The organism is Methylobacterium ajmalii, from assembly GCF_036448855.1.
Classification (GTDB): domain Bacteria; phylum Pseudomonadota; class Alphaproteobacteria; order Rhizobiales; family Beijerinckiaceae; genus Methylobacterium; species Methylobacterium ajmalii.
On record NZ_JAZFXT010000027.1, the window covers coordinates 1 to 54,623 of the forward strand.

The window sequence follows — 54,623 nt, forward strand, 5'->3', positions numbered from 1 at the left end:
GTCGGTGATAAGGTGGCGCTTGGTCCCCGCCTTGCCCCGGTCCGTCGGGTTCGGGCCGGTGGCAGACCCCCTTTTTTGGCCGGCACGCTCGCGCTGTCGACGCTCGCTCGGCTCCAGTCGATCTCACCCGCCGCCTGTAGGCGCTCGAGCAGGACCTGATGCAAGCGCCGCCACACGCCGGCCGCTTGCCAGTCGCGCAGCCGGCGCCAACAGCTCATGCCGCAGCCGCATTTCATCTCGGCCGGCAGCATCTCCCAGGGGATGCCCGAGCGCAGCACGAACAGGATGCCGGTCAGGGCAGCCCGATCGTCCACCCGGGGGCGCCCGCCCTTCGGGCGAGGCGGGTGGGGTGGCAGAAGCGGGGCGATCGCAGCCCAGAGATCGTCAGGGAGAAGCGGGCGAGCCATACCACCCCAACGCCCAACCGACCCAATCGTGCCGTTCTGTTAGGCGCTCTTAGAGAGCTTCGCGATTGCAGCGCGATCGTGAAGCTCTCTAGCGTGATCGCCGGCCTCGGCGGCTCGGAGCGGCCTTCATTCGTTCGCGTGCGGCGACTTGCTTGCTAGAATGGCGACCATTGATGAGGATGCCATGCCGGCCATCGTCGAAATTCCGCCCGAACAGGTCGAGGCCCTCGACCGGATCGCCGCTCGCGAGCACGTGTCGCGCGAGGCTCTCGTGCAGTCTTTGATCGCCGAGTTCGTATCCAGGCACGGGAGCGCATCCGATCTCGATCGCTTCTTCGGGAGCTGGGGAGATCGTCCGATCGACGGCCTCGAACTCCGGAGCCGGTTGCGCGCGGAGTGGTGAAGCCGCTCTACGACACCACCATCCTGATCGATTTCCTGGTCGGTCGTGAGCAGGCGCGGGCCGAGTTCTCCCGACATTCGGAGCGCGCGATCAGCATGATCACCTGGATGGAGGTCACGATCGGCGCGAGCCCACAGGACGACGTCGCTACGCGGCTGTTCCTCCAAAGCTTTGCCGTCATCGCGATCGACGAGGCGATCCGCGAGCAGGCGGGCCGGGCGCGCAGGATCAAGCTGCCAGACGCAATCATCCTGGCCTCGGTAGAGGTTCATGGCCTGGCGCTGGTGACGCGCAACACGCGGGACTTCTCGGCAGGCGATCCGAACGTGCATGTTCCCTACACGATCTGACCGCCTGGACGCCGCCGCCGGCCGGGCCGCCGGGTGAAAGGTCGATCCGGGACCCCTAATCACACACCGCCGCGCCCCGGGAATCCATCGGCACCCTCACGCCCCCGGATCGTTCTCCAGCAGGATCGGCTGTCCGTGCGGCGTCGCCGCCGCGGCGCGGGCGAAGGCGTCTCGGCGCGCCTCCAGGGCCGACGCGTCGGTGAGGCCGCGCGCGGCGAGGAGCGTCTCGATCGTCTCCAGCCACAGGGCGTAATCCGCCGTGCGGTGGCCCGACCGGCCGAGGGCGTCCGCCCATTCCGTCCAGGTGAACACCCCGGCATCGTGCAGCGACACGACGAGCGCGAAGGTCTGCGCCTCCCAGGGGGCGGAAAAGACCGGGGCGTCCGGCGGGCGGCTCATGCCGCTGTCCTGCGCGCCGGTTCGAGGTAGCTCTCGAAGGCGGCGACCGAGACGGTGAGACCGGGATCCGCGTCCTCGCCCCACAATTCGATGGCGGCGAACCGTACGGTGTAGAGCCATTGCGGCGCCTCGCCCGCGAAGGCGGCGTTCGAATCCGGGAAGACGAAGCCGCCATGGACCCGCTCGACCGTGCCGGTGCGGCCGCGGACGTAGCGGGGCAGGCGGGTGTGCCCCGCCGGGTGGATCATCTTGGCGCGCACCTCGTCGCCGGGGGCGAAGCGGGCGGGGGTCGCCACCGGGCGGTCGCTCGGGAAGCCGCGGGCGAAGAGCGGTCCCACCTCCTCGGCCTTCAGCACCCGGGCCACGGGGGCGGGCGGCGCCAGCGCCGCGCCGGCGGCCAGCTCGCCGGCCTCAACGAGGCCGTGCTGCTGCACCTGCTTCTCGAGCGCCCGGAACCAGATCCGGTAGTAGCTCGAGGTCAGGTACTCGCCCGGCGGCAGCGATTCGCGGGCGGCGCGGCTGGCATCGAGGTTCCAGGTGCCGGTGAGGCCCATCGCCATCGCCATGGCGAAGACCCGCTTCTCCCACGGCGCGTGGAACCAGGGCTCGTCCGCCTCCAAGCCGAGCGGGCCGAAGCCCTGCATCCCGCCGAGATCCTGTCCGCCGTTCATGCGCGCACCACCTGGTCGGGGCTCAAGGGCAGTCCGGTGCCGATCATCGCGTCGCGGGTGACGAGGTCGGCGAGCGCCGCCTCGTCGAGGTGGTCGGTGCCGGGGGGGCGCATCGGCAGCACCATGTAGCGGAGTTCGGCGGTCGAATCCCACACCCGGATCCGGGTCTCGGGCGGCAGCGCCGTGCCGAACTCGGCCAGCACCCCGCGCGGGTCGATCACCGCGCGGGAGCGGTAGGGCGGCGACTTGTACCAGACCGGGGGCAGGCCGAGCACCGGCCAGGGATAGCAGGAGCAGAGCGTGCAGACGACGACGTTGTGCTCGTCGGCCGTGTTCTCGACCACGACCATGTGCTCGCCGCCGCGCCCGCCGACGTCGAGCTCGCGCATCGCCGCGCTGCCGTCCTCCAGGAGCCGCGCCTTGAAGGCGGGATCGACCCAGGCCCGCGCCACCACCCGGGCGCCGTTATGCGGCCCGACCTTGGTCTCGTAGGTCTCGATCAGGGTGTCGAGGGCGGCCGGGTCGACGTAGCCCTTCTCGACCAGGATCGATTCGAGGGCCCGCACCCGCAGCTCCATCGGCGACAGCTCGCTGCCATGCGGGTGGTCGTGGTCATGATCGTGGTGGTCGTGACCGTGGTGATCGTGGTCTTGCGCCATGCGGGCCCTCCGGGTGGCGGAAGGATACGCCCCTGGCTCTCACACCGCCACCGCCACGGACGCAAGGCCGTCACGGACGCAAGGCCGTCACGGACGCACGCCCGGGCTCTCGACGGGCAGCGGCGCGGCGCGCTCGGCCAGGTAGAGCGCGAGCGCCACGGCCTCCGCCGAGCCCGGGGTGAACGGCTCGGCCCGCATGCCGGTGAGGCAGTTGCGCAGGCGCCGCTCCAGCGAGCCGAGGTCCTGCCATTCGAGCCGGTAGAGCGGGTAGCCGGTCGGATGTCCCTGCGGGATCGTCGCGGCGCCGAGGCGTCGGCCCCATTGCCGGTCGTGGCAGGCCGCGCAGGAGAAGCGGAGCTGGCCCATCGGCGTCGCGAACAGGCGCCGGCCCTCGGCCCGGGCGGGCGCGAGGCGAGGATCGTCCGGGGGCGAGAGGGGCAGGCCGCGCGAGAGGTTCGCCAGGTAGGCGGTGAGCGCCAGGAGGTCGTGGCCCTCCCGTAGCAGCTCCGTCGCCCCTTGGTGGCGGGTGCGGCACAGGTCGATCCGGCCCTCGAGATCGACCGGCCGCCCCGTCGCCTCGTCGAAGGCCGGGTAGCGGGCGGCGACGCCGCGCATCGCCGATTCCGCATGGCAGCCGGCGCAGGGCGGCGATCCGGGTGAGGGCGCGCGGGCGAAGAGGTCGGCCCCGTCGCGAACCCAGAGCATGCCCGGATTGGCGCTGTCGTCGGCCTGCATCGCCCGGGTCTCGGGTGCCATCTGGTCGAAGCCGGAGCGGCGTGCCTCGGGCGGGATGGCGGGGGGCGGGGTACCCTGCGCCGCCGCCGCGCCGAGGAGCAAGCCCGCGAGGGCGCCGAGGATGCGTGAGACCGATGCGCGCATGCCGACGAGGCTCCTCCCTGCCCGGCGCGCCGCCGGACGGTTCAGATCGGCCGCACCTCGCCGGGGCGCAGCTTGAGGCGCGCGGCGAGGCGGTCGGACAGGGTGCCGCTCAGCTCCACCGAGGCCTCCGGTGCCACCGCCTGCACGGCCGCGACGGCGGCCAGGGGATCGGTCGCCATGGCGACGAACACCCGCAACGCCGGGGCGCTGGCCCCGTCATCGGCGGCCGAGACGGCGACGGTAAAGGCGGTATGCTTCGGCTTCTTCGGGGGCATGGCCCGGTATCGCATGGGGCCGCGCCCCTGTCTCCGCTGAAGCCGGCACAGGAGATACGCGTTTCGCCGCGGCAGGACCCCGATGATCCGCGCCTCGCTGACCTGTGACTTGCGCCGCCGGCCGTTCGCCCCGATGTCCGCTGGCAGATACCGCACCGCGACCCGGCCGCCGGCGCGGCCTGAGGAACTGGATCATGCACATCAAGGTCAAGCGCGCCTGGGAGATGCCCGAGCGCCTCGCCACCCCCGAATCGGTCTTCCTCGACCGGCGGGCGCTGCTCGGCGGCGGCCTCGGCCTCGCCGCGGCCTCGCTGGCCGGCGGGCCGGCGCTCGCGGCCCTGCCGGGTGAGGGGACGGGCGCGGTCAAGACCGCCGGCCTCTACCCGGCCAAGCAGAACCCGGCCTACACCCTCGACCGTCCGCTGACGGCCGAGCGCTACAGTGCCGACTACAACAACTTCTACGAGTACGGCACCAACAAGACCGTGACCCCGGGCTCGAACGCCCTGAAGGTCGAGCCCTGGACGATCAAGATCGACGGGCTGGTCGAGAAGCCGTTCGAGATCGGCTTCGAGGATCTGGTGCGCAAGATGGCGCTGGAGGAGCGGCTCTACCGCCACCGCTGCGTCGAGGCATGGTCGATGGCGGTGCCGTGGACCGGCTTCCCGCTGTCGGCCCTGGTGGCGCTCGCCAAGCCCAAGGGCGACGCGAAGTACATCCAGATGCAGACCTTCATGGACAAGGCGATGGCGCCGGGCCAGCGGGCGTTCTTCTACCCCTGGCCCTACACCGAGGGCCTGACGATGGCCGAGGCCGCCAACGACCTGGCCTTCATGGTCACCGGCGTCTACGGCAAGCCGCTGCTCAACCAGTTCGGCGCGCCGTTGCGGCTGGCCGTGCCGTGGAAGTACGGCTTCAAGTCGGTGAAGTCGATCAACCGCATCACCTTCACGGCCGAGCGGCCCAAGACCTTCTGGGAGGGGCTGCAGGCCTCGGAATACGGCTTCTGGGCCAACGTGAACCCGGCGGTGCCGCATCCGCGCTGGAGCCAGGCGAGCGAGCGGGTGCTGGGCACCGACGAGCGGGTGCCGACGCTGATCTACAACGGCTACGGCGCGCAGGTCGCCGACCTCTACAAGGGGCTCGAGAAGGAGCGCCTGTTCGTCTGACGAAAGCGGCCGGCGCATCCGCGATGCGCCGGCCTCGTCCTCGGCCGATCCGCTCCCGGCCGGGAGCGGCTCACGCCGTCCCGTCGCCCTGCAGGTAGCCGGACTTGCGGCTGTCGGGCATCTGCAGCGAGACCAGGAACGCCACGGCGCACATCGCCGTCACGTACCAGAAGAAGGTGGTCTCGTAGCCGGCCTCCTTGAAGGTCAGCGCCACGAACTCGGCCGAGCCGCCGAAGATCGCGTTGGCGATGGCGTAGGACAGGCCGACGCCGAGCGCCCGCACCTCGGCCGGGAACATCTCGGCTTTCACGAGCCCGCTGATCGAGGTGTAGAACGAGACGCACATCAGGGCCGCGGTGATCAGCGCATAGGCCAGGATCGGGTTCTGCGCGTCGCGGATCGCGTGCAGCAGCGGCACGGTGAGCAGCGTGGTGAGCCCGCCGAACAGCAGCATCGCGGTCTTGCGGCCGAACTTGTCGGCGAACATGCCGAAGAACGGCTGCGCCACCATGTAGGTGAACAACACCGCCGTCATCACCAGATTGGCGGTCTTCTTGTCCATGTGGGTCGTGTTCACCAGGTACTTCTGCATGTACGTGGTGAAGGTATAGAAGATCAGCGAGCCGCCGGCGGTGTAGCCGAGCACGGTGAGGAAGGCGCGGCGATGGTTGCGCCAGATCGACGCCATGCTGCCGGCCTCGCGCGAGGTACGGGTCTCGGCGGTCGAGGTCTCGTGCAGCGAGCGCCGCAGGTAGAGGGCGACCACGGCGGCCGCGGCGCCGATGAAGAACGGGATGCGCCAGCCCCAGGCGGTCATCGCCTTGTCGTCGAGGGTGAGGGTCACCAGCACCACGACCAGCGAGGCCAGGAGCTGGCCGCCGATCAGCGTGACGTACTGGAACGAGCCGTAGAAGCCGCGCTTCCCCTTCAGTGCCACCTCGCTCATGTAGGTCGCCGAGGTGCCGTACTCGCCCCCGACCGACAGCCCCTGCGCCATGCGGGCGAAGAGCAGCAGGATCGGCGCGAAGATCCCGATCTGGGCGTAGGTCGGCAGGATCGCGATGACGAGCGAGCCGGCGCACATCATCACCACGGAGATCAGCATCGAGGTCTTGCGGCCGTAGCGGTCGGCGACGCGGCCGAACAGCCAGCCGCCGATCGGCCGCATCAGGAAGCCGATGGCGAACACCGCCGCGGTGTTGATCAGCTGCACCGTCGGGTCGGAGCCGGGGAAGAACACGTCCTTGAAGTAGATCGCCGTGAAGGCGTAGGCGTAGAAATCGTACCACTCGACGAGGTTGCCCGACGACGAGCCGATGATCGCCTTGATGCGGGCCTTGTTGTCGTAGGCGGCGATGGTCGGGTTCGGCGAGGCGAGGTCGTCGGCGGATTGCCGGCTCTGGACGCTGGATGTCATCGCGGGTTCGGTCTCCTCCCGGAGGTGGGATTCTGGCGGCGCGACGGGGCCGCGGGCCCGCGCGTCGTGCAACGCACTAGGAGAATGCAGGCCCGGGGTACAGCCCCCGCAGCGCACCGATCCGGTGTTTTCGACATCTCCGCTCAAGATGCCCCAAGGATAGGATGGCCTGACGCTGTCGTCTTCGGACGTCGCCGCCGCCGGATCGGGGCGGGAGAAGTTGCCGGAAACCGATCGGAATCACGCGGATAGGTTTTTGCGGCGCAACATGCTTGCAAAATCGCTCACGGGCTTCCTGCGCAGCTTGCGCGGGCGGCCGGTCCCGCCGTCCCGGTCTCGCCGGCGACGCGCTCGGCCTGGGCCGCCACCACGGCGTCGAGATGCGGCGTCAGGAGCGCCTGCGGCGCCGGGATCTCGTCGCCGATCTGCACCCAGCGGGCCCCGGTCCATTCCTGCACCGTGGCCGGACGATGGCCGCTGTGGTCGGCGCAGGTGAGACGCAGCCGCCGGGCGAAGCCGACGAGGCCGAGCTCCTTCCAGCGCACCGGGTCGAGGTCGATCGCCTCCAGGCCGCGGCGCATCTCGGGGCCGTCGATCCGCGCGCGGCCGGCGAGGCGCTGGGCGTTGCGGATGCCCTCGGCCAGGATCACCCCGGCATAGACGCCGCGGTTGTAGAGCGGGCCGGAATTCTCCTCCTTGGGCGTGCGCGACAGGCCGGCATCGACCACCAGGAGGTCGATCTGGTCGAAGGCCGGAAAGCTGTCGCCGGGCGCGTGCCAGTTCACGACGCGCAGGCCCTTGGCGGTGAGGTCGCGGGCGCCGGAGGCCGGCCGCAGCAGGTCGTCCTCGCCGGTCCAGCCGACCGTCACGACCCGGTTGAGGGGAAAGCCCGCCGCCGCCGCGTCGCGGAGTGGCGTGCCGGAGAGGCCCGCGGTGGCGTCGAGGATCACGTAGTCGGGGTCCGCCGCGCGGGCGGCGCGCCAGGGATCGCTGCCCCCCGTGTCGGGTGCGTCGGGCAGCGCGTAGGCGCGGAAGGCGAGACCGGCCTCCGCGGCGAGCGCCCGCATCACCGGCACCGGCTCGCGCCCGGCCGGGCTGTCGCGGTGCAGGTAGGCGAGGCTGCGCCCCTGCGGGCTGCCCTCGCTGCCGTCCTGGGAGAGGTGGGTCAGCGCGGCGCCGAGGCCGTCCCAGACCGTGGCGGGCGGCGCGAAGGCCCAGGGGAACACGTCGCCGCGCGCCATCGCGGCCGGGCCGTACCCTGCGGCGACGAGGGGCATCCGGTCCCCGGCGAGGCGCGGCAGCAGCGCCAGGGCCGCGTCGGCGCTGGCGGGCACCAGGGCGATGCTGCCCCGCGCGGTCGCGGCTTCGTAGCAGGCGAGCGCCCGGGCCGGCTCGCCCCCGGTCTCGCATTCCTCGACCGCGAGCGGGACGCCGCCGACCCCGCCGTCGCGCCGGCCGAGCATCGTGAGATAGTCGGCGAGACCGTTGGCGAGCGGCGTGCCCGCGGCCGCCGCCGGGCCGGTGCGCTCGGTCAGCACGGTCAGCGGCAGGCCCTCGGCGGCGACGGCCTGGCCCGGCAGGGCGGCCAGCACGGCGAGGAGGAGGGCGACGGGGCGGGGCGGCATGGCCGGGTCCTGGAATCGGGTCGGATCCGACCCTACGCCCGGGGCCGGCCCCGCGATAGACCACCTGCGGGCCCCCCGCCCGCGGGCGGTCTCAGGCCTCCAGCACGCGGCCTGCCGGAAACAGCACTTCGACGAGGGTGCCCTCGCCCTTGCGGCTGGTCAGGCGCAGCGTGGCGCGGTTGGCCTCGACCAGGGCCTTGGTGAGCGGCAGGCCGAGGCCGGTGCCGCCGCCGCGGCGGGTCTGCGCGGTGGCGACCTGGCGGAACGGCTGGAGCGCCACCTCGACCTCTTCCGGGCTCATGCCGATGCCGGTGTCGCGCACCCTGAGCGCCACGCCGCCCCGGTCGGTCGTCGCCGTCGAGACGATCACCTGGCCGCCCGCATCGGTGAACTTGATCGCGTTCGAGATCACGTTGAGCACCGCCTGGCGCAAGGAACGCTGGTCGGCCAGCACCGCCGGCAGGCCGGCGGCGAAGCTCGTGCGCATCACCACCCGCTGCCGGGCGGCCTGGGGCTGCATCAGGGCGACCGACGCGGCCACGAGGTCGTTGAGGGGAAGCCCCGCGAAGGCGAGGTCGAGGTGGCCGGCCTCGATCTTGGCGAGGTCGAGGAGGTCGTTGACCAAGCTGACGACGTGCTCGCCCGAGGAGCGGATGTCGCGCAGGTAGTCGCGGTAGCGCTCGTTGCCGACGGGGCCGAACTGCTCCTCCAGCATCACCTCGGCGAAGCCGATGATGGCGTTGAGCGGCGTGCGCACCTCGTGGCTGATGGTGGCGAGGAAATCGGATTTCTGGGCACTGGCGCGCTCGGCCTCGCGCCGGGCCCGAACCAGTTCGGCCTCGGTGCGCCGGAACGCCGAGACGTCGCGCAGCACGGCCGCGACGCGGCGCTGGGTTCCGGTCGCCACCGGGGCCAGGGTGAGGAGGACGGGCAGCGGGCCGTCGGGCCCGCGCGCCAGCACCTCCTCGCCGGTGGTGGCGGTCTGGCCGGCGCTCGCCCGCAGCAGGGCGGCCTGGGCCGCCGGCCGGCTCTCGGGCGCGAACAGGCCGAGCAGCGGCTCGCCCGCGACCTCGCATGGGTCGGCGGCGAGGAGGTCGCGCGCGCCCCGGTTCATCCCGACGACGCGGCCCTCGTCGTCGAGCACCACCACGCCGTCGGTGACCGCGTCGAGGACCGCGGTGGTCTCGCGTAGATGCGCGTCGCGGTGGGCGAGGTGGGCTTCGGCCGCCGCGAGGGACTGGGTCGGATCCGCGTCGGGCAGGCGCCGGACGGTCAAGACGCTGGCGGGCGTCCCGTCCCACTCCACCACCGCGACGCTGACGCCGACCGGCACGCTGCCGCCGGCCCGGGTCGCCAGCACGATGGGCGCACCCTCGCCGGAGCCGGCCGCCGCCGCCGGATCGCGGCCGCGGAAGATCGCCCCGGGGCCGCCGGCCGCCGCCAGGGCCTCGAGCGTGTCGTAATCCGCGAGCCCCAGGAGGTGGCGGTTGGCGAGCAGCACCTCGTCGCCGCGATGGACCAGGATCCCGACCGGCAGCCGCTCGACGAGGCGGGCCAGCGCCATCTCCGTGCCGCGCTCTGGCAGGCGAGCGAGGGCCTGCGCGCCGCGGAACGGCGTCACCGCGCCCCGGCCCGGCGAACCCTGCGGCGGCGCTCCGCCGCCGAGGCCGCCCGGTTCGCCACCGAAGCGGGCACCGAGCGCCCGGGCGATCTCGCGGAATGCCGCGTGCTCGTTGAGAGTGAGGGCGGCGGCGTGCGGCGCCTCCTCGTCCGAGGGGGATTCGTCCTGAGCCGCCCGGCCTGTCGGGGATTCCGGATCCCCGGTCGCCGGGGCCGGCGTCTCGGAGAGATCCGGTGCGGATGTCTGCGCGGTCGAGGCCTCGTCGCCGGACGTCCCGTCGACGGGGGGCTGGACGGCCTCGGCCTCGGAGATGGCCTGCGCGGCGGGAAATTCAGGCTCCGTCGACTCGGGGGGGAGTGCCTCCGGGGCGAGCGCCTGTGTCGAGTCGGCCGCCGCTGGGTCCGCCGCCTCGGCGGCATCCGGCAAGGTGTCCGGCAGAGCGTCCGATTCGGCCGCCTCAGCGGTGGGCGTGTCCTCGCGGGGCGTCGCCTGGTCCGTCGCGCCCGCGCCGGACGCCTCCGGCGCCGTCGGGGCGGCATTCGTCTCGCCGGAGGGCGGCGCCGGAGCGACCGGTTCGCTGGCCGGCACCGGCTTGGCAGCCGGCACCGGGGCGGCACCCGCCGCCCGGACGGACGGCTTGCCGGCGAAGCCCCAGCTCATCCCGAGCTGGGCGAACGGCACCGCCATCAGGCCGGCGAACTCCGCCATGGTCGCCCCGGCGATCGAGGCGAGGTCGGGCGTCTCGGCGGTGGCGCCGGGCGCGGCATCGGCAGGCGGGACCGGGCGGGGCCGGGCGGGGCCGGGGAGCGGCGCGTCCGCGCCGGGCGCGTGGCGGCCGACGGCGATGACCGCGGCGGCGCGCTCGCGCAGGCTCGGACGCTGCGGCTTGGGCGGCGCCGGCTCGGGCCGGTCGGCCGCCGGCACGATCCGCTCGGGATGGATGACCCCGAAGCCGCTGAATCCCGCGAAGCTGCGGCCGGCGCCGAGCCGCGGCGCGCCCGACAGGTCGACCGCCACCGCCTGCCGGGTCCCGGCGAGACGCCAGCGCACCGGCACGGCCCGGAAGGTGCGCTGCCGTGCCAGCGCCTCGGCGAGGGCGGGCTCCGCCTCGACCGGCCCGGCGAGGAGCGCCTCCCAGCTCTGGCCGACCGGGGAGGCGCCGACGGTCTCGGAGAGGCGCCCGGTCGCCTCGATCACGAGGCCGTGGGCGTCGCTGCGCCACAGGAAGCGGAGGCCCGGACCGGCGGCCGGCCGCGGCTCCGCCGGGGCGGGGCCGGCCTCGGGGGCTTGGATGGGGGCTTGAGTGTGAGGTTGGGTTTGAGACGAGGGGGCCCCGACCGGAGCCTCGGCGGCGTCGGGCGCGGGATGCTCCCGCGCTGAGGCGAGAGCGGGCGTAATGGGCTCTCGCGTCTCGGGAACCTGCGCGACAGATTCCTGCGCCGCCCCCCGGCGTCCGCGCCGCGTGGGCAGGGGATCGACGATCGCGACGGCGAGGCCCGTGGTCCCGTCCGGCAGGAGCGCCGGCAGGCAGGCGCAGAGCAGGGGCGGCGCGAGGCGACCGGCGGTGAAGCGCAGGCGCTCCAGCCGCGGCTGCGCCGTGCCGGTGGGCAGGCCTGCGGCGCCGCGCAGCTGCCGCGCGAGGTCGAGGGCCGGGTCGATCCGGCCCTCCGCGTCGCCGATCGCGTCGCGCAGGGACGCCGCCGCCGGGGAGGCGTACAGCACGCGTTCGGCGCCCGGATCGAGCAGCAGGACGGCACGGTCGGCTCCGGCGATTCGCTGACCGAAGGCCGGATGGGCCCTCAGGGCCTCGATCGTCGTCTCGAAGAGCACGTCCCGACCCACTGCCACTCCTCTGGCACCCCTCACCGTGCCGGATCCTGCGAGATCCGGGCCGAACCCTCTTCGCTTTAACCCAACTGACATCGTCCCGCACCGGCACGAAATGCGCAGTCGTTGCGTTATTGTGCCGTCAACCTTAACGAACCCCGGAAAGGTGGCGTTTCACCCAAAGCGTGCTATTGTGCAGCGCACAATACGTGCCGGGTCCCGACCGCGCTGCGGCAAGGTTCCAAGCGTCCCGCGCCGAGGGCCGCGTCAAAAAACGAGGAGACGAACATGACCCAGACCCCGAACTACGAGATCCCGACCGAGATGCGCGATTTCGCGGAGAAGAGCGTCGAGCAGGCCCGGAAGGCGTTCGACTCCTTCATCGGCGCGGCCCGCAAGACCTCCGACACCCTCCAGGGCTCGGCCGAGATGGCGCGCAACAACGCGCAGGACGTTTCCGGCCGCGGCTTCTCCTTCGCCGAGCAGAACGTGAACGCCGCGTTCGACCTCGCGCAGAAGCTCGTCCGCTCGCGCGACATCCAGGAGGCGATGCAGCACCAGGCCGAGTTCGTGCGCAGCCAGTTCGCCGCGATGCAGAACCAGGCCCGCGAGTTCGGCGGTCTCGCCCAGAGCGCGATGCAGCAGAGCGCCGAGAACGCCAAGCAGGCGATGCAGCAGAGCGCCGAGCAGGCTCGCTCGGCCATGCAGCAGGGTGCCGAGCAGGCCCGTCAGGCGATGCAGAAGGGCACCGACGCCGCCCGCAGCGCCACCGACCAGGCGACCAACGCCGCCAAGGACGCCGCGTCCTAGGATCCCGCGCGGGCCCGCTTCCGGCGGGCCGGACCGTGATCGGGCCGCGCTCCTGACGGAGCGCGGCTTTTTTCGTCGGGACGGTCCGGATCAGGCCGGGGCGTAGCCCGGCTTCTTCAGGATCGTGTCGGCCTTGGCGACGATGTCGGGCTCGTAGACGGACGCGGTCCAGGCGCTCGGCTCGACATCCTCGACGCCGACCGAGACCGAGCCCTCGGAGCAGCCGGTGGCGGTCATGATCGCCTTCGTGACCTCGTCGGCGATACGCTGCTTCTGCTCGTCGCTGCGGCCGGCATAGAGCTTGACGATGATGTGCGGCATGGAGCGGGTTCTCCTCTCTTAGCGGGCGCCGTACTCGGCGTCGGTGACCGGCTCGAGCCACGTCACGGCGCTGCCATCGAGCTTTTCCTGGATGGCGATGTGGCTCATCCCGGTCGTGGCGCTCGCCCCGTGCCAGTGGCGCTCGCCGGGCTTGAACCACACCACGTCGCCGGGACGAATCTCCTCGATCGCGCCGCCCTCGGTCTGGGCCCAGCCGAGGCCCGCGGTGACGACGAGGGTCTGGCCGAGGGGATGGGTGTGCCAGGCCGTGCGCGCGCCCGGCTCGAAGGTGACGTGGGCGCCGGCGACCCGGGCCGGCTCGCCCGGGCTCATCAGCGGATCGATCCGCACCCGGCCGGTGAAGTACTCCGCGGACCCCGCCTGCGAGGGGCGGGATCCGCTCCGGTTGATCTCCATGATGCTCTCCTGGCGTGCGAACCGGGATCTAGCCCGGTCCCGGCCCGTCCCGCCAGGGGAAGGCGATCAGCGCGCCGCGTCGCGGCCGACCCGGCTGTGGCGCCGGCCGTAGCCGAAGTAGATCGCGAGCCCGATCGCCAGCCAGACCACCAGCCGCAGCCAGGTCTCGCCGTCGAGGGACAGCATCATCGCGAGGCAGACCAGGATGCCGGCCGCCGGCACGACCGGCACCAGCGGCACCCGGTAGCCGCGCGGCTCGTCCGGGTGGGTGCGGCGCATGATGACGACGCCCGCGCACACGATGATGAAGGCGAGCAGCGTGCCGATGCTGGTCATGTGGCCGAGCGTGCTGATCGGCGTCAGGCCGCCGAGCAGCGCGGCGAACACCATGAAGAACAGGTTCGAGCGGTACGGCGTGCGCCAGGTCGGATGGATCGCCGCGAAGAACTTCGGCAGCAGCCGGTCGTTCGCCATGGCGTAGAACACCCGCGACTGGCCGTAGAGCAGCACCAGCATCACGGTGGTGAAGCCCGCGATCACGCCGAGCGTCACCAGGGTCTGGAGCCAGGGGAACGGCGTCTGCTTGATCGCGGTGGCGACCGGCGCCGCGTCGCCCTTCATCGAGGCGTAGGGGACGAGGCCGGTGAGCACCGCCGCGAAGGCGATGTAGAGCACCGTGCAGACCGCCAGCGAGCCGAGGATGCCGACCATCATGGTGCGCTGCGGGTTCTTCACCTCCTGCGCCGCCGTCGAGACCGCGTCGAAGCCGATATAGGCGAAGAACACCACGCCGGCCGCCCGCATGATGCCGCTCCAGCCGTACTCGCCGAAGGTGCCGGTGTTGTCGGGGATGAACGGCACGTAGTTCTGCGCCTTGACGTAGAACAGGCCGACGCCGACCACGGCGAGCACCACCGCGACCTTGATCACGACGATCACGCTGTTGACCCGGGTCGATTCGCGCACGCCCCGCATCAGCAGCAGCGAGATCAGGCACAGGATCAGCACCGCCGGCAGGTTGACGAGGCCGTGCACGCTCGATCCGTCGGCGAGCGTGATCATCTCGAACGGCGAGTGCAGCAGCCGCGGCGGCAGGGTAATGCCCCAGTCCTGGAGCAGGCTGGCGACGTATTTTGACCAGCTCACCGAAACGGTGGCGGCGCCGACCGCGTATTCGAGGACGAGGTCCCAGCCGATGATCCAGGCGACGAACTCGCCCATCGTGGCGTAGGCGTAGGTGTAGGCGCTGCCCGAGACCGGGATCATGCTGGCGAGCTCGCTGTAGCACATGCCGGCGAGCGCGCAGCCGATCGCCGCGATGGCGAACGAGATCACCACCGCCGGACCGGCATTCTCCGCCGCCGCGATGCCGGTGAGCGAAAAAAGCCCCGCGCCGATGATCGCCCCGATGCCGAGCCCGATCAGGCTGAGCGGCCCGATGGTCCGCTCCAGGGCGTGGCCGCTGCCCTCTGCGTCCTGCCGCAGGCGGTCGATGGGCTTCGTTCGCATCAACCCGTCCGTCATGCTCTCCGCCATCCGTGTCCTCCCGCTCGGGTTTCTTTCTCGACGCAGCGTCAGCGCGGACGGTGCATTTGTCGACATCGTGACGAATGCCGGGTCGTGCGCATGGCAGGATGCACCGCCGATCGCAACCCCGCGACCGCCTCGCCCGCGACGCATCGGCGGCTTGCCGACCCGGCCCCCGCCTCCGTACTCTTGGATCAACGAGACAAACGAGGAGGACGCCCCCATGTGCCGGATCTTCGCCGAGCAGACGCCGGAGCGCTACGCCTACGAGACGCGCTCGCTGCGGATCGGCGGGCACTGCACCTCGCTTCGCCTCGAGACCGCGTTCTGGACCATCCTGGAGGAGATCGCCCGCCAGGAGGGTCTCAGCGTCGCCAAGTTCGCCACCAAGCTGCACGACGAGGTGCTGGAGCGCCACGGCGAGGTACGCAACTTCGCCTCGCTGCTGCGCTGTTCCTGCCTGATCTACCTGTCGCAGGGCCGCCCGGCCGCCGCCCCGGTGCTGATCGCCGCCGAGTAGCGCCTCACCCGGCATCCTCCAGGATCATCGCGGCGCCCTTCTCGGCCAGCATGATCGTCGGCGAGTTGGTGTTGCCCGAGGTGATGCGCGGCATCGCCGAGGCATCGGCGACCCGCAGACCCCGCACCCCGCGCACCCGCAGGCGTGCGTCGAGCACCGCGCCCGCATCGTGGTCGGCCCCCATTCGGGCGGTGCCGACGGGATGGAAGATCGTGGTGCCGAGGTCGCCCGCCGCCTGCAGCAGGTCGGCGTCGCTGGCGATCGAGGGACCGGGCAGGTGCTCCTCCGGCCGGTAGCGGGCGAGCGGCGCCTGGGCGACGATGCGGCGGGTGAGCTTGAGCGAATCCACCGCCACCCGGCGGTCCTCCTCGGTCGAGAGGTAGTTGGGCCGGATCTCCGGCGGCGCTGCGGGGTCGGGGCTGCCCGCATGCACGCTGCCGCGGCTCGACGGGCGAAGGTTGCACACGCTCGCCGTGAACGCCCCGAACGGGTGCAGGCCCTCGCCCCACTTGTCGAGCGAGAGCGGCTGGAAGTGGTATTCGAGGTTCGCCGTGGCGTAGTCGGGCGAGGAGCGGGTGAACACGCCGACTTGGCTCGGCGCCATGGTGAGCGGCCCGGTGCGAAACAGCGCGTACTCGACGCCCATCCAGCCGCGCTTGATCAGGTTGGCGTAGGTCAGGTTGAGGGTCGGCACCCCCGTCACCTTGTAGACCGGCCGGATCTGCAGGTGGTCCTGCAGGTTCTCGCCCACGCCCGGCGCGTGATGCGCGACGTCGATCCCGAGGCCCCGGAGCCGCGCCCCGTCGCCGATGCCCGACAGTTCGAGGAGCTTCGGGGTCGCGACGGCGCCGGCCGAGAGCACCACCTCGCCGGTCGCCCGGGCGAGGTAGCGGCGTCCGCCGCGCTCGAACGTCACGCCGACGGCGCGTCCCCCCTCGATCACCACCCGCTCGACATGCACGCCCGTCTCGAGCCGCAGGTTCGGGCGGTTCAGGGCCGGCTTGAGGAAGCCGCGGGCCGCGCTCCAGCGCCGGCCGCGGCGCTGGTTGACCTGGAAGTAGGACGAGCCCTCGTTGTCGCCGGTGTTGAAGTCCGGGATCTTGGCGATGCCGGCCGCCTCCGCGGCGTCGCGGATCGCGTCGAGGATCGCCCAGCGGATCCGCGGCGGCTCGACCCGCCACTCCCCGCCGGAGCGGTGGAAGCTGTTCGGCGGCGCGATGTGGTCCTCGTGCTTGAGGAAGTAGGGCAGCACGTCGTCCCAGCCCCAGCCGTCGAGGCCGAGCTGGCGCCAGCCGTCGTAGTCGGCGGCCTGGCCGCGCATGTAGATCATCGCGTTGATGGCCGAGGAGCCGCCGATGACCTTGCCTCGAGGATAGGCGAGCCGGCGGCCGTTCAGGCCGGCCTCGTCCTGGGTGGTGAACAGCCAGTCCGCCCGCTTGTTGCCGATGGCGAAGAGGTAGCCGGCCGGGATGTGGAACCAGATCCAGTTGTCGCGCCCGCCGGCTTCCAGCACCAGCACCCGCCGGCGTGGATCCGCCGAGAGGCGGTTGGCGAGCACGCAGCCCGCCGAGCCCGCCCCGACCACGACGTAGTCGTAGCTGCCGAAATCCTCGAAACCACTGCCGGCCGTGGTGCCTGCCATCGCGCGTTCCGCCCTGATGTCTCGTTTTCTGGCGGCCGGTGTAGCGCATTCCCCCGGCGACGGCGCAAGAGGTTGCCGCTAAGCTCGCCGAAAAGCGGGGAGGGGACCGATGGGGCGGAGTTTCGGAATCGCGGCCGGCCTCTTGGCTGGGCTATTGGCCGGCCTCGCCGGCGGCCCGATGGCGGCGCCGGCGCTCGCCGGAGAGTGCGGTGCGCTCGCCAATCTCAGGATCGAGGCGGTGAACCTCCACTCCGCCGCCGAGGTGCCGGCCTCCGGCGACCTGCCGGCCTATTGCCGGGTGCTCGGTACGGTGCGGCCGGCGATCGGCTTCGAGGTGCGGCTGCCGCTGCGAGACTGGAACGGCAAGTATTACGGCACCGGCTGCGGCGGCTTCTGCGGCACGCTCCTGTCGGACGCCCCCGGCTTCACCAACGCGATGAATTACGGCCTGCGCCGGGGCTACGCCGCCTCGACCATGGATGGCGGCCACTGGGGCACCGGCTCGGCCGACGGACGCTGGGCCGCCGGCGACCTCGTCGCCCGGATGGATTGGGGCCAGCGCGCCGTGACCGAGACCGCCCGGGTCAGCAAGGTGCTGGTGCGGGCCTTCTACGACCGGCCGCAACGGAAATCCTACTTCGCCGGCTGCTCCACCGGCGGCCGCATGGCGGCGATGGAGGCGCTGAAATACCCGAAGGACTTCGACGGGATCATCAGCGGGGCGCCGGCCCTCGACTATACCGGCCTCGTCGCCACCGGCTTTGCCTGGGTGGCGAAGGCCAATACCGGCCCGGACGGCAAGCCGATCCTGACGACGGCGCGGGCCAGGCTCGTGACCGAGGCGGTCGCCGCCGCCTGCGGGGCCAAGGAGCAGGGCGGCCTCGTCGCCGACCCGCGGCAATGCCGCTTCGAGCCCGCGTCGCTGCGCTGCACCGGCGGCCCCGCGCAGGCATGCCTGAGCGAGGCGGAGATCGGGGTGCTGGAGAAGTGGTACGCCGGCCCGACCGACGCCTCCGGCCGCGCGCTCTATCCGGGCGGCATCCCGCTCGGCTCGGAGGCGCATTGGCCGCGCTGGCTCACGGGGCTCGGCAACGCACCGGCGATCCTGCCGCTCTTTGCCGGCGACTTCCTGCGCTACATGGCGTTCTGGCCCTCGCCCGGGCCGGGCTACCGGGTGGCGGATTTCGACTTTTCCGCCGACCCCGCCCGGCTGGCGCCGCAGGCGCAGACCTACAATGCCGCCACCTACGACCCGGCGAGCGCGACGGTCCGCCCGGTCGCCGACCTCTCGGCCTTTCGCGAGGCCGGCGGCAAGCTTCTGATCTATCACGGCTGGGCCGATTCCCTGGTGACGCCGTTCATGACGGTCGCCTTCTACGAGGCGCTGGCGAAGGGTGCGGGCGGCCTCGACGCCCTGGGCCAGACCGCGCGCCTGTTCATGGTGCCGGGAATGGACCATTGCGGCATCGGCACCGAGGGGCCGGGCATCGCCGACACCGGCATCGATCCCCTGACCGCGCTCGAGCGCTGGGTCGAGGCCGGCGAGGCGCCGCGCGAACTCGTGGCGACGAAGCGCGATGCCGGCGGGTCGGCGTTGTGGTCGCGCCCGGTTTGCGCCTACCCGCAGGTGCCGCGGGCCGACGGGGCCGGCCTCGCCTGCGCGGCGCCGTGACGCGCTACCGGGTGCGAGGCTTTTTCTCGCACCCGATTGGCTTGGCCAATCGGATTAGGGCGAAACTCCGCCAATGCGGGCGGATTTTCTTCAACCTATGACGTGTTAGAAATTGCCGACGGCCGCTTTCGTGGCATTCAATGCCGCAGGAGTGGCGGACATGACCGACGACGCACGACCTCGGGTCCTTGCGATCACCAGCATCACGGCCGTCAGCACGATCGACGGCGGCGATACCCTGGCGGCCGAGGTGAGCGGGCCGGATGGTGGTACGGTCTTCCTGCTCATCCCCCTCGGGGCCGCCGGCGCCCTGATCACCCAGCTCACCGACGCCGCCGAGCGCGGTGCGCAGGAGCGGCGCCTGCACAGCCGCGGCCGCCTGCCGGCGGTGGAACTGTCGACCTTCGACCCGTCGGCGTAAAGATCGTTCAAATGTGAACGGTCGGCTGCACCGATCGTTTCGAGGGACCGGCGAGAACGGGCTTCCGCCGTGGAGGTCCCTCTCTTGTCGTTCAGAAACCGGTTGCGATTCGAGCACCAGCTCGCCGCCCTCGTCGGGCTGCTCTGCCTCGCCCTCGTGGGGGCGACGGTGGGCGGGGCGATCTGGCTCGAGCGGCGCAGCGCCGTGCGGCTGGCCGAGGAGCGCCTCGAGCGCCTCGCCGGCGGCATGGCCGAGAGCCTCGACGCCACCCTGCGCGAGCGCTTTCGCGAGATCCAGGTCGTGGCCGGCCTCGCGCTCCTGCGCGAGCGCTGGACCGCCGATCCGGCGGCCGCCCGCGGCGTCCTCGCGGCGATGCGCACGACCGCCCCGGACTATGCCTGGCTCGGCTTCGTCGCCGCCGACGGCCGCGTGACGATCGGCACGGAGGGGATGCTGGAAGGCGTGGCGATGAACGGCCGGACCTGGTTCGAGGCCGGCCTGACCCAGCCCAATGTCGGCGACGTCCACGAGGCGGTGCTGCTGAACCGCCTCCTCCACCGCGCCGGCCCCGAGCCCCTGCGCCTCGTCGACCTCGCCGCCCCGGTGCGCGATGCCGCCGGCACGGTCATCGGCGTCCTCGGCGGGCACCTGAGCTGGGACTGGGCCTCGCGCGTCCGCAAGCGCCTGCTCGAGACGGCGGCCCCCGGCACCGAACTGTGGGTGCTCGACCGGCGCGGCCGGGTGCTGCTCGGGCCCCAGGTCGGCGCGGTGCCGTTCGGTCCGGCCCTGACCGGCGGCATGGTCGAGCGCGGCAGCGGCACCTTCGCGGTGGAACTCGGCGCAGAGGCGATACGGGCCGGCTTCGCCTCGGCGGCCAGGGGCGAGCGGGCCGAGATCGCCAGCGGCGATCCCGCCCTCGGCTGGATCGTGGTGGCGACCCGCCCGCAGGCCCGGATCCTCGCCCCGGTACACCGGTCGATCCGTCCGCTCCTCGCCCTCGGCGCCGCCGTGGCCCTGGTCGGCGTCGTGCTGGCCTGGTGCCTCGGCCGCGGCGTGGCCGCCCCGCTGCGCCGGATGACCGTGGCGGCCGACCGGATCGGCCGCGAGCCCGACGCCACCACCCTGCCGCACCTCGATCACGCCCGGGAGTTCCGCGAGCTGTCGGCCTCCCTGCAGGCGCTCCTGCGGCGGATCGGCACCGCCGAGCGCGAGCTGAGCGACGCCACAGACCGCTCGACCCGCGTCGCCGCCTTCTACCGGCGCCAGATCGAGGCCCTGCGCCAGGTCGCCGGCACCGACATGCTGACCGGGCTCCTCAACCGCCGCGGCTTCGTTGTGCCGGCCGAGGAGGCCTTCGCCATCGGCCGCAGCGGCCGCGGCGCCGCGGTGCTCGTGATCGACATCGACCACTTCAAGCGCGTCAACGACGAGCACGGCCACGATGCCGGCGACGCGGTCATCCGCCATGTCGGCGCCCTGCTGGCGGAGGCGGTGCGCGGCTCCGACACCGTGGCCCGCTTCGGCGGCGAGGAGTTCGTGGTCCTGCTCGTCGGCCTCGGCTCCGCCGAGGCGGTGCTGATCGCCGGGCGCCTGTGCGCGGCGGTGCGAGAGACGACGGTCACCCATCCGGGCGGCACGATCGCGGTCACGGTCAGCATCGGCGTCGCGATGGTCGCGGGGCAGGACGCCGACATCCACGCGGCGATCGCCCGCGCCGACGCGGCGCTCTACGACGCCAAGGCGCGCGGCCGCGACCGCGTCGGCATCGCCCCGGGCACCGGCGGGACCGAGCGGGCGGCGTGACTGCCGCTCAGCCCCGCTCCAGGCGGATCGACCGACGCACGACGCCGAACGCGGAAGCTAATCCGGCGCTGGCGGCCTCGGCTGCGGCTTGCACCGCATCGCCTGCCACTTGCAGCGCATGGCCGGACGGAGCCTCGGGGGCGGGGAGGGCCGCGACTCTGAGGGCTGCACGCGCGAAACCGACTCGCAGCACGTCGCGATCATGGATCACCAGGGCAGCCAGCCGCGTATCCGCGAGGGCGACGACGAAGCCGCCATCCGCGAAGGCGATCTCGACGAGGGCCTTGGGCTGGCTCTCGTCCGCCTCGACCGCCGCCAAAGCCGAGGCCGCCAAGCCCGCAGCGCCGGTCAGGTCGAGCGTCGATGCCAAGCCTAGGCTGCCCTTGAGTCCGGTCAGTACTTGCTCACCCCAGCCACGCTCACCCGCGACGCCGCCATGCGACTCGATTGTGACGACCGTATCAACGCCACGCTCGATCCCGTCCGGCGTCGTAAAGACGCCGGCCTCATACTGGCCGCGTCCCTTCCCGCAACTGCCCGCGACAATCTTGATCTCGGCCATGTTGCGTTCCCAGCGATGATGGTGCCCTGCTCGCGAAGGGCTTTGGATCGACGAGACGATCCTCATCCCGCGACCCCATCGTATGCCGGAGCTTAATTCTGCTGGCGTGGCCCTGTCGAGAGGATCGATTCTATCGCGCCGAGCGTGGCAGAACCTGGCCCAGAAGCCGGAACCGGGGCAGCTGCCACCTCATTATTACTCCATATGAGTATCGTGGAGCGATGGAGGCGACGATGATGAAAGGCGGATTGCTCTGGCTGATCGGCATACCGATACCGATCATCCTGATCCTGTTCTTCCTCGGCTACCTGCACTGACGAGGCCGGTTCCCTGGGCGGGCCAAGCCGTCTCCCGCGCCCGGCCGGCTCGCGGAAATCAGCGACAGGCAAGGTGCGGGTTACCCTCCGTCCCCCGTCGGCGGGGAGGAGCCCAGCCCGTGCTCCGTCTCATCTCGATGCCGTCGCCGGTCGCCCCGCGGCTCGCCGGGAGAGACCCCCGCGCGTCACCCTCGGCGCCTCTTCTTCGAATCCTCTCGCGTGCCTCGACCGTCGCGGCCGCCGTCCCGTCTTCGATATCCCGGCCTGCACCCTTGCGCCGGGCGCCGGAGGCTTGGCAGACAGGTCCCCGGGCGGGAGCGCGAATGCGACGCCGCCCGCGGCGGGAGCCGTCGGCCTCCCGCGCCAGGTCGGGAGGAGACGGACATGACGGATGAACGCGCGGGCCAGCCGCTCGCAGGACCTCTCGCGGGCAAGATCGCCTGGGTGACGGGTGCGGGCAGCGGCATCGGCGAGGCGGCGGCGCTGGCCCTTGCGGGCGCAGGGGCCCGGGTGGTCCTCACCGGACGCCGCCGGGAACCGCTGCAAGAACTCGCCGCGCGCATCGCCGCGGCCGGCGGCGCGGCGGAAGTCGAGGCCGGCGACGTGACCGACGCGGCCCGCGTCGGTGCCATCGTCGCGCGGATCGGCGAGCGCTTCGGCCGTCTCGACGTGCTGGTGAACAATGCCGGCAGCAACGTGCGCGAGCGGCGCTGGGACGCCTTGTCGCCGCAGGGCGCGCAAGAGGTCATCGCCGCCAACCTGTCGAGCGCGTTCTACGCCTCGCTCGCCGTGCTGCCGCTGATGCGCGCCCAGGGCGACGGCGTGCTCATCCACACCGCCTCCTGGGCCGGACGCTTCGTCAGCCCGGTGAGCGGGCCGGCCTACACGGCGGCCAAACACGCCGTGGTGGCGATGAGCCACAGCATCAACATGGAGGAATGCGTCAACGGGATCCGCTCGACGGTGCTGTGCCCGGCCGAGGTCGCGACCCCGATCCTCGACAAGCGCCCGGTGCCGGTGACGCCCGAGGACCGCGCCCGCATGCTCCAGCCCGACGACATGGCGGCGCTGATCCTGTTCGTGGCGACGCGCCCCGGGCACGTCTGCCTCAACGAGGTGGTGATCAGCCCGACCTGGAATCGCGGCTACGTGCCGGATGCCCGCCTGGGCTCGCGCCTCGGCGCCTGACGGACGGAGGTCGGGCGGGTTCGCCCGCGCGGACCCCGGGTGACCGTCGTGCGGTCGCCCGGGGCCCTGCGGGAGGTCACCCAGGGCCCTGCGGGAGCCTGGGTCTCAGGCGCCCCGGCCTGCGGCGTCGGCCTGCTCGGCTTGCGCCTTCAGCTCCAGCTCGCTCCGATGGAGCCGGCTGAGCAGCATGAGCATGCGGCCCGGCAGGGCCGTATCCTCGGCGGTGAGCGGCGCCGCGCGGCGCCAGGGGGCCGCATCCCGGGAGGGAGCCGGGCGGGCGGGGAGGTGAGCGGTCTCTGCGGAAACTTCCGGCTCGACCTGCTCGCGGAGTCGGGTACGCATCGCACGATCCTTCGACGGCCGGTTTCTGGCGACCGGCGCCGCTATGAACGCCGACCCGGTGCTGCGGTTCCGTCGCGACACGCGGCTCTTCCGCAGGGGCAGGGCGAGTGTGGCGTGAGTGCCACAGCGGGCCGGGGCGACCGGTGGGCCGGCCGCGGCGCCCTCTTGCCGGAGGGGCGTGACGGGGCGGTGACGGCGGGCGGCGCGGATGCTATTGGCGCGGGCATGCTCGAAGGCCTGCCGCCCCACCGCCCGACCCACGTGCTCCGTCTCGATACGAGCGAGCGCGCGGCCCGCGCCATGACCGACCTGATCGGCGAGGTGTTCGACCCGACCGAGACCGCGGTCGCGGCCTTCGAGGCCGAGGACGGCAAGACCTGGCACCTCGAGGCCTACTTCTCCGAGGAACCCGACGAGGAGGCGGTGCGCGAGCTGATCCGCCCGATCCTCGGCGACGCCGCCGACGAGGCGGTCTTCGCGGCGATCGACCAGCAGGACTGGGTCCGCGCCTCCCTCGAGGGGCTGAAGCCCGTGCGCGCCGGCCGCATCCTGGTCCACGGCTCGCACGACCGCGGCCGGGTCCAGCCGAACGACCTGCCGATCGAGATCGAGGCGGCGCTCGCCTTCGGCACCGGCCACCACGGCACCACGCTCGGCTGCCTCCTCGCCCTCGTCGACGAGGTCAAGCGCCGCCGGCCCCAGCGCGTCCTCGATGTCGGCACCGGCACCGGCATCCTGGGGCTCGCCGCCGCGCGCCTGCTGCACAGCCGCGTCATCGCCGGCGACCTCGACCCGGAGGCGGTGGCCACCGCCCGCACCAACGCCGCCTTCAACGGCATGGCCAACCTGATGGCGTTCTACGAGGCGCCGGGCCTGCGCCACCCGCTCGCCCGGGTCGCCCGCGGCTACGACCTCGTCTTCGCCAACATCCTGGCCCGGCCGCTGCGCGGCCTCGCCCCCAGCCTCGCCCGCGCGGTGGCGACGGACGGCACGCTGGTCCTGTCGGGCCTGATCCCCCGCGACGTGCCGGGCGTGCTCTCGGCCTATGCCGCGCAGGGCTTCCGCCTGCGCCGGCGCCGGCTGATCGAGGGCTGGGCCACCCTGGAGCTGCGCCGCGGCGGCGCGGCGCCCCGCCCGCGCTAGATCTCCGAGCCGGGCTCCACGGAACGGGCCCAACCCTGATCGGTTGTCCGGGCATCGCCGCTTACCGGTAGGGGGTATATGTACCCCCGAGCCGGGGCGGCCCGTGCGCGGACCGCCAATCCCGGCCTCCGCGGCACGCGCCTCGGAGACCGATCGGCATGAAGGCCCTCGTCTGGCACGGCACCGCGGATATCCGGTGCGACACCGTTCCCGATCCGACGATCGAGGACGGCCGCGACGCGATCATCAAGGTCACCGCCTGCGCCATCTGCGGCTCGGACCTGCACCTCTACGACCATTTCATGCCGGGCATGAAGTCGGGCGACATCATGGGCCACGAGACCATGGGCGAGGTGGTCGAGGTCGGGCGGGACAACAAGGCGCTCAAGGTCGGCGACCGGATCGTCGTGCCGTTCACGATCATCTGCGGCCAGTGCGACCAGTGCAAGCGCGGCAACTTCTCGGTCTGCGAGCGCACCAACCGCAACGCCAAGCTCGCCGAGGCTGCCTTCGGCCACACCACCGCGGGCCTGTTCGGCTACACCCATCTCACCGGCGGCTATGCCGGGGGCCAGGCCGAATACCTGCGGGTGCCTTTCGCCGACGCGACCCACATCAAGGTGCCGCGCGGCCTCTCCGACGAGACGCTGCTCTTCCTCTCCGACATCTTTCCGACCGGCTGGCAGGCGGCGGTCCAGTGCGACATCCAGCCGGAGGACACGGTGGCGATCTGGGGCTGCGGCCCGGTCGGCCAGATGGCGATCCGCTCGGCGATCCTGCTCGGGGCACGCCGCGTCATCGCGATCGACCGGGTGCCCGAGCGCCTCACGATGGCGCGGGCCGGGGGCGCCGAGACGATCGACTTCGACCGGGAATCGAACGTCGTGGCGCGCCTCAACGACATGACCGGCGGCAAGGGGCCGGAGAAGTGCATCGATTCGGTCGGAATGGAGGCCCACGCCACCACCTCGCTCGATGCGATCTACGACCGCGCCAAGCAGGCGGTGATGCTGGAGAGCGACCGGCCGCACGTCCTGCGCCAGATGATCATGGCCTGCCGGCCGGCCGGCGTTCTGTCGATCCCCGGCGTCTATGGCGGCCTGATCGACAAGGTGCCGTTCGGCGCGGCGATGAACAAGGGCCTGACCTTTCGCATGGGCCAGACCCACGTCAACCGCTGGAGCGACGACCTCCTGCGGCGGATCGAGGAGGGCCAGATCGACCCGTCCTTCGTCATCACCCACACGGTCGGCCTCGAGCAGGGACCGGAGATGTATCGCACGTTCCGCGACAAGCAGGACGGCTGCATCAAGGTGGTGATCAAGCCGTGAGCGGGAAAACCATGAACCACGCGCGCACGAACCGCTCCGTCGACCCCCGCTCCCGCTCGGCGCACGACGCGCTCGCCCGCGGCCTCGGCTGGTTCTCGATCGGCCTCGGCCTCGCCGAGATCTTGGCGCCCCGGGCCCTGTGCCGGGCGCTCGGGATGGAGGGCCGCGAGGCCCTGGTCCAGGCCTACGGCGCCCGCGAGGTTGCCACCGGCGCGGCGATCCTGATGAGCCACGATCCGACGCCGTGGATCTGGGGCCGGGTCGCGGGCGACGCCCTCGACCTCGCCACCCTGGCGACCGGCTTCGAGGGCGACAATCCCCGCGCCGGCACCCTGGCGCTGGCGACCGCCGCAGTGGCCGGGGTGACGCTCGCCGACATCGTCTGCGTCCAGGGGCTGACCGCCGACAAACGGCTGCCGCCGCCCGGGACCTACGAGTACCATCACCGCAGCGGCTTCCCCCGCGGCCTCGCCGCCGTCCGTGGCGCCGCCCGCGATTTCGCGGTGCCGCGGGACTTCCGCATTCCCGACGCCTTGCGCCCCTGGCGCAACGGCCGGCCGGCAGGGTGAGGGCGAGACCCTCGCTTCCGGTCTCGCAGGCCGCTGCCAAAAAAGAGAGGGCCGCCTTTCGGCGGCCCTCCTGCTCCGGTCGGTCTCGACGCTTATTCCTTGTCACCGCGATGGATGCCCTTGTCGCGGTTCTCCTTCAACCGGCCGTCATCCGAGTGCTGGACGGTGCCCTGGTTCGGCGCATCGGGATTCTTATGGTTATGGCGACCGTTGTCGTCAGTATTGCTCGACTGAGACTGCTGCTTCTTGTCGGCCATATCCGTATCTCCCGTGATATGCGGCGCGCCGCGGTGAATGTCTCGATAACATATGATCGGGATGCGGGTTCCTGGGCGAATCGCGTGACTGCGCGCGGCGGAGCGCGACATTCCGTCGGGCTCGTTTCTCGTCGCAGGCGGCCGGCCAGATCTTGAAATCGAGCCGGGACCAGCCAGGCGGCATCACGCGGCGGGGGGCTCCGGACGATGCGGCACCCCCAAGCCTGCCCGGCCGGAAGGCGTTGACGAGCGGAATGGTCAGGCCTATCAATTATAGCAATAGCTATAATGATGAGCCGTTGCCATGTGCCATGCCCGTGTCCCGCCTCCCTACCGCATGGCAGGCTTCGTCCTGCCCGGTTCCGTCCTGCCCGGCTTCGTCCTGGCCTGCCTCGCGGCCGGGATGGCGGGCTCGCCCGCCCGCGCCCAGTCCCTGCCTACCGCCGCCGAGAACCTCACCCCCGGCGACCTCGACAGCGAGCACCTGTTCGGCTTCACCGAGGGCAGCGACCTCGGCGTGCCCGGCGAGGCGGAGCTCGAATGGGAGACGAGCGGGCGGCTCGGCCGGCGCCTCGGCCGCTTCCTCGCCGTCGACAGCGGCCTCGCCGCGAAGGTGCCGCTGACGAACGACTTCCGCCTCGCGCCGGGCCTCACCTTCAACGGCCATGACATCAGGCATGCCATCGGGAATGACATCGGGGCGCCGGATGCCCCGGCCCGGACCACCGGCGGCATCAACGGCGGCTTCCTCGAGACCCGCCTGCGCCTGATGGACCGCCGCGCCGCGCCGTTCGGCCTGACGCTCGGCATCGTGCCGGGCTACGGCACCGTCGACAGCGGCTCCGGTGCGCCGGCACGCAGCTTCGGGACCGATGTCGCCCTGCTGGCCGACCGGGAGCTGATCCCCGGAGCCCTGGTCGCCGCGGTCAATCTCGGCTTCACCGTCTCGTCGACCCGGCCGAAGGCCACGGACGAGCAGGTGCTCGGATCGGGTCTCGAGGCGTCCGGGGCGCTGTCCTACCGGGTCTCGCCCGGCCTCTTCGCCGGCGCCGAGGTCCGCTACTCCCGGGCCTACGAGGGCCCGGCCCTCGGCCGGCTCGTCGGCGAAGCGGTCTATTTCGGGCCCACCCTCTACGCCACCCTGTCGCCGCGGGCCTGGGCCTCGTTCACCTGGGGCGTCCAGGTCGCCGGGCGGTCGGTCGACGCGCCCGGGCCCCTCGACCTGTCGAGCTTCGACCGGCACCAGATGCGCCTGCGCGTCGGCTACAGCTTCTGACGGCGGAGGCGTGCCACACCCGGGTTTCCGTTGCCCTGGTAGAAAATCTCCTCTAGCGTCACCGCATGAGCCCGACCCGCCCGACGATGACCGTCCGAGGCCGACGCTGCGTTCGACGCGGTCGGCGTGACGGGGGCGCGTAGCTCCTCGCCAGCTTGAGCGGCCTTCGCGCTGCTCGCTTGCACCCACACCGGATCGCGTCCTCCCGAGCCTCGCGGCCGTGAGCGCGGCGGGGCGTCACCTGCCCCGTGCGGTGGAGCCCGATCCCTCGGGGCCGGGGCGCAAGAAGGCGAACACCCGTGAAGACCATCAACCCGCCGAGCGTCTGGACCGTGCCGGAACCGTTCCGCACGATCTACACCCATGCCGCCGAGGTCCCGGCAGGCCGCAGCCTCTTCGTGTCCGGACAGTTCGGCGTCGCGCCGGACGGGCGGATGCGCGAGGATTTCGTCGGGCAGCTCGGGCAGGCGATGGACAACGTCGAGGCCTTGCTCGCGGCGGCCGGGATGGGACGGCCCGACATCGCCAAGGCGACGTTCTTCCTCACCCGTTCCGGCGATCTTCCGGGGCTCGGCGCGATGCGGCGGGCGCGCTGGGCCTCCGACACGCCCGCCGCCGTCACCGTCCTCGTCGTCGCAGGCCTGGCCCGGCCGGATGCGCTGATCGAGGTCGAGGTGACGGCCGTCGCGACCCCGCCGGAGGCGCTCGCCCTCCGGACCCTGCGCCCCGCGACCAAGGCGGACGTCCCGGCGATCCGGTCCCTGGTGCGGGCGGCCTACGCGAAGTGGGTGCCGGTGATCGGCCGGGAGCCCGTGCCGATGACGGCCGATTACGCGCAGGCCGTTCGCCTGCACCGCTTCGACCTGCTGGAGCGGGAGGGCGCGCTCGTCGCCCTGGTCGAGACGATCCCCCGGCCCGACCATCTCTGGGTCCAGAACCTCGCGGTCTCCCCCGCCCATCACGGCCAGGGCCTCGGCCGGGCGATGCTGCGGCGGGCCGAGGACGTCGCCCGCTCGCTCGGGCACGGCGCGATCAAGCTGGTGACGAACCCGGCCTTCGCCGGCAACGTCGAGTTCTACCGGCGGGCGGGCTTCGTCGTCGAGCGCGAGGAGCCGTTCCGGGGCGGCGTCGCGGTCCATCTCGCCAAGACGCTCTGACGAGGCGCCCCGAGCGCAAGCCGGCCCGGCACCGGGCCGGCCCTGCGACGGCGGGCGCGGGGTTTGCTACCCCACCCCCGTCGGCCCATCGAGCGCCAGCCGCACCCGCCGCGCCAGCTCCATGCGGCGGTAGGGCTTGTTGATGATCTCGAACTCGCTGCCGCCGGCATCGGTGCGCTCGATCGAGGCCTCGGCGTAGCCGGTGGTGAGCAGCACCCGGATGCGGGGCTGGCGCTCGCGGGCGGCGCGGGCGAGGAGCACGCCGTTCATGCCGCCCGGCATGATCAGGTCGGAGAACAGGAGGTCGACCTTCTCGCTCTCGTCGAGGAGGTCGAGCGCCTGCCGGGCGTCGTGGGCGACGAGCACCGTGTAGCCGAAATCCTCCAGGATCACCTTGGCGGTGTCGGCGACGTCCGCCCGGTCGTCGACCACCAGGATGGTCTCGGTGCCGCTGCGGTCGGCGGCCCGCGGCGCCGGGCGGCGCTCGGCGGTGACGACCTGGTCGGTGGCCGGGAAGAGCAGCCGCACGGTGGTGCCGCTGCCGACCTCGGAGGTGATCCGCACGGTGCCGCCGGACTGCTTGGCGAAACCGTACACCATGGCGAGGCCGAGACCCGTGCCGCGGCCCTCCTCCTTGGTGGTGAAGAACGGCTCCATTACCCGGGCCAGGATCTCGGCCGGCATGCCGAGGCCGGTATCCTGCACCTGCACCACCGCGTAGGGGCCCGGCCGCACCATCAGTAGCAGGCCCATCTCGTCGTCGATGGTCAGGTTCTCGGTCTTGATCGTCACGGTGCCGCCGCCCGGCATCGCGTCGCGGGCGTTGAGCAGCACGTTGAGGAGCGCCACCTCGGCCTGGGTCGGGTCGATGCGGCAGTTCCAGAGCTCGGGCGAGAGGTCGGTGCGCATGACGACGTGATCGCCGAGCGTGCGCCCGGTGATCTCGTTCATGCCGCGCACGAGGTTGTTGAGGTTGAGCGCCCGCCCGTCGAGGCGCTGCTTGCGGGCGAAGGCGAGGAGCTGGTGGGTGAGCCGTGCCGCCCGGTCGGTCGCGGCGCGGATCGCCGCCCCGGCGCCGAGCAGCCGGTTCACGTCGATCGTCGGGTGCTCGGCCAGCGCCATAACCACGTCGGTGTAGCCGCTGATGACCTGGAGCAGGTTGTTGAAGTCGTGCGCGATGCCGCCGGTGAGCTGGCCCAGCGCCTCCATCTTCTGGGCCTGGTGCAGCGCCAGCTCGGCGTCGCGCCGGCGCGACACGTCGAGCTGCGAGCCGAAGAAGTAAACCAGGTCGCCCTTCTTGTCGTAGACCGGCGAGACGAACAGCGCGTTCCAGAACGTCGAGCCGTCCTTGCGGTAGTTCAGGATCTCGGTGGCGATCTCCTTGCGCTCGGCGATGGCGCGGCGCACTTCGGTCACCGTCTCGCGATCGGTCTCCGGGCCTTGCAGGAATCGGCAATTGGTACCGACGAGCTCTTCCGGCGTGTAGCCGGTCATGCGCAGGAAGGCCTGGTTGGCGAAGATGATCGGGTTGTCCGGCTGGTGCGGATCGGTCACGATCATCGGCATCCGCGTCGTCTCGACGGCGGCGAAGAAGATGTCGGAATGAGTGTCGTTCACGGCGCGCGGGCCGCGCGAGGTCACGGCCGGCCCCAGCCCGCCGAGGTCCGGCTTCTCCGATATGTCCACCATCCGGGGCCTCCTAGCCGCTGGCTCAGCCTCGCGACACGCGGTCAGGCCTCCATCCTCCTGACCAGATAGGCACGGGCGAGGGATATCAACCAACCCCAAAGGATAGTGCACGACTTCCCGGAGCGCGACTTTGTCGCGGGATCCTTACGGAACGATCGCGTGCACGGTGGGAGTGGCATGGCCCTGTCCGATCTTCGGGCAAGCGAACTGCCGATGCCTGGGCCCGACTTGTCTGCATCCCGGAGGGTGTTCCCAAAAGACCGGTCCGATCTGGCGCGGCGTGCCGGTTTTGCCGTGACGGCGAAGGGTTTCCGGGGCTAATCTCGCGGCGCGCGTTTCAGTCGTGCGCGATCCGTGTCCCGCTCCCCCAGCCCGCGAGGTTCCGATGCCGCCCGCCACCGTCCCGGACGTGACCTTCCACACCCGCGTCAGGAACGACGCCCTCGGCGGTCCTAACCCGTTCGAGTGGAAGGACCTCGCCACCGCCGAGGTGTTCGGCGGGCGCAGCGTGGTGCTGTTCGCGCTCCCCGGCGCCTTCACGCCGGCCTGCTCGGACGACCACCTGCCGGGCTACGAGCAGCATGCCGACGCCTTTTCCGCCCTCGGCATCGACCAGGTGATCTGCCTGTCGGTCAACGACGCCTTCGTGATGTTCCAATGGGCGAAGTCCAAGGGCATCGAGAAGGTGTTCATGCTGCCCGACGGCAATGCCGACTTCACGCGCCAGATGGGCATGCTGGTCAAGCGCGGCCGCCAGGGCATGGGGATGCGCAGCTGGCGCTACGCGATGCATGTCGAGGACGGCCGGATCGTCAAGATGTTCGTCGAGCCGGGCTTTCGCGACGACCCGCCGGGCGTCGGCCTGACGGTCTCGGATGCCGGGACGATGCTCGACTACCTCCGGAGCCGGTAGGCGTCGGGTCAGGTACGCATCGCCTCGACGAAGGCCCGGAACGCGGCGCTCGGCTGGCGGCGGCTCGGGTAGTACAGGTGGTTGGGCGGCAGGACCGGCGCCCACCCGGCCAGCACCTCGACGAGGGCGCCGGCCGCGATCCCGTCCTCGACGCAGGCGAGCGGCAGGCAGGCGACGCCGAGGCCGGCGAGCGCGGCATCCCGCATGATCCCGACGTCGTTGGTGACGAAGGCGCCGGGCACCGCGCGCTCGAGCCGGTGCCCGTCCCGTACGAACTCCCAGACGTGGACCGTGCCGGACGAGGTGTAGCGGTAGCACAGGCAGCGGTGCCGGCCGAGGTCCCCCGGCTCCCGCACGTCGCCGTGAGCCGCCAGGTAGGCCGGGGCGGCGACGAAGACGAGCGGTACGGCCTCGCTGATGCGGACCGCGATCATGTCGCGCTGCAGCTCGACCTCGTGCCGGACCCCGCAATCGAACCGCTCGGCCACGATGTCGGTCAGGCCGTCGTCGACGGCGAGCTCGACCGAGACGTCCGGGCAGGCGGCCGCGAAGGCGGGCAGGCGCGGCAGCACGACGTGCACGGCCGCGGTGCGGTGCGCATTGACCCGGATGCGGCCGGCGGGCCGGGCGCGGGCGGCGTCCAGGCCGCCCAGCGCCTCCTCGACCGCCGCCATGGCGGGGCGCAGGTTCAGCAGCAGGTCCGCGCCGGCCTGCGTCGGCGCCAGCGAGCGTGTGGTCCGGTCGAGGAGCCGCACGCCGAGCTTCGTCTCGAGGGACCGCATGGAATGGCTGAGCGCGGAGGCCGACAGGCCGAGCCGGACGGCCGCCCGGGCGAAGCTGCCCGCCTCGACGATGGCCGCGAAGACGGCGAGCCCGGACCAGAGATCACGATCCACTGCTGAGAATCCTTCAGCAACCCGTGCGGTCCGTCCCGTCTAATCCGCAGGCCGGACCCGGTCCATCTCGGGGGCAGCCCTCCGAGCGGCGATCCCTCGGATGCCCCGCCCCGACGAGACAGGATTCTTTCCGATGGACCTCCACTCGCTCCGCGCCCTCGGCCGTTCCGGGCTGCTCGTCAGCCCGCTCGCGCTCGGCACCATGACCTTCGGCACGCCGCGCTGGGGTCTCGACGAGGCCGGCAGCCGCGCGGTGTTCGACCGCTACGTCGGCCTCGGCGGCAACGTCATCGACACCGCCGACGTCTATGCCGGCGGTCGGTCGGAGGAGATGGTCGGCCGGTTCGTCGCCGAGGCCGGCCTGCGCGACCGCCTGGTGATCGCGACGAAATCCGGGTTCGCGACCGGGCGGGGCCCGCATGCCGGCGGCAACGGCGCGCGCCACGTCCGCGCCGCCCTCGACCGGTCGCTCGCGCGGCTGCGCACCGACTTCATCGACCTCTACTGGGTGCATGTCTGGGACGGGATCACCCCGGCCGAGGAGCTCCTGGAGACGATGACCGCGCTGATCCGGGCCGGGAAGATCCGCTACTGGGGCCTGTCCAACACCCCGGCCTGGTACGCGGCCGAGATCGCCACCATGGCGCGGCTGCGCGGCCGGCCGATGCCGGTCGGGCTGCAGGAATTCTACAGCCTGGTCGAGCGCGGGGCGGAGCGGGAGCACCTGCCCTTCGCCCGGTCGGCCGGCCTCGGCCTCGTGCCGTGGAGCCCGCTCGCCTATGGGCTCCTGACCGGCAAGTACGACCGCGCCGCGGTCGAGGCCGGACCGCGCCGCCGGGACGGCGTGCCGAACGAGGCCGCGGCGGCCGAGGCCGCACGCCCGGCCGACGACAAGCGCCTCGACGGCGACAACCCCTTCGGCGACAGCCTGTTCACCGCGCGCAACTGGAACATCGTCGAGGTCTTGAAGCGCGTCGCCGCCGAGGCGGGCGAGACGCCGGCCCGGGTGGCGCTCGCCTGGGTGATCGGCCGGCCGGGCGTCGCCTCGACCCTGATGGGGGTGAGCCGGGCCGATCAGGTGAGCGACAACGCTACGGCGCTGACCCTCGCGCTCTCGCCCGAGCACCTGGCGGCGCTCGATGCGGCGAGCGACGGCGGGCCGATGCTCTCCGGCTTGTCGCGGCCGCCCTTGCGCGACCGGGTCGTGTTCGGCGGCGCGGCTGTCCGCGGCTGGGGCGAGTAGGGGTCAGGCCGGAGAGCGTCGGCCCGCCGCCGCCAGCACGATCCGGGCGGCGCTGCGGCTCGGATCGTCGCCGTCGGGCAGCCGCATCGTGGCGTCGAGGCGGGCGAGCGCGCCCTCCTGCGCCGCCCGGGCCGGACCGTCGGGGAGGAGGGGCCCGAGCGCCGCCGCCAGCCGCTCGGGCGTGCACTCGGCCTGGATCAGCTCGGGGATCGCGTTCTCGCCCAGGATCAGGTTCGGCAGCACGATCGTCGGCACCTGGATCAGGCGGCGCACGATCACCTCCTCGATCTTGGGCACCTGGTAGGCCACCACCATCGGCACGCCGGCGAGCGCGAGCTCGAGCGTCACCGTGCCCGACGCCGCGAGCGCCGCGCGCGCGCGCCGGAAGGTCGCGAGCTTGTCGGCCTCGCCGTCGATCAGCCGCGGGCGCAGAGGCCAGGCGGCGGAGAGGCGTTCGATCAGGGCGCGGTGGCGGGCGACCGCCGGCAGCTCGACCGTGAAGGCGTGGCCCTGCGCCCGGACCTTGGCCAGGGTGGCGCCGAAGACCGGCATCAGCCGCTCGATCTCGCTGCGGCGCGAGCCCGGCAGCACCGCCAGAACCGGCTCGGGCCCCCGGCGGGCCTCCTGCTCCGCCGGGCCCGGGCGCAGCTCGCCCAGGCGCTCGATCAGCGGATGGCCGACATAGGTGCAGGCTGGACCATTGAGGCGCCGGTGGGCGTCGGGCTCGAACGGCAGCAGGGCGAGCACGTGGTCGATGTAGCCGCGCATGGTCTTGGCGCGCCACGGCCGCCAGGCCCAGACGCTCGGGCTGACGTAGTCGACCACCGGCAGGTCCGGCAGCCGGCGGCGCACCCGGCTCGCCACCGCGTGGGTGAAGCCCGGGCTGTCGATGATGACGAGCACGTCGGGACGGGCCGCCACGCAGGCCCGCACGGTCTGGCGGATGCGCCGCATCAGCAGGCGGATGCGGGCGGCGACCGCCAGGTAGCCGATCACCGCCACGTCCTCGAGCGGAAACAGCGAGGCCATGCCCTCCGCCGCCATGGCGTCGCCACCGACGCCAGCGAGCGTCAGCGGCCGGTCCGAGACGGCGTTGAGCGAGCGGATCAGCTTGGCGCCGAGCTGGTCGCCGGATTCCTCGCCCGCCACCAGCCAGATCGTGAGGGGACGCCCGGTCGGGGCCGCGTCGCTCAAGGGGCAGGCTCCGGATCGGGCGGCAGGCCGAGGAGGAAGAGGCCGAGCCGGTCGGCGAGCGCCACCGTCTCGGCGCGGTCGAGCACCAGGGTGTCGCCGGCCCCGACCGCGATGCCGATGCAGCCGGCCTGCGCCGCGCGCTTCACCGTGCGCGGGCCGATCGCCGGCAGGTCGACCCGGAGGTCCTGGCCGTCCTTGGCCCGCTTCACCAGCACCATCGCGGCGGGTGCGCGCCCGAGGCCGAGGGGGCGGCGGGCGAGCGTCCGCGCGCGGTCGAGCATCCGGTCGGTGCCCTCCGGTCCCTCGACCGCCAGCACCCGCCGGCTCGCCACGACGGCGGCCTGGCCGACATCGTGCGGCGACAGGCTGGCGAGCAGCGCCCGGCCGGCCGCCACCGAGGCGTCCGCCGCCTCGTCCGGCCCCAGCGCCCCGAAACGGCCGACCGGCGCCATCAGGCCGGGGGCGAGGTCGCGCACGCCGAGCACCTGCAGGCCGTGCTCCTCGAGCAGCGCCAGCACGCCGCGCAGGAGGTGGTCGTCGCCGCCCGACGCCAGCGAGCGCAGGGTCTCGCGGTTGCGGTAGGCGGCCAGCGTGTTGAGGAGGGCGGCGGGGCTCGGCCGCGCCACGGCGCCGGCCAGCGTCACCCCGGCGGGAGTCCAGCCGCACAGGGTGTCGAGGGCGCCGCGCACGTCGAGGAGATCGACCGTGGCGTCGGCCCGCCGCCGGGTCGCCGGGTCGGCAAAGCCCCGGATCGCCAGCAAGCGGCAGGGCCGGCCGGCCCGTTCCAGGGCCTCGACGATGAGGAGCGGCAGCCGGCCGGAGCCGGCCACGATGGCGACCGGCCCGGATGCTTGCGAGGCGGGCGGGCGATCGGCGCGGGCCGCCGCGGCGGCCATCACGCCGGACCCGGCGCCTCGCGCGGGGTGCAGACCGAGCGCTTGCCGCCCTCGCGGATGAAGGCCAGGATCTCCTGCACGATGGGGTGCTGGTCGAACTCCGTCGCCACGTCCTCGACCCGCTCCATCAGGGTGCCTTCGAGAGCGAACAGCAGGCGGTAGGCCTTGCGCAGCGCGTGGATCTCCTCCCGGGAGAAGCCGCGGCGCTGCAGCCCGATGATGTTCAGCCCCGACAGGTGGGCGCGGTTGCCCACCGCCATGCCGTAGGGGATCAGGTCGTTCTCGAGCCCCGACAGGCCGCCCACGAAGGCATGCGCCCCGACCCGGGCGAACTGGATCACCGCGGCGCCGCCGCCGAGGATCGCGTAGTCCCCCACCTGGCAATGGCCGGCCAGCATCACGTTGTTGGAGAACACGACGTGGCTGCCGACCCGGCAATCGTGGCCGACGTGGCTGTTGGCGAGGAACGCGCAGGAATCGCCCACCACCGTGGCGAGCCCGCCGCCGGCGGTGCCGGGATTCATCGTCACGCCTTCGCGGATCTGGCAATCGGCGCCGATCGTCAGGGTCGAGTCCTCGCCGCGGAACTTCAGGTCCTGCGGCGGGTGGCCGATCGACGCGAACGGGTAGATCCGGGTGCGGGCGCCGACGGTGGTGCGGCCGGCCACGACGACGTGGCTCACGAGCCTGACGCCGTCGCCGAGCGTGGCCTGCGGCCCGACATGGCAGAACGGCCCGATCTCGACGCCGGCGCCGATCACCGCGCCGTCCTCGACCACCGCGCTCGGATGGATGCGGGTCTCGGGCAGGTCGTCCGTCCGGCCCTCGCCGGTCTGGATCTCGCTCATTCGGTCACCAGCATCGCGCCGATCTCGGCCTCGGCCACCAGCACGCCGTTGACCTTGGCCTCGCCCTTGAACCACCACATGAAGCGGCGGTTGCTGGTCTTGCGCATGTGGTACTCGACCACGTCGCCCGGCACGACCGGCTTGCGGAACTTCGCCTTGTCGATGGTCATGAAGAAGACCTTGCTCGGCTTGGCGTCGCCCTTGAGCTTGTGGGCGCAGCAGATCGCGCCGGCGGTCTGGGCCATGCCCTCGATCAGCAGCACGCCGGGGAAGACCGGGGCGGCCGGGAAGTGGCCGGTGAAGTGCGGCTCGTTGATCGTGACGTTCTTGATGCCGATGCAGCTCTCGTCCCGGTCGATCTGCACGATCTTGTCGATCATCAGGAACGGGTAGCGGTGGGGCAGGAGCTCCATCACCCGCAGGATGTCGGCCGTACCCAGCTCGGCAGGCATCTCGGTCATGGTGTCTGGCTCCCTCATCGCGGCCCCGGAGACGCTCCGGTCATCGGTGCGTCGTCTTTGGCGAGAAGCGGCGCGGATGCAAGCAATTTGCGGCGGGAGCGCGGCGGAGGCCCCGCTCCCGGTCCAAGCCCCTGTCCGCGCCCCGGAATCTCGAGCATGGAATTTCGAGCCTGGAATCTCGATCCCGGAATTCCGGCCCCGACGGGCCTCAGCCCTCGCCGCCCTCGTCGCGGGCGCGCGCCGCGAGGTTCTTGAGCGTCGTCATCTCGCGGAACCACTCGCGCACGGGCTTGGCCGGCGTGCCGCCCCAGCGCGAGCCCGCCGGCACGTCCTTGTTGACGTTGCTCGACCCGGCGATCTGCGCGCCCATGCCGATGCGCAGGTGGCCGACCACCCCGACCTGGCCGCCCAGCACGACGTAGTCCTCGAGCGTGGTCGAGCCCGAGATGCCGACCTGGGCGACGATCACGCAGTGGCGGCCGATGACGACGTTGTGGGCGATCTGCACCAGGTTGTCGATCTTGGTGCCCTCGCCCACCACCGTGTCGCGGCTCGCGCCCCGGTCGATCGTGGTGTTGGCGCCGATCTCGACGTCGTCCTGGATGATGACCCGGCCGACCTGCGGCACCTTGAGGTGGCCGCCCGGCCCCATGGCGAAGCCGAACCCGTCCTGGCCGATGCGGGCGCCGCCATGCACGATCACCCGGTTGCCGAGGAACGCGTGCAGCACCGAGGCGCCGGGGCCGATGGCGCAGCCCCGCCCGATCCGCACGCCGGGGCCGACGACGCAGCCCGCCGCCAGCACCGTCCCGGCGCCGATCTCGGCCTCGGGCCCGACCACCACGCCGGGATCGACGACGACGCCGGGCTCGAGCCGGGCGGTCGGGTGGACGAAGGAGCCCGGCGACACGCCGGTGGCGCCGAACAGCGAGGTCGGGCGCGCCGCGCTCGGAAAAAGCCGGGCCAGCACCTGCGCGAAGGCGCGATAGGGCTGGGGCGTCACCAGGGCGACCGTACCGGCCGGCACCCGGGCGGAGAAACGCGGCGAGACCAGGCAGGCGCGGGCGCGGGTCGCCGCCAGCGCGTCGCCGTACTTGGCGTTGTCCATGTAGGCGAGGTCGTCGGGACCCGCGCTCTCGAGCGGGCTCGCGGCCCGGACCACCGCCTCGCCGTCGGTCCCCGGCGGCAGGGTCGCACCGGCCAGCGCCGCGATCTCGCTCAGGGAGACGGGGCCCGAGAGGGGGAAGAAGACCGGTTCCGACATCGCCTGCATCCACTGGGGCCGGGTGCGCCGGAGGGTCGGCCCGCCCGTCCTCATCGAGGGGAGGGCGCCCGGACTAGCGGCATAATCGAATGGGTACAAACGAAAACGGCCGCCGGGCGGGCTGCCCGGCGGCCGTCGATCCCGGCAGGGGTGCCATGGGCACCCCCGCGATGTCCTCAGAAGCGCGAGCCGCCCGAGAAGCGGAACGCCTGCGTCTGGTCCTTGCCGACCTTGCCGAAGTAGGTGCCGTCGGCGCCGAAGACCTTCTGGCCCTCGTCCTTCGAGAGGGCGTAGGCGTAGTCGAAGCGGATCGGGCCGAGCGGCGAGTTCCACAGGATCGAGGCGCCGACCGACGAGCGGATCGTGGCCTTGTCGCGGACGTTCACGCATTCCGGCTCGACGCCGATGGACCCGGCGCTGAAGTTGCACGCACCGAGCGGGCTGGTGCCGTTGATGAAGCCGTCGCCGTTGACGTCGAAGGCGCGGCGGCCCTTGTAGCCGAACAGCGTACCGGCATCGGCGAAGACCGCGCCCTTCAGGCCCAGATCGCGGGGCAGGCCCCAGATCGGGAACTGCACCTCGACCGAGGCGCCGACATAGGTCGTGCCGCCGATCGCGTTCGAGCGGGCGTCGCCCGAGCCGACGTCGCGCGGGCCGATGCCGTTCGGCGCGAAGCCGCGCACCAGCGACGGGCCGAGGAAGAACTGGTCAGTGACGCGGAGCGAGTTGCCCTCGGTCGGCTGGACGTGGCCGCCCTGGAACTTCACGAAGCCGACGACGTCCTCGTACAGCTCCTTGTAGTACCGGGCCTCGCCGGTGACGCGGAAGAACTTCGAGTCGCCGCCGATGCCGGCGTATTCCGGCTTGATCTCGCCGTAGAAGCCGTTGCGCGGCAGCTGCAGGTTGTCGAGGGTCGAGTAGGCGAGCGTCACGCCGGCGAGCGAGGTGAGGGTGGAGCCCACCGCCTCCTTGAGCGCGATCGAGGCCTCGCCGTCGTAGGCGCAGTTCGGGTACTGAGCCAGACCGCCGACGTTGCGGCCGTTGAGGATCGTGCCCGGATCGTAGGTCTTGGTGTAGCCCGGGATCGGGAACGAGCAGTCGTTATACGGCCGCTTGAGGGTGTTCGGGATCTTCAGGTCGGTGTTGTAGATCGAGTAGCGCAGCGTGATGCCGAAATCCTCGGTGATCGGCAGGCCGAGGCGGATCTGGCCACCGACCACGTCGGTCACGTAGCGCGAGTAGCGGGTCTGATCGCTGTACTTGTTGAAGACGTCGAAGCCGGCCGCCATGCGGTAGCCGAGGAAGTACGGCTCGGTGAACGAGAAATCGACGCCGCGGGTGTACTGGCCGGCGGTGCCGGCGAGGCGGACGTACTGGCCGCGACCGAGGAAGTTCGACTCCGAGACCGAGACCTCGCCGATGATCCCGTCCGCCGTCGAGTAGCCGCCGGCGACCGAGAACGAGCCGGTCGGTTGATCCTCGACGTCGATGTTCACGACGACGCGGTCGGGGGCGGAGCCGGGCTCGTTGGAGAACCGCACCTTCTTGAAGAAGCCGAGGCCGTTCAGGCGCCGCTCGGCCCGGTCGACCAGGACGCGGTTGTAGGCGTCGCCCTCGGTGAGGTCGAGCTCGCGCCGCACCACGTAGTCGCGGGTGCGGGTGTTGCCGCGCACGTTGATGCGCTCGATGTAGACCTTCGGGCCGTCCTCGACGATGTAGCCGAGGGCGACGGTGCCGGTGGCGCGGTCGCGCTCGCCGGTCGGGCGGACCTGGGCGAAGGGATGGCCCGAGCGCGCCACCGAGGTGGTGACGCCGGTCAGCGTCTTCTCGACGTCCTCGGCGTTGTAGACGTCGCCCACGCCGGTGCGCAGCTCGTCGCGCAGGACGGTGCCGTCGACGCCCGGGATGCGCGAGTCGACCGAGACCGCGCCGACGCGGTACTGCTGGCCTTCCTCGACCGTGATGGTGACGATCCAGCCGCCGGCGGCGTCGTCGTAGCGCGAGTCGGCCGAGGCGATCCGGAAGTCAGCATAGCCGTTCTTCAGGTAGTAGCGCCGGATCAGGTCGAGGTCGTTGGCGAGCCGGTCGGGGTCGTAGACGTCCGAGGTCTTGACGAAGCTGAGGAGGTTCATCTCCGACAGCGTCATCAGGTCCTTCAGGCGACCGTCCGAATAGGCCTGGTTGCCGACGAACTTGATCTCCTTGATGCCGGTCTTGTCGCCCTCGTCGACGGTGTACACCACGTCGACGCGGCCGTTCGGCAGGTCGACGGTGCGTACCGACACCTTGGCCGAGCCGCGGCCGGCGCGGCGGTACACCTCGCGGATGCGCTCGAGATCCGAGTTGACTTGCGCCTGGCTGTAGGGCCCGCGCGACTTCGACTCGATGATGCCCTCGAGCGTCGCCTTCTCGACCTTCTTGTTGCCCTCGAAGAAGACGCGGTTGATCGTGTTGTTCTCGCGCACCGAGACGACGATGCGTCCGCCGCTGTGCGACACCCGCACGTCCGAGAACATCCCGCTGGCGATCAGGTTGCGGCGGCCCTCCTCGGGCGACACGCCGACCACGTAGGAACGGACGGTATCCGGGTCGATCCGGGAGTTGCCCTGGACGACAATCTGCTGCGCGAAGGCGCTGCCGCTGGCGGCGATGGTGGCGGCCATGACAATGGCGCCCTTCGCCGACGCACGCCGGCGCTTACCCGTCATCGACATCATAAATGGCCCGTCTCATTTTTTGTCGGCACGGGTTTGCACCCGCAGACGATCGAACTCTCGCGAGGTCGAAGTCCCCTGGTCCTAGCCCTGCTTCTATCGGGAATCCCCGGCGACGCAAACGCCACGCTCCCGACCTGCCGGGATTTTGCCCAGACGTTGCCTTCCTGTCACGGCCCACGGCCACGCTTTTCACAGGGCACGGTCAGCGCGCGATGAATGCCGCCTCGGAGCGAAAGCCCCGGAATGGAACGCTTTTTATGAAAATTGCGCGGAATCGCGGAAACGCCGCCCGGGCTTTCGCGCGAACGGCGTTTTTCCGGGGGAGGGGAGGCGCCGGTCAGGTGCCGCGGTTGAAGCCGCCGATATGCAGGATGTCGTTCCAAGTCGCGAACAGCATCAGCATCAGCACCAGCGCGAGGCCGATGCGGAAGCCGATCTCCTGCGCCCGCTCGCTCAAGGGGCGGCCGCGGACGATCTCGACGGCGTAGAACATCAGGTGGCCGCCATCGAGCATCGGCACAGGGAAGAGGTTGATGAGGCCGATCGAGACCGACAGGACCGCGATCAGTCCGACGAGGGCGCCGATGCCGCCGACCTTGGCGGCCTGGCCCGAGACCCGGGCGATGCCCATCGGTCCCGAGAGCTGGTCGGCGGATTCGCGCCCCGTGATCAGCTTGCCGATGTAGCTGAAGGTGCGGTCGACGACGAAGTAGGTCTCGGTGACGCCGATCTTGAGCGAATCGAGGGCGCCGTACTGCACCAACTTCACGTCGGCGGCGTCCCGCGGGCCCTGGATGCCGAGCCGGCCGATGCGCTGGGTGCCGAACGGGGTCTTGTCCTCGTAGACGTCGGGCGTCGCGGTGAGCGGGGTGGTGACGCCGCCGCGCTCGACCGTGAAGTCGAGCCGGTCGCCGGCCGCGCCCGAGACGGTGCGCTGCATGTCGGCGAAGTTGTGGATGGCGCTGCCGTTGATCGTCAGCACCACGTCGCCGGCCTGGAAGCCGGCCCGCTCCGCCGCGCTGCCCGCCTGCACCGCCGAGACCCGGGGCGCCACCTCGTAGCGGCCGGTGGCGTAGACCGCGCCGGCGAAGACCGCGATGGCGAGGAGGAAGTTGGCGACCGGGCCCGCCGCCACGATGGCGACTCGCTTCCAGACGTTCTTGCCGTGGAAGCTGACCGCGTGGTCGGCCGGGTTCATCCGCGCCATGGCGTTCTGGTCCGGCACGCTGGCGCCGTTCATGTCGCCGACGAACTTGACGTAGCCGCCGAGCGGGATCGCCGAGAGCTTCCAGCGGGTGCCGCGGCGGTCGTTGAAGCCGACGATCTCGGGCCCGAAGCCGATCGAGAAGCTGGTCACCCCGACGCCGCACCAGCGCCCGACCAGGAAGTGGCCGAGCTCGTGGATGAAGACCACGACGGTCAGGACGAACAGGAACGGCACGATGTAGCCGAGCAGGTTCGTCGTCGCGCCGCCGACGGCGTTGAGCAGATCCATGGTCACCTCGATGCGGCGCGGCGGGCTCTCCCCGGCCCGGTCCGGCCACCTTGCCGATCGTCACTCATACAGAGTCCGCGGGCCCGCGAACAGGCCACGCGTCGACCGAGGGTTAACTTAACGGAAGCTTGACGGGCGCTCAGGCGGCCAGTGCCGCCGTGCTCCAGCCGCGCACCTCGGCGTCGATGGACAGCGCTTCCTCGACGTCCGCCGGCGCCGTGGGGAAGCGGGCCGCGAAGTGCTCGCAGGCCCGCTCCACCAGGGCGGCGATGTCGTAGAAGCCGATGCGGCCGGCGATGAAGGCCGCGACCGCGATCTCGTTGGCCGCGTTCATCACCGTCGGCTGGGCCCCGCCCGCCGCGAGCGCCGCCTTGGCGATGCGCAGGCAAGGGAAGCGCTCCTCGTCCGGACGCTCGAAGGTGAGGCTGCCGGTGGCGACGAGGTCGAGCGGCCGGCCGCGGGCGATCGACAGGCGCTCGCCGAGGCCGAGGCAATGGGCGATCGGCACCCGCATGTCCGGCATGGCGAGCCCGGCCGTCACCGCGCCGTCGCGCCAGACGACGAGGCCGTGGACGATCGATTGCGGGTGCACCACCACGTCGAGGCGCTCGGCCTCGATGGCGAAGAGGTGGTGGGCCTCGATCAGCTCCAGCCCCTTGTTCATCAGGCTGGCGGAATCGATGTTGATCTTCATGCCCATCGACCAGGTCGGGTGGGCGGCGGCCTCGGCCGCGGTGGCGGCGGCGATGCGCTCGCGCGGGGCGGTCCGGAACGGGCCGCCGGAGGCCGTGATGGTCATCCGGGCGATGTCGTCGACCTTGCCCTCGCCGATCGCCTGGGCGAGGGCGTTGTGCTCGGAATCCATCGGCAGGATGCGGGCGCCGAACGTCTTGGCGTCGCGCATGAAGGCGTCGCCGGCGCAGACCAGGCTCTCCTTGTTGGCGAGCGCCACGGTGCGGCCGAGCCGGATCGCCGCGCAGGTGGGCGCCAGGCCCGCCGCGCCGCTCACCGCCGCCACGACGAGGTCCGCGTCCCGGGTCGCCGCCTCGATCACCGCCGAGGGGCCGGCGCCGTTCGCGATGCCGGAGCCGGACAGCGCCTCGCGCAGTGCCGGGCCGGCATCGGGATCGGCGATCGCCGCGAACTCGGCGTTCAGCTCGCGGGCGACGCGGGCGAGCGCCTGCGCGTCGCGGCCGCCCGCCACGGCGCCGACCCGGAAACGGTCCCGGTGCTGGTCGAGCAGGTCGGCGGTGGAGCGCCCGATCGAGCCGGTGGCCCCCAGGACGGAAACGGTGAGGGTCATGGATGTCCCGTGAGAGAGAGGCCGGCGAGGAGCAGCCCGGCGAGGAGCGCGACGGCGAAGAAGCCGTCGAGGCGGTCCATCACGCCGCCGTGGCCGGGGATCAGGCGGCCGGAATCCTTGGCGCCGTAGGCGCGCTTGAGGGCCGATTCGGCGAGGTCGCCGCCCTGGCTCATCACCGAGGCGAGGGCCGAGAGCGCGCAGGCCAGCGGCAGCGACAGGGCGTCGGTGGCGCCGAGATGCCGGGCGCCGGCCGCCACCGCGCCGCCGACGATCGTCGCGCCGAGGAGCCCGCCGCAGAAGCCCGACCAGGTCTTCTTCGGGCTCACCGCGGGCCACAGCTTCGGCCCGCCGAGCGAGCGGCCGGTGAAGTAGGCGGCGATGTCGGTGGTCCAGACCACCCCGAACAGCCAGAGCGGGCCGGCGAGCCCGATGCGGGGATCGTCGCGCAGCAGCACCGGCACCAGGGCGACCACCAGGGCGCAGGCGAGGCTCGCCGGCGCCCAGATCCGCCCGGCGGCGGGCCGGGCGAGGAGCGCCAGGAGCGCGAGGCCGAGCGCGGTGGCGCCCAGGAGCCAGGGCGTCGGGATCGGCAGCCGCGCGCCGGCGACGACGCCGAGGAGCACGAGGCCGGCGATCGCCAGGAGCGGCCGGTGCGGCGCCGTCCGGGTGATGGCCATCCACTCGCCGACCACGGCGAGGCCGGCCAGGAACCAGACCACCGCGAAGATCCAGCCGCCGTTCAGGGTGGCGCCGAGCACCAGGAGGCCGAGCACGATGCCCGACACCGTGCGGGCGCCGAGTTCCGTCGCCGGCCAGGCCGGGCGACCGCCCGGGAGTTTCGTCCCGTCAAAGCCCGCCATCAGCCCGCCCGGGCGCTCAGGCCGCCGAAGCGGCGGTCCCGGCTCTGGAACTCCCCGATCGCGGCGAGGAAGGCGGCGTGGTCGAAGTCCGGCCAGAAATCGGGCACGAACACGAACTCGGAATAGGCGGTCTGCCACGTGAGGAAGTTCGACACCCGCTGCTCGCCGGAGGTGCGGATCACCAGGTCGGGGTCTGGGATGCCGTCGGTGTCGAGCGCGCCCGTCATCGCCGCGGCGTCGATCGCCTCGGGCGGGAGCCGCCCCTCGGAGACCGCCTGGGCCAGCTTGCGCACGGCGCGCAGGATCTCCTGGCGGCCGCCGTAGTTGAACGCCACCACGAGGGTCAGCTTGGTGTTGCGGGCGGTGCGCTCCTCGGCCTCGCGCAGGAGGCCGGCGATGTCGGCCGGCAGGCCGTCGCGCTCGCCGATGATCCGCACCCGCACGCCGTTGGCGTGCAGGTCGGCGAGGTCGCGGCGCACGAACAGCTTGAGCAGGCCCATCAGGTCCGCCACCTCGGCGGCGGGCCGGCGCCAGTTCTCGGACGAGAAGCTGTAGATCGTCAGGTAGGGGATGCGCAGGTCGATCGCCGAGCGCACGGCCCGGCGCACCGCCTCGACGCCGCGGCGGTGGCCCTCGACCCGCGGCAGCCCGCGGCGCGCGGCCCAGCGGCCGTTGCCGTCCATGATGATGGCGACGTGGACGGGCATCGCCGGATTCGGCCCGCCGGCCGCCCCGGGGCCCGGCACGGCCGTATCCCCGGTCTCGGGACACGTCCCGTCCCGGTCCTCGGCGCGGCCTGCGTCCAGCAGGGTCACCGTCTCGCTGTCGCCTGCCATGCTGGCCCCGACCCCGGCGGAGCCGTGATCCGGCTCCGCGCTTTCCACGCCGTCGCTTCCGTCATGCCGGTCCGAGACACTCAGACCTGCATGATCTCCTTCTCCTTGGACGCCAGGGTCTGGTCGACCTCGGCGATGTGCTGGTCGGTCGCCTTCTGCACCTGGTCGGCCTGACGCTTCTCGTCGTCCTGGCTGATGGCGCCGTCCTTCTCGAGCTTCTTCAGGAGGTCGAGGCCGTCGCGGCGGACGTGGCGGACCGCGACGCGGGCCTCCTCGGCGTACTTGTGCGCGACCTTGACCATCTCCTTGCGGCGCTGCTCGTTCATCTCGGGGATGCGCAGGCGGATGGTCTGGCCCTCGGTCATCGGGTTGAGCCCGAGGTCGGATTCGCGGATCGCCTTCTCGACCGCCGCCACCATGCCGCGGTCCCAGACCGAGACGCTGAGCAGGCGCGGCTCCGGCACGCTGATCGTCGCGACCTGGGCCATCGACATCGCGGCGCCGTAGGCGTCGACCTGGATCGGGTCGAGGAGCGAGGGCGTGGCCCGTCCGGTGCGCAGCGAGCCGAGGTCGTGCTTCAGGGAGTTGATCGCGCCCTGCATGCGCCGCTTGATGTCGTTGAGGTCGAAGGAGGGTGTAGCCATTCCTGCGCGTCCCGAGGCGTCGTGAGGAGAGGGGGAGGGGCGGGCCCGAGGCCGCACCCTTGCGGGCGGGCCGGGGCCGCGCCCCGATCGGGCTTCAATGAACCAAAACCCGACCCGCCGCAAATCGTCGGGCGGCGGATTTCGCTCGGGGATACGGCGGATTTCGCGCGCCGCGGGTCCCTCAGGGCGCCACCAGGGTCGAGGGCGCGGCACCCGTGAGGATCGCCGTCACCGAGCTCGGCGCGTGGACCGAGCCGACGATCAGCGGCAGCCCGCCGTCGCGGGCGAGCGCGAAGGCGGCGGTGTCCATCACCTTGAGGTCGCGGGCGATCGCCTCGTCGTGGCTCAGGCGCTCGTAGCGCACGGCGTCGGGGTTGGTCTTCGGGTCGGCCGAGTAGACGCCGTCGACCTGCGTGGCCTTGAGCACCGCGTCGCACTTCAGCTCGGCGGCGCGCAGCACCGCGGCGGTGTCGGTGGTGAAGTACGGGTTGCCGGTGCCGCCGGCGAGCACCACGACCTGGCCCTTGTCGAGGTGGTGCAGGGCCGGCTGGCGGGCATAGGTCTCGCAGATCGTCGGCATCGAGACCGCCGACATCGTGCGGGCGGTGACGCCGGCGGCGTTGAGCGCGGTCTCGAGCGCCAGCGAGTTCATCACCGTCGCCATCATGCCGAGGGAATCCCCCGTCGCGCGGTCGATCCAGCCCGCGGCCGAGACGCGGGCGCCGCGGATCACGTTGCCGCCGCCGACCACGAGGGCGATCTCGAAGCCCTTCTCCACCGCCCGGGCGATGTCGTCGGCGAGCGCCGCGAGGGTCGGGGGATGCAGCCAATAGCCGTCGGGGGCGGCCAGCGCCTCGCCGGAGAGCTTCACCAGCACGCGGCGGAAGCGCGGCGCGCCCTGCGCCGTCAGGGAAGGGTCCGACAAGCGATGGTCTGGCATGGGGGCTCCTCTGGCCCGCCCCGGTGGAGCGGCCGCCGCCGGCGTCAAGGGTCGATGCGAGTCGGGCCGGGTTCTAGCCTGTCGCTCCCGGCCCGTCGAGGCATCGGCCTGCGGGAATCGGCACGCCCGGACGACGCGCGCCGGACGCGGTCCCGGCACGAAAAAAGGGGACCCGCCTGAGCGAGCCCCCCATTGCATGCCGCGCGTCGCCGCGGGCGACGCTGACGGTCGATCCCAGCCCCTGGCGATCTCAGCCCTTGGCGGCCGCGGCGACCTCGGCGGCGAAGTCCGGGGCCTCTTCCTTCTCGATGCCCTCGCCGAGCGCGTAGCGGACGAAGCCGGTGAGCTTGACGGGACCGCCGGCCTTGCCCTCGGCCTCCTTGAGCACCTGCGCGACGGTCTTCGAGCCGTCGTGCACGAAGGGCTGATCGAGGAGGGTGACCTCCTTGTAGTAGCTCTTCAGGCCGCTCTCGACGATCTTGGCCAGGACGTGGTCCGGCTTGCCGGCGTTCTTCTCGCGCAGGATGTTGCTCTCGCGCTCGACCGTCGCGGCGTCGACGCCCGAGGCGTCCAGCGCCACCGGGTTGGTCGCCGCGACGTGCATGGCGATCTGGCGGCCGAGCTGGCTCAGCATCGTCACGTCGCCGGCCGACTCGAGGGCGACGAGCACGCCGATCTTGCCGAGGCCCTCGGAGACCTGGCCGTGGACGTAGGAGGCGATGACGCCCTTCTCGACCGACAGCTTGGCGACGCGGCGCAGGGTCATGTTCTCGCCGATGGTGGCGATCAGCTCCTGCAGCTTGTCCTTCACGGTGCCCTCGGCCCCCGGGAAGCGGGCGGCCTCGAGGGTCTCGATGCTGTCGCCGGCGGTGAGCGCCAGCTTGGCGGTCTCGCGCACGAAAGCCTGGAAGCCGTCGTTGCGGGCGACGAAGTCGGTCTCGGAGTTCACCTCGAGCACCGCGGCGTGGTGGCCGGCGGACTCGACCGCGACCAGGCCCTCGGCGGCGACGCGGCCGGCTTTCTTGGCGGCCTTGGCGAGGCCCTTCTTGCGCAGCCAGTCCACGGCCGCCTCGAGGTCGCCGGCGGTCTCGTTGAGGGCCGACTTGCAGTCCATCATGCCCGCGCCGGTCTTCTCGCGCAGCTCCTTGACCATCGCTGCCGTGATGTTGGCCATCGTGGGATCCTCTCGATTGGCGCCCCCGCGCGCCCCGAAGGCCGCGCCGGTCGGCGGATAAAAGGGAACCCGGCGCCGTGGCGGCGCCGGGCTTTGGAAGAGCATCGGGTCGCGGGGCTCTCGCCCCGCCGGGTCACCGAACCGACGTTACGCGGCGGCGGCAGCCTCGACGAAGCCGCGGGCCTGGTTGACCCAGCCGTCGCGGTCGAAGCGGCCGTTGAGCTTCAGGTCGCCGTCGACCTTGGCGACGTCCTCGGGGCTCATCGCGGCGATCTGCCAGTAGTGGTAGATGCCGGCGTCGTTGAGCTTCTGGACCAGCTGCGGGCCGACGCCCGTGAGCTTGGTCAGGTCGTCCGGGGCGCCGCGCGGGGCGGCGAGCAGCTCGAAGGGCTCGCCGACATACGGCTCGGTGACGTCGACGGGGGCGACCTCGGGCTCGTTGGCAAGCACCGGCAGCTCCTCGGCCATCGGCTCCTCGGACTCGCCGAGGTCGACGCCGAGCGCGCCCTGGCCGCGGGAGATGCCGTCGATCGCCGCGCGGGCGACGAGGTCGCAGTAGAGCGCGATGGCGCGGCCGGCGTCGTCGTTGGCCGGGACCACGTAGGTGATGCCGTCCGGGTTGCAGTTGGTGTCGACGATGGCGGCCACCGGGATCTTGAGGCGGTTCGCCTCCTTGATCGCCAGCTGCTCCTTGTTGGTGTCGATCACGAACAGCAGGTCGGGCACGCCGCCCATGTCCTTGATGCCGCCGAGCGCCTTTTCGAGCTTGTCCTTCTCGCGGGACAGCATCAGGCGCTCCTTCTTGGTGAGGCCCTGGCCGCCGCCGGCGAGGGTCTCGTCGACCTTGCGCAGGCGCTGGATCGAGCCCGAGATGGTCTTCCAGTTGGTCAGCGTGCCGCCGAGCCAGCGCGAGTTCACGTAGTACTGGGCCGAGCGCTTGGCCGCGTCCGCGATGGTGTCGGCCGCCTGGCGCTTGGTGCCGACGAACAGCACGCGGCCACCCTTGGCGACGGTGTCGCTCACCGCCTGCAGCGCCTGGGCGAGCGCCGGCACGGTCTGGGCGAGGTCGATGATGTGGATGTTGTTGCGGGTGCCGAAGATGTACGACTGCATCTTCGGGTTCCAGCGGTGCGACTGGTGGCCGAAGTGCGAGCCGGCCTCGAGCAGCTGGCGCATGGTGAAGTCGGGAAGGGCCATGGTCTTCGTTCTCTCCGGTTGTCTCCGCCGCGGAGGAAGCGACCGGCGCCAGAGGCTATGGACCAAAGGGCGACCGGCCACCGGAAACGCCTCATTCAGGCATGAGGCCGGCTCCGCGTGTGGGATGGCCGGGCCTCTATCGGAACAGGCGCTGAAAAGCAAGGCGCGCGAGTCGGTCCGCCTCAGGACAATGCCGGCCGGTCGAACGCGGTTAGAACCCGCGCCTCGGCGTGGCGGAGCGTCTCGTACTCGTCGGGTGTTCCGCAGAACAGTACCTCCAAGCGGTCGATCACCGTGTAGCGCACCTCCAGCTCTCCGTCGATCATGTGCTGGTAGAGCGAGGCGACGAATAGCTCGTGAGAGGAGCGGTTGGCGAGTTCCTGCTCGTAGGCCCGCGAGAAGGTTCGCGCCTCGGTGGGCCGGTCGTAGCCGGCGTCGAGGAAGCGGCGGCTCAATCCAGCCATCAGCAGGACGATCATCACGCTGATCCTGTGCTGTGTGAAGGGCCGGGGGCGTCCGCTCGGCTCAGACCTCGAGGCCGATGAACAGCCTGAGGGCATTGGCTAGGAAGGCGCGCTGGCGGTCCGGCTTATAAGCGAGGAGGGGCAGCATCAAGAGGAAGGGGTAGATCGTCAAGGCGCGGATCTTCGGATCCGCGCGCCCGGCGACTTGGAACTCGGAGGCCGCGCGGACGACCTAACGCGCCGATCCCTCGTCCGGGAAGGAAATCGTGATCTTCCTCTCGTCCGGCGCGTCCAGAACGTAGCGCTACACCGGGATGAAGTCGTAGCCCTCGAGCGAGTGGTAGAGCTTGGCCAGGTCAGAGCGTACGTCGCTGAAGATGCTCGGCTCGTTCTGCACGAATGAACCGCGCGGGTCGATGACCTTGATCGACTCTTCCGAATAAAAGGCTATCTCGGTAGGGTGTCTGTGGGGTGGCGCGGGTCTGTCGGCCACCCATCTATCAGGGATGTCGACGCTCAAGAGCCGAGCTGGCTGGCGTCCTGCGGTAGCGGACGACGGCTGGCGCATCCCGGACGATCTCTGGATGCGGATGGAGCCGCTGTTGCCGCCCCGGCCACGCCATCCGCTCGGCTGCCACAACCCGCGGGTGCCCGATCGGGCGGCGATGGACGCGATCTTCTTCGTGCTGCGCACCGGCTGCCAGTGGAACGCCCTCAACGCGACCGGGATCTGCACGTCGTCCTCGGCCCATCGTCGGTTTCAGGACTGGGCGAGAGCCGGCGTGTTCGCAGCGTTCTGGCGCGAGGGGCTTCTGGCCTATGACGGGTTGGTGGGGATCGATTGGACGTGGCTGTCACTCGACGGGGCGCAGGGCAAGGCGCCGCTGGGTGGGGGGAAAAACCGGGCCCAACCCGACCGACCGGGGCAAGCGCGGCTGCAAGCGCTCGGTCCTGACGGACGGGCGCGGGGTGCCGCTGGGACTGGCGATCGCCAGGGCCAACGTCAACGATCACCTGTTGCTGCGCGAGACGCTGGCGGCGATCCCGGTGCCCCGGCCTGATCCGAGCGCCTGGGATCCCCAACATCTGTGCCTGGACAAGGGCTACGACTACGCCGGGCCACGCGAGACGGCTGCGGAGTACGGCGTGGAGCTGCATGTGCGGCGGCGTGGCGAAGAGATCGTCGAGAAGCGGGAAATCGGCAAACGAGCGCGACGCTGGGTGGTGGAGCGCTGCCACTCCTGGTTCAACCGCTTCCGCGCCCTGCTCATCCGCTAGTCTAAAAAGCCTCAGAACGCTCTTGCCTTGCTCCACTTCGCCGCTGCCATCATCGCATGGCGCAATCTCCTAGTGGGATAAGCTCTTAGCGCCACCTCGTCACCGACGCGCGTGGTACGCCGCTCGGCGTCTGGCAGAGTGGGGCCAGCTGGTACGACGGCGTGATGATGGCACCGACCCTCGATACCATCCCGCAAGCGCGCAACGGTCGGCGGGGCCGGCCGCGACATCGCGCGGACAAACTGCACGCCGACAAAGCCTACGACGCGCGACCGCGCCGACACGAGTGCCGGGCACGCATGCTCGATTCAATCGCTTCCGGCGCTTACCGGTCCGCTACGAGCGATGCGCTGACATCTCGGAGGTCTTCACCAGCCCCGCTGCCAGCGTCATCACACTCAACCAGATCAAACGGTTCCGTTAGGCGCTCTGACTCTCTGGCTTGCCGTAGATTTCCACTTGATCGAGATTCAAGGCCTCATTGTAATCGAGCGAAACTCTCACCCATTTCGCCACGACCTGCCCGTCAGGCCGCCAAGTGAAGTAGTTTCCATCTATGCCCCCAAATGGGATTTCGCTCTCTCGTCTGTAAGCGGCGCTCCAAGTCTTACCATCACTCGAAACTGAGAGAGTAAAAAATCTATTTCGTGCCATCAGAGACGAAACATCAACGCGATTATAAATCCGAATTTCGCTGATCGTGTACGAGGCACCTAGATCGACCTGCCACCACGGATTTGGCTCAAAATCCGTATGAACGTTGCAGCTTCCTGTGTGATCGCCATTGACGGCCTTGGCGGCAGCATCTTCAAGATTCGCGTTTGCATCCACCGGCCAAATCGAACTTTGGAGGGCATTCTTACCTAGTGAAATCAATTCTTCCTTTGGGGAAGAAATCATTAATCGCTGATCATTAACCTTATGCAAATACTCAGACCAGATATTTTTTAATGAATTATCTTCATATGCATTGATGTTATCCAAAAATCCTTTGTAGTCACCGCTCTCGAACTGTTGCTGCCAGATCGTCTGTGCGGAGTGACTCCCTCTGGTGCCCCGCTGGACCCTACGCATAAAATGTGACTTTGCCTTGAATGCATAGTGATGAAGGACGCCCGTTCTAAAAATACGATCAATATTTTCCTTGCTTGAAGTAATTTTTTGAAATTGCGTGGGAAAATCCTCATAATAGCCCGACATATCGTTGCCTAGCACATCGATCATTCGCATAGGCGATGAAGTCAGAGGTCGCCAGCCGTGGTTCGGATATACGAATCCAGCCTCATGGCGCATTTCATGCCTGAGACGGCCGTGGTCAATACAAGCGGTTCGCGTGAGAGTCTTTGTATTCGCGTCGAGTCCGTCCTGTCGGCGAGTGTAGTTACGCAACACGCTCCCAATCGGCTGCTCTTCATATCCATTGGTGCCAAAAAAAGTCCAATAAAAGTATATACAGTCCGCGATTTCGGAGCGATTTTGCATAAATTTAACAATAGATCGATCTTCAGGAAGGTTTAAAAACTCATCAACGTCAAATATACCGACCCATTCTGTTTCGTCTTTATAATTTTTAAAGAAATGCATCCACATCCACCATTGGTGGCCCTGATATGGATAGTGAACAAATGTCACGTAAGGATCTAAACCATCCACATAAGGCGATATCTGCGTGTAGAGATCGCCCGGATCGTCATCATTGCAATACAGATAAATATGGTCAAAGCCAAGATATTTGTAGTAAGCAACCCATTCGGCTATATTTTGAGTCTCCCAGCGCGCTAGTCCAAGGACACTATACTTGTATTTGTATACTGATGCGTTCATTATACAATCTTGACTCTGTTGAGGCTCAAATACATTAGAGTTTTGTTGCGAGGAAGCAAATCTTAATCGTTTGGCGATGTCCACCAGACACTTTCTTCCCCATTCCCCGATTCTCATTCAGTGCCTCGGATTTGAAATCGACCCCGTGGTCTAGCTCGGCGCAGCTATACCTCCACATCGTCCCGCGCGCGAGGCCCTTCTCGCGCCATCCTTGCTCACCACCGCAGCGGCCCCTACCGCCTTGCTCACCCGCCGGCTCGCCTAGAAGAAAGCGTACTGATTGCCGTGCGCTCCGAGCACAGCGTCGTGGGCCGCCTTGTGTACGCGGCGGCCATCGGCTTGCCGGTGGACGCGCGTGATCGGCATCGCGCGCATCATCCTCCTGCATCTTATTGAGATTTGCTCGGGGGGCTCGATGTCGACCGGGGGTCTCAGTCGCGCCTGTTCGGAAGAGGCCTGGTCCTCCGGCGCCTTGAAGAGCTTAGGAAGCGCCTCGGTTCTGGCCCGGGCCGTGTCGTTCGACCCGGCATGCCTCTGCCGTTTGTGGAGAGCAGTATACGCGGCACGAATCCTGGCCAGGGTGTCAGTGTTGTATTCGAGGAGGCGCGCGACCGTCCGGTCCGTTTCCTCGGCGCCGCCCGTCTTCGCGAGCCGCTCGACGAGGCGAAAGATTGGCTCGGGCGCGGCCAGTGCCTCGATCAACTGCTCGATCAGGCCGTGCAGGCGTGCCGCATCGGCGCTCTCCCGCGTCAAGGGCAATTGGCTCAGCTCGATTGCTTCTAACGTGAAGGCGACATTGTTACAAAACAGGCGAAATTCGAGATAGTCAGTGTTGTGCAGGTAGATGGTAATTTCATCTTGGTATTAATTCCATAAATCCATAGAATAGCTCTCGGATATGGATTTCTATTACCATCCTGCAGCCTGCAAATTTCATGCGATCTGCTTTGGTTTTTAATTGTCAGATCCCAGCCTGGATCCCTGCATAATGGCCATGGCCACGGCCCAGAGTTTGTTATGCACTTGTCATGAGCTTTTCGGCCTGTTTGAGCATGAGGCAGACGAAGGCCACCATGTGAAGACCAGCCAACGTGCTGGCGTAGCGCTTGTAGTCCTTGACCAGCCGCCGACAGCGGGTGGCCCAGGCAAAGGAACGCTCGACCACCCACCGGCGCGGCAACAGCACAAAGCCGCGCTTGGCCTCGGGTGCCTTCACCACCTCCAAGTCGATGCCGTGGGCATGGGCGGCTGCGAGCTTGGGGCCGGAATCGCCCTGATCGATGAAGGCCAACTCGACGCTGTCGCTCGTCTCCGCTTGAACTTCGGCCGCCAGCCGGCCGACTTCGGCCCGGTCGTCGGCACTGGCGGGCGTCACGTGCAGCGCTGGTCAGCCCCCATCGGAGTGGTCCGCCCTGAAGTATGGCTTTGAGCCGACGGAGGACGGACGCGATGGGAACGAAGAAGCACAAACCGGAAGAGGTTGTGGCCAAGCTGCGGCAGGTGGACGTGC

The 54,623-nt window shown here is 70.8% G+C and carries 50 protein-coding genes and 4 pseudogenes; 18 read left to right on the plus strand and 36 right to left on the minus strand.

Translation table 11 applies throughout. The features are described from left to right. A pseudogene (locus V3T34_RS13220) lies at positions 1-407 on the minus strand (IS5 family transposase); the annotation flags it as partial. A 160-nt stretch (positions 408-567) separates the two neighbouring features. Here V3T34_RS13220 and V3T34_RS13225 point away from each other — a divergent pair. Then, a complete protein-coding gene (locus V3T34_RS13225; RefSeq protein WP_305078814.1) occupies positions 568-810 on the plus strand; it encodes a ribbon-helix-helix protein, CopG family in 243 nt (80 codons plus the stop codon). After that, entirely contained in the window at positions 804-1,160 is a 357-nt protein-coding gene (locus V3T34_RS13230; RefSeq protein ID WP_305078815.1) for a type II toxin-antitoxin system VapC family toxin, read from the plus strand. Before V3T34_RS13225 ends, V3T34_RS13230 begins: the two co-directional genes overlap by 7 nt. Positions 1,161-1,256: 96 nt before the next feature. Here the strand turns inward: V3T34_RS13230 and V3T34_RS13235 are convergent, their stop codons facing one another. From V3T34_RS13235 to V3T34_RS13255, 5 genes are all read right to left on the minus strand, one after another. Next, positions 1,257-1,559: a nitrile hydratase accessory protein gene (locus tag V3T34_RS13235; RefSeq protein ID WP_305078816.1), complete on the minus strand. Its 303-nt coding sequence runs from the start codon at positions 1,557-1,559 to the stop codon at positions 1,257-1,259. Continuing rightward, a complete protein-coding gene (gene nthB, locus V3T34_RS13240; RefSeq protein ID WP_305078817.1) occupies positions 1,556-2,230 on the minus strand; it encodes a nitrile hydratase subunit beta in 675 nt (224 codons plus the stop codon). The genes V3T34_RS13235 and nthB overlap by 4 nt, the downstream gene beginning before the upstream one ends. Then, positions 2,227-2,889, minus strand: a complete 663-nt coding sequence (nthA, locus tag V3T34_RS13245; protein WP_305078818.1) for a nitrile hydratase subunit alpha — start codon at positions 2,887-2,889, stop codon at positions 2,227-2,229. The genes nthB and nthA overlap by 4 nt, the downstream gene beginning before the upstream one ends. Before the next feature lie 87 nt (positions 2,890-2,976). Then, positions 2,977-3,768 carry a sulfur oxidation c-type cytochrome SoxA gene (gene soxA, locus V3T34_RS13250; protein WP_305078819.1) on the minus strand — a complete coding sequence of 264 codons (792 nt, stop codon included), beginning with the start codon at positions 3,766-3,768 and terminating at the stop codon, positions 2,977-2,979. 41 nt (positions 3,769-3,809) lie between these two features. Further along, positions 3,810-4,043 carry a hypothetical protein gene (locus V3T34_RS13255; protein WP_060848146.1) on the minus strand — a complete coding sequence of 78 codons (234 nt, stop codon included), beginning with the start codon at positions 4,041-4,043 and terminating at the stop codon, positions 3,810-3,812. Positions 4,044-4,237: 194 nt separating this feature from the next. Here V3T34_RS13255 and msrP point away from each other — a divergent pair, with 194 nt between their 5' ends. Next, a complete protein-coding gene (gene msrP / locus V3T34_RS13260) occupies positions 4,238-5,212 on the plus strand; it encodes a protein-methionine-sulfoxide reductase catalytic subunit MsrP (RefSeq protein WP_091748496.1) in 975 nt (324 codons plus the stop codon). A 70-nt stretch (positions 5,213-5,282) separates the two neighbouring features. Here msrP and V3T34_RS13265 read toward each other — a convergent pair whose 3' ends face one another. The 3 genes from V3T34_RS13265 to V3T34_RS13275 form a co-directional block, all read right to left on the minus strand. Then, a complete protein-coding gene (locus V3T34_RS13265) occupies positions 5,283-6,629 on the minus strand; it encodes an MFS family transporter (protein ID WP_305078820.1) in 1,347 nt (448 codons plus the stop codon). 284 nt (positions 6,630-6,913) lie between these two features. After that, positions 6,914-8,254, minus strand: coding sequence for an ABC transporter substrate-binding protein (locus tag V3T34_RS13270; protein WP_305078821.1), 1,341 nt, complete (start codon positions 8,252-8,254; stop codon positions 6,914-6,916). Positions 8,255-8,345: 91 nt separating this feature from the next. Then, positions 8,346-11,723, minus strand: a complete 3,378-nt coding sequence (locus V3T34_RS13275; RefSeq protein ID WP_305078822.1) for an ATP-binding protein — start codon at positions 11,721-11,723, stop codon at positions 8,346-8,348. A 267-nt stretch (positions 11,724-11,990) separates the two neighbouring features. On the opposite strand from V3T34_RS13275, the gene V3T34_RS13280 reads away from it, so the two are divergent. Next, on the plus strand, positions 11,991-12,512 hold the full coding sequence (locus V3T34_RS13280) for a phasin (RefSeq protein ID WP_060848141.1): 522 nt from the start codon (positions 11,991-11,993) through the stop codon (positions 12,510-12,512). Positions 12,513-12,602: 90 nt separating this feature from the next. On the opposite strand, the gene V3T34_RS13285 is transcribed toward V3T34_RS13280, so the two are convergent. From V3T34_RS13285 to V3T34_RS13295, 3 genes are all read right to left on the minus strand, one after another. Then, positions 12,603-12,833, minus strand: coding sequence for a tautomerase family protein (locus tag V3T34_RS13285; protein WP_060848140.1), 231 nt, complete (start codon positions 12,831-12,833; stop codon positions 12,603-12,605). A gap of 18 nt (positions 12,834-12,851) precedes the next feature. Beyond that, positions 12,852-13,250, minus strand: coding sequence for a (R)-mandelonitrile lyase (locus V3T34_RS13290; protein ID WP_060848139.1), 399 nt, complete (start codon positions 13,248-13,250; stop codon positions 12,852-12,854). Between the two features lie 66 nt (positions 13,251-13,316). Then, complete coding sequence (locus V3T34_RS13295) at positions 13,317-14,759, minus strand: amino acid permease (protein WP_236012801.1); 1,443 nt, start codon at positions 14,757-14,759, stop codon at positions 13,317-13,319. Positions 14,760-15,000: 241 nt separating this feature from the next. Here V3T34_RS13295 and V3T34_RS13300 point away from each other — a divergent pair, with 241 nt between their 5' ends. After that, a complete protein-coding gene (locus V3T34_RS13300; protein ID WP_048429858.1) occupies positions 15,001-15,297 on the plus strand; it encodes a ribbon-helix-helix domain-containing protein in 297 nt (98 codons plus the stop codon). A 4-nt stretch (positions 15,298-15,301) separates the two neighbouring features. On the opposite strand, the gene V3T34_RS13305 is transcribed toward V3T34_RS13300, so the two are convergent. After that, positions 15,302-16,939: a GMC family oxidoreductase gene (locus V3T34_RS13305; protein WP_305078823.1), complete on the minus strand. Its 1,638-nt coding sequence runs from the start codon at positions 16,937-16,939 to the stop codon at positions 15,302-15,304. Between the two features lie 109 nt (positions 16,940-17,048). Here V3T34_RS13305 and V3T34_RS13310 point away from each other — a divergent pair, with 109 nt between their 5' ends. The 3 genes from V3T34_RS13310 to V3T34_RS13320 all read left to right on the plus strand — a co-directional run bounded on the left by V3T34_RS13310 (position 17,049) and on the right by V3T34_RS13320 (position 20,835). After that, entirely contained in the window at positions 17,049-18,611 is a 1,563-nt protein-coding gene (locus tag V3T34_RS13310; protein WP_305078824.1) for a tannase/feruloyl esterase family alpha/beta hydrolase, read from the plus strand. 160 nt (positions 18,612-18,771) lie between these two features. Further along, positions 18,772-19,032: a hypothetical protein gene (locus V3T34_RS13315; protein ID WP_060848135.1), complete on the plus strand. Its 261-nt coding sequence runs from the start codon at positions 18,772-18,774 to the stop codon at positions 19,030-19,032. Positions 19,033-19,116: 84 nt separating this feature from the next. After that, positions 19,117-20,835: a sensor domain-containing diguanylate cyclase gene (locus V3T34_RS13320; protein WP_305078825.1), complete on the plus strand. Its 1,719-nt coding sequence runs from the start codon at positions 19,117-19,119 to the stop codon at positions 20,833-20,835. Positions 20,836-20,842: 7 nt separating this feature from the next. On the opposite strand, the gene V3T34_RS13325 is transcribed toward V3T34_RS13320, so the two are convergent. Continuing rightward, complete coding sequence (locus V3T34_RS13325) at positions 20,843-21,397, minus strand: hypothetical protein (protein WP_305078826.1); 555 nt, start codon at positions 21,395-21,397, stop codon at positions 20,843-20,845. Positions 21,398-22,098: 701 nt separating this feature from the next. Here V3T34_RS13325 and V3T34_RS13330 point away from each other — a divergent pair. After that, on the plus strand, positions 22,099-22,902 hold the full coding sequence (locus V3T34_RS13330; protein WP_305078827.1) for an SDR family oxidoreductase: 804 nt from the start codon (positions 22,099-22,101) through the stop codon (positions 22,900-22,902). A gap of 105 nt (positions 22,903-23,007) precedes the next feature. On the opposite strand, the gene V3T34_RS13335 is transcribed toward V3T34_RS13330, so the two are convergent. Continuing rightward, positions 23,008-23,244: a hypothetical protein gene (locus V3T34_RS13335; protein WP_060848131.1), complete on the minus strand. Its 237-nt coding sequence runs from the start codon at positions 23,242-23,244 to the stop codon at positions 23,008-23,010. Positions 23,245-23,469: 225 nt separating this feature from the next. Here V3T34_RS13335 and V3T34_RS13340 point away from each other — a divergent pair, with 225 nt between their 5' ends. The 3 genes from V3T34_RS13340 (at position 23,470) to V3T34_RS13350 (ending at position 26,287) form a co-directional block, all read left to right on the plus strand. Beyond that, positions 23,470-24,387: a 50S ribosomal protein L11 methyltransferase gene (locus V3T34_RS13340; protein ID WP_060848130.1), complete on the plus strand. Its 918-nt coding sequence runs from the start codon at positions 23,470-23,472 to the stop codon at positions 24,385-24,387. 158 nt (positions 24,388-24,545) lie between these two features. Further along, positions 24,546-25,718, plus strand: a complete 1,173-nt coding sequence (locus tag V3T34_RS13345) for a zinc-dependent alcohol dehydrogenase (protein ID WP_060848129.1) — start codon at positions 24,546-24,548, stop codon at positions 25,716-25,718. 11 nt (positions 25,719-25,729) lie between these two features. Then, complete coding sequence (locus V3T34_RS13350; RefSeq protein WP_305078828.1) at positions 25,730-26,287, plus strand: cyclase dehydrase; 558 nt, start codon at positions 25,730-25,732, stop codon at positions 26,285-26,287. A gap of 92 nt (positions 26,288-26,379) precedes the next feature. Here V3T34_RS13350 and V3T34_RS13355 read toward each other — a convergent pair whose 3' ends face one another. Then, entirely contained in the window at positions 26,380-26,544 is a 165-nt protein-coding gene (locus V3T34_RS13355; RefSeq protein WP_167543933.1) for a hypothetical protein, read from the minus strand. Between the two features lie 304 nt (positions 26,545-26,848). On the opposite strand from V3T34_RS13355, the gene V3T34_RS13360 reads away from it, so the two are divergent. Together V3T34_RS13360 and V3T34_RS13365 are read left to right on the plus strand one after the other, a co-directional pair. Beyond that, positions 26,849-27,820: a hypothetical protein gene (locus V3T34_RS13360; protein ID WP_305078829.1), complete on the plus strand. Its 972-nt coding sequence runs from the start codon at positions 26,849-26,851 to the stop codon at positions 27,818-27,820. A gap of 299 nt (positions 27,821-28,119) precedes the next feature. After that, entirely contained in the window at positions 28,120-28,977 is an 858-nt protein-coding gene (locus V3T34_RS13365; protein WP_305078830.1) for a GNAT family N-acetyltransferase, read from the plus strand. A gap of 66 nt (positions 28,978-29,043) precedes the next feature. Here the strand turns inward: V3T34_RS13365 and V3T34_RS13370 are convergent, their stop codons facing one another. Then, entirely contained in the window at positions 29,044-30,666 is a 1,623-nt protein-coding gene (locus V3T34_RS13370) for a hybrid sensor histidine kinase/response regulator (RefSeq protein WP_060848127.1), read from the minus strand. Between the two features lie 385 nt (positions 30,667-31,051). Here V3T34_RS13370 and V3T34_RS13375 point away from each other — a divergent pair, with 385 nt between their 5' ends. Then, positions 31,052-31,579, plus strand: a complete 528-nt coding sequence (locus V3T34_RS13375; RefSeq protein WP_305078831.1) for a peroxiredoxin — start codon at positions 31,052-31,054, stop codon at positions 31,577-31,579. A gap of 8 nt (positions 31,580-31,587) precedes the next feature. Here the strand turns inward: V3T34_RS13375 and V3T34_RS13380 are convergent, their stop codons facing one another. Next, positions 31,588-32,475, minus strand: a complete 888-nt coding sequence (locus V3T34_RS13380; protein WP_331369189.1) for a LysR family transcriptional regulator — start codon at positions 32,473-32,475, stop codon at positions 31,588-31,590. Between the two features lie 133 nt (positions 32,476-32,608). Between V3T34_RS13380 and V3T34_RS13385 the strand changes: the two genes are divergently transcribed. Continuing rightward, positions 32,609-33,718 (plus strand): aldo/keto reductase, encoded by a 1,110-nt coding sequence (locus tag V3T34_RS13385; RefSeq protein WP_331369190.1) that lies wholly within the window; start codon positions 32,609-32,611, stop codon positions 33,716-33,718. A 3-nt stretch (positions 33,719-33,721) separates the two neighbouring features. On the opposite strand, the gene lpxB is transcribed toward V3T34_RS13385, so the two are convergent. From lpxB to V3T34_RS13460, 15 genes are all read right to left on the minus strand, one after another. Beyond that, entirely contained in the window at positions 33,722-34,912 is a 1,191-nt protein-coding gene (gene lpxB / locus V3T34_RS13390) for a lipid-A-disaccharide synthase (protein WP_060848123.1), read from the minus strand. Continuing rightward, positions 34,909-35,808: an LpxI family protein gene (locus V3T34_RS13395; protein ID WP_091884170.1), complete on the minus strand. Its 900-nt coding sequence runs from the start codon at positions 35,806-35,808 to the stop codon at positions 34,909-34,911. The genes lpxB and V3T34_RS13395 overlap by 4 nt, the downstream gene beginning before the upstream one ends. After that, positions 35,808-36,656 carry an acyl-ACP--UDP-N-acetylglucosamine O-acyltransferase gene (gene lpxA, locus V3T34_RS13400; protein WP_091884168.1) on the minus strand — a complete coding sequence of 283 codons (849 nt, stop codon included), beginning with the start codon at positions 36,654-36,656 and terminating at the stop codon, positions 35,808-35,810. Before lpxA ends, V3T34_RS13395 begins: the two co-directional genes overlap by 1 nt. Continuing rightward, entirely contained in the window at positions 36,653-37,108 is a 456-nt protein-coding gene (gene fabZ, locus V3T34_RS13405) for a 3-hydroxyacyl-ACP dehydratase FabZ (protein WP_395413591.1), read from the minus strand. The genes lpxA and fabZ overlap by 4 nt, the downstream gene beginning before the upstream one ends. A 217-nt stretch (positions 37,109-37,325) precedes the next feature. Continuing rightward, positions 37,326-38,381 carry a UDP-3-O-(3-hydroxymyristoyl)glucosamine N-acyltransferase gene (gene lpxD / locus V3T34_RS13410; protein WP_091884165.1) on the minus strand — a complete coding sequence of 352 codons (1,056 nt, stop codon included), beginning with the start codon at positions 38,379-38,381 and terminating at the stop codon, positions 37,326-37,328. A 176-nt stretch (positions 38,382-38,557) separates the two neighbouring features. Further along, entirely contained in the window at positions 38,558-41,098 is a 2,541-nt protein-coding gene (bamA, locus tag V3T34_RS13415; protein WP_060848119.1) for an outer membrane protein assembly factor BamA, read from the minus strand. A gap of 337 nt (positions 41,099-41,435) precedes the next feature. Further along, a complete protein-coding gene (rseP, locus tag V3T34_RS13420; RefSeq protein ID WP_305078835.1) occupies positions 41,436-42,593 on the minus strand; it encodes an RIP metalloprotease RseP in 1,158 nt (385 codons plus the stop codon). A gap of 139 nt (positions 42,594-42,732) precedes the next feature. Continuing rightward, a complete protein-coding gene (dxr, locus tag V3T34_RS13425; protein WP_060848117.1) occupies positions 42,733-43,896 on the minus strand; it encodes a 1-deoxy-D-xylulose-5-phosphate reductoisomerase in 1,164 nt (387 codons plus the stop codon). Further along, on the minus strand, positions 43,893-44,756 hold the full coding sequence (locus V3T34_RS13430) for a phosphatidate cytidylyltransferase (RefSeq protein WP_305078836.1): 864 nt from the start codon (positions 44,754-44,756) through the stop codon (positions 43,893-43,895). Before V3T34_RS13430 ends, dxr begins: the two co-directional genes overlap by 4 nt. Then, a complete protein-coding gene (locus V3T34_RS13435; protein WP_305078842.1) occupies positions 44,756-45,463 on the minus strand; it encodes an isoprenyl transferase in 708 nt (235 codons plus the stop codon). The genes V3T34_RS13430 and V3T34_RS13435 overlap by 1 nt, the downstream gene beginning before the upstream one ends. Before the next feature lie 209 nt (positions 45,464-45,672). After that, positions 45,673-46,236: a ribosome recycling factor gene (gene frr / locus V3T34_RS13440; RefSeq protein ID WP_060848115.1), complete on the minus strand. Its 564-nt coding sequence runs from the start codon at positions 46,234-46,236 to the stop codon at positions 45,673-45,675. Positions 46,237-46,417: 181 nt separating this feature from the next. Then, complete coding sequence (gene pyrH, locus V3T34_RS13445; protein ID WP_060848114.1) at positions 46,418-47,176, minus strand: UMP kinase; 759 nt, start codon at positions 47,174-47,176, stop codon at positions 46,418-46,420. Between the two features lie 250 nt (positions 47,177-47,426). Then, positions 47,427-48,350 (minus strand): translation elongation factor Ts, encoded by a 924-nt coding sequence (tsf, locus tag V3T34_RS13450; RefSeq protein ID WP_305078837.1) that lies wholly within the window; start codon positions 48,348-48,350, stop codon positions 47,427-47,429. 147 nt (positions 48,351-48,497) lie between these two features. Then, positions 48,498-49,547 carry a 30S ribosomal protein S2 gene (locus tag V3T34_RS13455; RefSeq protein ID WP_305078838.1) on the minus strand — a complete coding sequence of 350 codons (1,050 nt, stop codon included), beginning with the start codon at positions 49,545-49,547 and terminating at the stop codon, positions 48,498-48,500. Positions 49,548-49,729: 182 nt separating this feature from the next. Beyond that, positions 49,730-50,029, minus strand: a complete 300-nt coding sequence (locus V3T34_RS13460; protein WP_331369191.1) for a glycosyltransferase family protein — start codon at positions 50,027-50,029, stop codon at positions 49,730-49,732. Positions 50,030-50,595: 566 nt separating this feature from the next. Between V3T34_RS13460 and V3T34_RS13465 the strand changes: the two are divergent. Continuing rightward, positions 50,596-51,370 (plus strand): annotated as a pseudogene (locus V3T34_RS13465) (IS5 family transposase). 8 nt (positions 51,371-51,378) lie between these two features. Beyond that, positions 51,379-51,713: pseudogene (locus V3T34_RS13470) on the plus strand (transposase family protein); the annotation flags it as partial. Here V3T34_RS13470 and V3T34_RS13475 read toward each other — a convergent pair. From V3T34_RS13475 to V3T34_RS13485, 3 genes and pseudogenes are all read right to left on the minus strand, one after another. Next, positions 51,710-53,197, minus strand: coding sequence for a galactose-binding domain-containing protein (locus V3T34_RS13475; protein ID WP_305078840.1), 1,488 nt, complete (start codon positions 53,195-53,197; stop codon positions 51,710-51,712). The pseudogene V3T34_RS13470 and the gene V3T34_RS13475 sit on opposite strands and share 4 nt — an antisense overlap. A 177-nt stretch (positions 53,198-53,374) precedes the next feature. After that, complete coding sequence (locus V3T34_RS13480; RefSeq protein ID WP_305078841.1) at positions 53,375-53,866, minus strand: hypothetical protein; 492 nt, start codon at positions 53,864-53,866, stop codon at positions 53,375-53,377. A gap of 262 nt (positions 53,867-54,128) precedes the next feature. Beyond that, a pseudogene (locus V3T34_RS13485) lies at positions 54,129-54,497 on the minus strand (transposase); the annotation flags it as partial. Between the last annotated feature and the right edge of the window lie 126 nt (positions 54,498-54,623).

Coding starts and splice junctions, on each gene's coding strand:
- V3T34_RS13225 (WP_305078814.1), top strand. CDS start 568: ATGGCGACCATTGATGAGGATGCCATGCCGGCCATCGTCGAAATTCCG.
- V3T34_RS13235 (WP_305078816.1), bottom strand. CDS start 1,559: ATGAGCCGCCCGCCGGACGCCCCGGTCTTTTCCGCCCCCTGGGAGGCG.
- nthB (WP_305078817.1), bottom strand. CDS start 2,230: ATGAACGGCGGACAGGATCTCGGCGGGATGCAGGGCTTCGGCCCGCTC.
- nthA (WP_305078818.1), bottom strand. CDS start 2,889: ATGGCGCAAGACCACGATCACCACGGTCACGACCACCACGATCATGAC.
- soxA (WP_305078819.1), bottom strand. CDS start 3,768: ATGCGCGCATCGGTCTCACGCATCCTCGGCGCCCTCGCGGGCTTGCTC.
- V3T34_RS13255 (WP_060848146.1), bottom strand. CDS start 4,043: ATGCCCCCGAAGAAGCCGAAGCATACCGCCTTTACCGTCGCCGTCTCG.
- msrP (WP_091748496.1), top strand. CDS start 4,238: ATGCACATCAAGGTCAAGCGCGCCTGGGAGATGCCCGAGCGCCTCGCC.
- V3T34_RS13265 (WP_305078820.1), bottom strand. CDS start 6,629: ATGACATCCAGCGTCCAGAGCCGGCAATCCGCCGACGACCTCGCCTCG.
- V3T34_RS13270 (WP_305078821.1), bottom strand. CDS start 8,254: ATGCCGCCCCGCCCCGTCGCCCTCCTCCTCGCCGTGCTGGCCGCCCTG.
- V3T34_RS13280 (WP_060848141.1), top strand. CDS start 11,991: ATGACCCAGACCCCGAACTACGAGATCCCGACCGAGATGCGCGATTTC.
- V3T34_RS13285 (WP_060848140.1), bottom strand. CDS start 12,833: ATGCCGCACATCATCGTCAAGCTCTATGCCGGCCGCAGCGACGAGCAG.
- V3T34_RS13290 (WP_060848139.1), bottom strand. CDS start 13,250: ATGGAGATCAACCGGAGCGGATCCCGCCCCTCGCAGGCGGGGTCCGCG.
- V3T34_RS13295 (WP_236012801.1), bottom strand. CDS start 14,759: ATGCGAACGAAGCCCATCGACCGCCTGCGGCAGGACGCAGAGGGCAGC.
- V3T34_RS13300 (WP_048429858.1), top strand. CDS start 15,001: ATGTGCCGGATCTTCGCCGAGCAGACGCCGGAGCGCTACGCCTACGAG.
- V3T34_RS13305 (WP_305078823.1), bottom strand. CDS start 16,939: ATGGCAGGCACCACGGCCGGCAGTGGTTTCGAGGATTTCGGCAGCTAC.
- V3T34_RS13310 (WP_305078824.1), top strand. CDS start 17,049: ATGGGGCGGAGTTTCGGAATCGCGGCCGGCCTCTTGGCTGGGCTATTG.
- V3T34_RS13315 (WP_060848135.1), top strand. CDS start 18,772: ATGACCGACGACGCACGACCTCGGGTCCTTGCGATCACCAGCATCACG.
- V3T34_RS13325 (WP_305078826.1), bottom strand. CDS start 21,397: ATGGCCGAGATCAAGATTGTCGCGGGCAGTTGCGGGAAGGGACGCGGC.
- V3T34_RS13330 (WP_305078827.1), top strand. CDS start 22,099: ATGACGGATGAACGCGCGGGCCAGCCGCTCGCAGGACCTCTCGCGGGC.
- V3T34_RS13335 (WP_060848131.1), bottom strand. CDS start 23,244: ATGCGTACCCGACTCCGCGAGCAGGTCGAGCCGGAAGTTTCCGCAGAG.
- V3T34_RS13340 (WP_060848130.1), top strand. CDS start 23,470: ATGCTCGAAGGCCTGCCGCCCCACCGCCCGACCCACGTGCTCCGTCTC.
- V3T34_RS13345 (WP_060848129.1), top strand. CDS start 24,546: ATGAAGGCCCTCGTCTGGCACGGCACCGCGGATATCCGGTGCGACACC.
- V3T34_RS13350 (WP_305078828.1), top strand. CDS start 25,730: ATGAACCACGCGCGCACGAACCGCTCCGTCGACCCCCGCTCCCGCTCG.
- V3T34_RS13355 (WP_167543933.1), bottom strand. CDS start 26,544: ATGGCCGACAAGAAGCAGCAGTCTCAGTCGAGCAATACTGACGACAAC.
- V3T34_RS13360 (WP_305078829.1), top strand. CDS start 26,849: ATGTGCCATGCCCGTGTCCCGCCTCCCTACCGCATGGCAGGCTTCGTC.
- V3T34_RS13370 (WP_060848127.1), bottom strand. CDS start 30,666: ATGGTGGACATATCGGAGAAGCCGGACCTCGGCGGGCTGGGGCCGGCC.
- V3T34_RS13375 (WP_305078831.1), top strand. CDS start 31,052: ATGCCGCCCGCCACCGTCCCGGACGTGACCTTCCACACCCGCGTCAGG.
- V3T34_RS13385 (WP_331369190.1), top strand. CDS start 32,609: ATGGACCTCCACTCGCTCCGCGCCCTCGGCCGTTCCGGGCTGCTCGTC.
- V3T34_RS13395 (WP_091884170.1), bottom strand. CDS start 35,808: ATGGCCGCCGCGGCGGCCCGCGCCGATCGCCCGCCCGCCTCGCAAGCA.
- lpxA (WP_091884168.1), bottom strand. CDS start 36,656: ATGAGCGAGATCCAGACCGGCGAGGGCCGGACGGACGACCTGCCCGAG.
- fabZ (WP_395413591.1), bottom strand. CDS start 37,108: ATGCCTGCCGAGCTGGGTACGGCCGACATCCTGCGGGTGATGGAGCTC.
- lpxD (WP_091884165.1), bottom strand. CDS start 38,381: ATGTCGGAACCGGTCTTCTTCCCCCTCTCGGGCCCCGTCTCCCTGAGC.
- bamA (WP_060848119.1), bottom strand. CDS start 41,098: ATGATGTCGATGACGGGTAAGCGCCGGCGTGCGTCGGCGAAGGGCGCC.
- rseP (WP_305078835.1), bottom strand. CDS start 42,593: ATGGATCTGCTCAACGCCGTCGGCGGCGCGACGACGAACCTGCTCGGC.
- dxr (WP_060848117.1), bottom strand. CDS start 43,896: ATGACCCTCACCGTTTCCGTCCTGGGGGCCACCGGCTCGATCGGGCGC.
- V3T34_RS13430 (WP_305078836.1), bottom strand. CDS start 44,756: ATGGCGGGCTTTGACGGGACGAAACTCCCGGGCGGTCGCCCGGCCTGG.
- V3T34_RS13435 (WP_305078842.1), bottom strand. CDS start 45,463: ATGCCCGTCCACGTCGCCATCATCATGGACGGCAACGGCCGCTGGGCC.
- frr (WP_060848115.1), bottom strand. CDS start 46,236: ATGGCTACACCCTCCTTCGACCTCAACGACATCAAGCGGCGCATGCAG.
- pyrH (WP_060848114.1), bottom strand. CDS start 47,176: ATGCCAGACCATCGCTTGTCGGACCCTTCCCTGACGGCGCAGGGCGCG.
- tsf (WP_305078837.1), bottom strand. CDS start 48,350: ATGGCCAACATCACGGCAGCGATGGTCAAGGAGCTGCGCGAGAAGACC.
- V3T34_RS13455 (WP_305078838.1), bottom strand. CDS start 49,547: ATGGCCCTTCCCGACTTCACCATGCGCCAGCTGCTCGAGGCCGGCTCG.